The 57671-nt window shown below is 68.8% G+C and carries 49 protein-coding genes and 2 tRNA genes (1 of these 51 running past the window's edge); 34 read left to right on the top strand and 17 right to left on the bottom strand.

Annotation, left to right across the window (positions count from 1 at the left end):
• The 7 genes from D7V77_RS05580 to D7V77_RS05555 all read left to right on the top strand — a co-directional run.
• On the top strand, positions 1–886 hold the 3' portion of the coding sequence (locus D7V77_RS05580) for a hypothetical protein (protein WP_120575227.1). 2786 nt of this gene lie to the left of the window's left edge; 886 of the gene's 3672 nt are visible here — the last part of the coding sequence; its start codon lies beyond the left edge, outside the window; it ends in the stop codon at positions 884–886.
• Positions 883–1422 carry a DUF1318 domain-containing protein gene (locus D7V77_RS05575; protein WP_120575226.1) on the top strand — a complete coding sequence of 180 codons (540 nt, stop codon included), beginning with the start codon at positions 883–885 and terminating at the stop codon, positions 1420–1422. The genes D7V77_RS05580 and D7V77_RS05575 overlap by 4 nt, the downstream gene beginning before the upstream one ends.
• Positions 1416–4892 (top strand): PD40 domain-containing protein, encoded by a 3477-nt coding sequence (locus D7V77_RS05570; protein WP_120575225.1) that lies wholly within the window; start codon positions 1416–1418, stop codon positions 4890–4892. Before D7V77_RS05575 ends, D7V77_RS05570 begins: the two co-directional genes overlap by 7 nt.
• A 215-nt stretch (positions 4893–5107) precedes the next feature.
• Positions 5108–5605, top strand: a complete 498-nt coding sequence (locus tag D7V77_RS05565) for a Spy/CpxP family protein refolding chaperone (RefSeq protein ID WP_120575224.1) — start codon at positions 5108–5110, stop codon at positions 5603–5605.
• 96 nt (positions 5606–5701) lie between these two features.
• Complete coding sequence (locus D7V77_RS43600; RefSeq protein ID WP_158624338.1) at positions 5702–5851, top strand: hypothetical protein; 150 nt, start codon at positions 5702–5704, stop codon at positions 5849–5851.
• Between the two features lie 137 nt (positions 5852–5988).
• A tRNA-Val gene (locus D7V77_RS05560) sits at positions 5989–6060 on the top strand.
• Positions 6061–6073: 13 nt separating this feature from the next.
• Positions 6074–6150, top strand: a tRNA-Asp gene (locus D7V77_RS05555).
• Positions 6151–6435: 285 nt separating this feature from the next.
• Here the strand turns inward: D7V77_RS05555 and D7V77_RS05550 are convergent.
• Together D7V77_RS05550 and D7V77_RS05545 are read right to left on the bottom strand one after the other, a co-directional pair.
• Positions 6436–7107, bottom strand: coding sequence for a hypothetical protein (locus D7V77_RS05550; protein ID WP_147451990.1), 672 nt, complete (start codon positions 7105–7107; stop codon positions 6436–6438).
• 72 nt (positions 7108–7179) lie between these two features.
• Positions 7180–7626: a hypothetical protein gene (locus tag D7V77_RS05545; protein ID WP_120575222.1), complete on the bottom strand. Its 447-nt coding sequence runs from the start codon at positions 7624–7626 to the stop codon at positions 7180–7182.
• A gap of 112 nt (positions 7627–7738) precedes the next feature.
• On the opposite strand from D7V77_RS05545, the gene D7V77_RS05540 reads away from it, so the two are divergent.
• The gene (locus tag D7V77_RS05540) at positions 7739–8551 is read left to right on the top strand and encodes a helix-turn-helix transcriptional regulator (RefSeq protein WP_120575221.1); all 813 of its coding nucleotides are present in this window, start codon (positions 7739–7741) and stop codon (positions 8549–8551) included.
• Between the two features lie 28 nt (positions 8552–8579).
• On the opposite strand, the gene D7V77_RS05535 is transcribed toward D7V77_RS05540, so the two are convergent.
• Complete coding sequence (locus D7V77_RS05535; RefSeq protein ID WP_120575220.1) at positions 8580–9284, bottom strand: hypothetical protein; 705 nt, start codon at positions 9282–9284, stop codon at positions 8580–8582.
• 34 nt (positions 9285–9318) lie between these two features.
• Complete coding sequence (locus D7V77_RS05530) at positions 9319–10395, bottom strand: hypothetical protein (RefSeq protein ID WP_120575219.1); 1077 nt, start codon at positions 10393–10395, stop codon at positions 9319–9321.
• 118 nt (positions 10396–10513) lie between these two features.
• On the opposite strand from D7V77_RS05530, the gene D7V77_RS05525 reads away from it, so the two are divergent.
• On the top strand, positions 10514–11908 hold the full coding sequence (locus tag D7V77_RS05525) for an amidohydrolase family protein (RefSeq protein ID WP_120575218.1): 1395 nt from the start codon (positions 10514–10516) through the stop codon (positions 11906–11908).
• A 24-nt stretch (positions 11909–11932) separates the two neighbouring features.
• Here D7V77_RS05525 and D7V77_RS05520 read toward each other — a convergent pair whose 3' ends face one another.
• The 3 genes from D7V77_RS05520 to D7V77_RS43195 all read right to left on the bottom strand — a co-directional run bounded on the left by D7V77_RS05520 (position 11933) and on the right by D7V77_RS43195 (position 17448).
• Positions 11933–14197, bottom strand: coding sequence for a kelch repeat-containing protein (locus D7V77_RS05520; protein WP_120575217.1), 2265 nt, complete (start codon positions 14195–14197; stop codon positions 11933–11935).
• A 319-nt stretch (positions 14198–14516) separates the two neighbouring features.
• On the bottom strand, positions 14517–15962 hold the full coding sequence (locus D7V77_RS05515) for a sigma-54 dependent transcriptional regulator (RefSeq protein WP_120575232.1): 1446 nt from the start codon (positions 15960–15962) through the stop codon (positions 14517–14519).
• Positions 15952–17448, bottom strand: a complete 1497-nt coding sequence (locus D7V77_RS43195) for a HAMP domain-containing sensor histidine kinase (RefSeq protein ID WP_158624337.1) — start codon at positions 17446–17448, stop codon at positions 15952–15954. Before D7V77_RS43195 ends, D7V77_RS05515 begins: the two co-directional genes overlap by 11 nt.
• Positions 17449–17620: 172 nt before the next feature.
• On the opposite strand from D7V77_RS43195, the gene D7V77_RS05500 reads away from it, so the two are divergent.
• Positions 17621–19384 carry a SulP family inorganic anion transporter gene (locus D7V77_RS05500; protein WP_158624336.1) on the top strand — a complete coding sequence of 588 codons (1764 nt, stop codon included), beginning with the start codon at positions 17621–17623 and terminating at the stop codon, positions 19382–19384.
• Between the two features lie 120 nt (positions 19385–19504).
• Positions 19505–19957 carry a YciI family protein gene (locus D7V77_RS05495; RefSeq protein WP_120575215.1) on the top strand — a complete coding sequence of 151 codons (453 nt, stop codon included), beginning with the start codon at positions 19505–19507 and terminating at the stop codon, positions 19955–19957.
• 18 nt (positions 19958–19975) lie between these two features.
• Here the strand turns inward: D7V77_RS05495 and D7V77_RS44220 are convergent, their stop codons facing one another.
• The 3 genes from D7V77_RS44220 to D7V77_RS05480 form a co-directional block, all read right to left on the bottom strand.
• The gene (locus D7V77_RS44220; RefSeq protein ID WP_169819534.1) at positions 19976–20623 is read right to left on the bottom strand and encodes a hypothetical protein; all 648 of its coding nucleotides are present in this window, start codon (positions 20621–20623) and stop codon (positions 19976–19978) included.
• A complete protein-coding gene (locus D7V77_RS05485) occupies positions 20620–21183 on the bottom strand; it encodes an AHH domain-containing protein (RefSeq protein WP_120575214.1) in 564 nt (187 codons plus the stop codon). Before D7V77_RS05485 ends, D7V77_RS44220 begins: the two co-directional genes overlap by 4 nt.
• A gap of 200 nt (positions 21184–21383) precedes the next feature.
• Complete coding sequence (locus tag D7V77_RS05480; RefSeq protein ID WP_148712682.1) at positions 21384–21737, bottom strand: hypothetical protein; 354 nt, start codon at positions 21735–21737, stop codon at positions 21384–21386.
• A 67-nt stretch (positions 21738–21804) separates the two neighbouring features.
• Here D7V77_RS05480 and D7V77_RS05475 point away from each other — a divergent pair, with 67 nt between their 5' ends.
• Positions 21805–22413, top strand: coding sequence for a hypothetical protein (locus tag D7V77_RS05475; RefSeq protein ID WP_126933030.1), 609 nt, complete (start codon positions 21805–21807; stop codon positions 22411–22413).
• Positions 22414–22435: 22 nt separating this feature from the next.
• Here the strand turns inward: D7V77_RS05475 and D7V77_RS05470 are convergent, their stop codons facing one another.
• Positions 22436–24094, bottom strand: a complete 1659-nt coding sequence (locus tag D7V77_RS05470) for an amidase (RefSeq protein WP_120575211.1) — start codon at positions 24092–24094, stop codon at positions 22436–22438.
• A 159-nt stretch (positions 24095–24253) separates the two neighbouring features.
• On the opposite strand from D7V77_RS05470, the gene D7V77_RS05465 reads away from it, so the two are divergent.
• Positions 24254–25144, top strand: coding sequence for a hypothetical protein (locus D7V77_RS05465; RefSeq protein WP_147451988.1), 891 nt, complete (start codon positions 24254–24256; stop codon positions 25142–25144).
• 117 nt (positions 25145–25261) lie between these two features.
• On the opposite strand, the gene D7V77_RS05460 is transcribed toward D7V77_RS05465, so the two are convergent.
• Positions 25262–26167 carry a bile acid:sodium symporter family protein gene (locus D7V77_RS05460; RefSeq protein WP_120575209.1) on the bottom strand — a complete coding sequence of 302 codons (906 nt, stop codon included), beginning with the start codon at positions 26165–26167 and terminating at the stop codon, positions 25262–25264.
• A gap of 408 nt (positions 26168–26575) precedes the next feature.
• Here D7V77_RS05460 and D7V77_RS05455 point away from each other — a divergent pair, with 408 nt between their 5' ends.
• Together D7V77_RS05455 and D7V77_RS05450 are read left to right on the top strand one after the other, a co-directional pair.
• Positions 26576–27373: a hypothetical protein gene (locus D7V77_RS05455; protein ID WP_126933034.1), complete on the top strand. Its 798-nt coding sequence runs from the start codon at positions 26576–26578 to the stop codon at positions 27371–27373.
• 128 nt (positions 27374–27501) lie between these two features.
• Positions 27502–29235 carry a S8 family serine peptidase gene (locus D7V77_RS05450; protein WP_199733741.1) on the top strand — a complete coding sequence of 578 codons (1734 nt, stop codon included), beginning with the start codon at positions 27502–27504 and terminating at the stop codon, positions 29233–29235.
• Positions 29236–29317: 82 nt separating this feature from the next.
• On the opposite strand, the gene D7V77_RS05445 is transcribed toward D7V77_RS05450, so the two are convergent.
• On the bottom strand, positions 29318–31345 hold the full coding sequence (locus D7V77_RS05445; protein ID WP_120575206.1) for a zinc-dependent metalloprotease family protein: 2028 nt from the start codon (positions 31343–31345) through the stop codon (positions 29318–29320).
• Between the two features lie 130 nt (positions 31346–31475).
• Complete coding sequence (locus D7V77_RS05440) at positions 31476–32072, bottom strand: macro domain-containing protein (RefSeq protein WP_120575205.1); 597 nt, start codon at positions 32070–32072, stop codon at positions 31476–31478.
• Between the two features lie 54 nt (positions 32073–32126).
• On the opposite strand from D7V77_RS05440, the gene D7V77_RS05435 reads away from it, so the two are divergent.
• Entirely contained in the window at positions 32127–32852 is a 726-nt protein-coding gene (locus tag D7V77_RS05435) for a S9 family peptidase (RefSeq protein WP_120575204.1), read from the top strand.
• Here the strand turns inward: D7V77_RS05435 and D7V77_RS05430 are convergent.
• Entirely contained in the window at positions 32839–33960 is a 1122-nt protein-coding gene (locus D7V77_RS05430) for a hypothetical protein (RefSeq protein WP_147451987.1), read from the bottom strand. The two genes, D7V77_RS05435 and D7V77_RS05430, sit on opposite strands and share 14 nt — an antisense overlap.
• 127 nt (positions 33961–34087) lie before the next feature.
• On the opposite strand from D7V77_RS05430, the gene D7V77_RS05425 reads away from it, so the two are divergent.
• The 10 genes from D7V77_RS05425 (at position 34088) to D7V77_RS05375 (ending at position 44341) form a co-directional block, all read left to right on the top strand.
• Positions 34088–34480: a RidA family protein gene (locus D7V77_RS05425; RefSeq protein WP_120575202.1), complete on the top strand. Its 393-nt coding sequence runs from the start codon at positions 34088–34090 to the stop codon at positions 34478–34480.
• A gap of 192 nt (positions 34481–34672) precedes the next feature.
• Positions 34673–35425 (top strand): hypothetical protein, encoded by a 753-nt coding sequence (locus tag D7V77_RS05420; protein WP_120575201.1) that lies wholly within the window; start codon positions 34673–34675, stop codon positions 35423–35425.
• Between the two features lie 15 nt (positions 35426–35440).
• Entirely contained in the window at positions 35441–36160 is a 720-nt protein-coding gene (locus tag D7V77_RS05415) for a hypothetical protein (RefSeq protein ID WP_120575200.1), read from the top strand.
• Positions 36161–36215: 55 nt separating this feature from the next.
• Entirely contained in the window at positions 36216–37070 is an 855-nt protein-coding gene (locus tag D7V77_RS05410) for a sugar phosphate isomerase/epimerase (RefSeq protein WP_158624335.1), read from the top strand.
• A gap of 495 nt (positions 37071–37565) precedes the next feature.
• A complete protein-coding gene (locus D7V77_RS05400) occupies positions 37566–38273 on the top strand; it encodes a hypothetical protein (protein WP_120575197.1) in 708 nt (235 codons plus the stop codon).
• Positions 38274–38341: 68 nt separating this feature from the next.
• Positions 38342–38818 carry an SRPBCC family protein gene (locus tag D7V77_RS05395; protein ID WP_233596707.1) on the top strand — a complete coding sequence of 159 codons (477 nt, stop codon included), beginning with the start codon at positions 38342–38344 and terminating at the stop codon, positions 38816–38818.
• A 163-nt stretch (positions 38819–38981) separates the two neighbouring features.
• A complete protein-coding gene (locus tag D7V77_RS05390) occupies positions 38982–40544 on the top strand; it encodes a sensor histidine kinase (protein ID WP_306770465.1) in 1563 nt (520 codons plus the stop codon).
• Positions 40541–41893, top strand: a complete 1353-nt coding sequence (locus D7V77_RS05385) for a sigma-54 dependent transcriptional regulator (RefSeq protein ID WP_120575194.1) — start codon at positions 40541–40543, stop codon at positions 41891–41893. Before D7V77_RS05390 ends, D7V77_RS05385 begins: the two co-directional genes overlap by 4 nt.
• A gap of 181 nt (positions 41894–42074) precedes the next feature.
• Entirely contained in the window at positions 42075–43646 is a 1572-nt protein-coding gene (locus tag D7V77_RS05380) for a SulP family inorganic anion transporter (protein WP_120575193.1), read from the top strand.
• Positions 43643–44341, top strand: a complete 699-nt coding sequence (locus D7V77_RS05375) for a carbonic anhydrase (RefSeq protein WP_120575192.1) — start codon at positions 43643–43645, stop codon at positions 44339–44341. Before D7V77_RS05380 ends, D7V77_RS05375 begins: the two co-directional genes overlap by 4 nt.
• 55 nt (positions 44342–44396) lie before the next feature.
• Here the strand turns inward: D7V77_RS05375 and D7V77_RS44610 are convergent, their stop codons facing one another.
• The gene (locus D7V77_RS44610; RefSeq protein ID WP_120575191.1) at positions 44397–44546 is read right to left on the bottom strand and encodes a DUF3969 family protein; all 150 of its coding nucleotides are present in this window, start codon (positions 44544–44546) and stop codon (positions 44397–44399) included.
• Positions 44547–44847: 301 nt separating this feature from the next.
• Between D7V77_RS44610 and D7V77_RS05365 the strand changes: the two genes are divergently transcribed.
• The 7 genes from D7V77_RS05365 (at position 44848) to D7V77_RS05340 (ending at position 54538) form a co-directional block, all read left to right on the top strand.
• Positions 44848–45519, top strand: a complete 672-nt coding sequence (locus tag D7V77_RS05365; protein WP_120575190.1) for a DUF4476 domain-containing protein — start codon at positions 44848–44850, stop codon at positions 45517–45519.
• Positions 45520–45661: 142 nt separating this feature from the next.
• A complete protein-coding gene (locus D7V77_RS05360; RefSeq protein ID WP_120575189.1) occupies positions 45662–46834 on the top strand; it encodes a triacylglycerol lipase in 1173 nt (390 codons plus the stop codon).
• A gap of 117 nt (positions 46835–46951) precedes the next feature.
• Positions 46952–51124 (top strand): hypothetical protein, encoded by a 4173-nt coding sequence (locus D7V77_RS05355; protein WP_147451986.1) that lies wholly within the window; start codon positions 46952–46954, stop codon positions 51122–51124.
• 92 nt (positions 51125–51216) lie between these two features.
• The gene (locus D7V77_RS05350; protein ID WP_120575187.1) at positions 51217–52419 is read left to right on the top strand and encodes a PQQ-dependent sugar dehydrogenase; all 1203 of its coding nucleotides are present in this window, start codon (positions 51217–51219) and stop codon (positions 52417–52419) included.
• Positions 52420–52527: 108 nt separating this feature from the next.
• Positions 52528–52737, top strand: coding sequence for a response regulator transcription factor (locus D7V77_RS44605; RefSeq protein ID WP_233596705.1), 210 nt, complete (start codon positions 52528–52530; stop codon positions 52735–52737).
• Positions 52734–53168 carry a response regulator transcription factor gene (locus D7V77_RS05345; protein WP_233596704.1) on the top strand — a complete coding sequence of 145 codons (435 nt, stop codon included), beginning with the start codon at positions 52734–52736 and terminating at the stop codon, positions 53166–53168. The genes D7V77_RS44605 and D7V77_RS05345 overlap by 4 nt, the downstream gene beginning before the upstream one ends.
• The gene (locus tag D7V77_RS05340; RefSeq protein WP_120575186.1) at positions 53165–54538 is read left to right on the top strand and encodes a cell wall metabolism sensor histidine kinase WalK; all 1374 of its coding nucleotides are present in this window, start codon (positions 53165–53167) and stop codon (positions 54536–54538) included. The genes D7V77_RS05345 and D7V77_RS05340 overlap by 4 nt, the downstream gene beginning before the upstream one ends.
• Before the next feature lie 27 nt (positions 54539–54565).
• Here the strand turns inward: D7V77_RS05340 and D7V77_RS05335 are convergent, their stop codons facing one another.
• On the bottom strand, positions 54566–55096 hold the full coding sequence (locus D7V77_RS05335) for a hypothetical protein (RefSeq protein ID WP_233596703.1): 531 nt from the start codon (positions 55094–55096) through the stop codon (positions 54566–54568).
• 190 nt (positions 55097–55286) lie between these two features.
• Here D7V77_RS05335 and D7V77_RS05330 point away from each other — a divergent pair.
• Positions 55287–57671 (top strand): carboxypeptidase-like regulatory domain-containing protein (locus D7V77_RS05330; protein ID WP_147451985.1); only part of this gene is annotated, 2385 nt, incomplete at its 3' end.

Genomic DNA, 57671 nt, shown 5'->3' with positions numbered 1-57671 from the left:
GCGCATGGGGCTCCGGGGCTCGCTGGAGCAGGACCTGGCCCACCTCGCGCGGCCCGGCCAGGTCGAAGGCAGCGGCAAGGTCACGATGGACTTCCGCGTGGCGTCGCCGGACCTGGTGGTCTTCCGCACCACGTCCAGCCTCAAGCTCCAGGACGTGAACGTGCGGATGCCCGAGTCCGGCATCGTCGTGGAGGCGCTCAACGGCGACGTGCCGCTGACGGAGAACGTGGAGGTCTCCCAGGACGGCGTGCGCCTGCTGAACGACCTGGACGTCAATCCGTACTCGATGCTGCGCTTCGCGGATCAACACCCGCTGCTCACGCGCAGCGGCTTCATGTCCGCGGACCGCATCACCACGCCGTGGGTGACCATCGCGCCGCTGGCGGGCAACCTGGCCATCAACCAGAACGTGTTCTCCATGAGCCAGCTGGAGATGGGCGTCCGCGGAGGGCGCATCACCGGCCAGTGCATGCTGAACTGGCAGGGCAAGCACTCCACGCTGGAGGCCCACGTGCGGGCCACGGGCGTGAAGTCCTCCCGGGGCGAGCCCTTCGACGGCAACGCCGCCATGGTCATCTCCGCCAGGGACCGCAGCATCAACGGGCGCGCGGAGATTCTGCGCATCGGCAACCGCCACCTGTTGGACCTGTTGGACGTGGAGGATCCGCACCACACGGACCCCGCCACCAATCGCGTCCGCTACGCGCTGGGCCTGGGGTACCCGGAGCACGTGCGCGTGAGCTTCAAGCAGGGCTTCGGCAGCCTGCTCATCACCATGGGCGGCCTGGCCAAGCTGGTCAGCATCGATGAAATCCGGGGCATCCCCCTGGGCCCCATCGTCGACCGCCTCATCACCACCATGTTCCCTCCAGAGGCTCTGCCATGACACATCGTGGGTTGCTGCTCGTGGCCGCCCTCGCGGCTTCCGGATGCATCAGCGCGCCGGAGATCGTCATGGTGGACCGGGCGACGGCGCTCGAGGAGCAGGCCGCGGGCTCGTACAAGGACGTGGAGCAGCGGCTGGCGCGCGCGGGCATGAACCCCACGCCGGTGCCGCTGACGCCCAACCAGCTGGAGGACCTGGGCATCCAGCCCCCACCGCTGGTGGAGAACCTGGGCAAGACGCAGGCGGACCGCGTGGACGACCTCGTGCGGCGCCACTGCGTGGGCGAGGGCAAGGACGGGCTGCTGGTGCTCACCCGGAAGCAGTGCACGGCCGGGCGCGTGTCCGCGGATGACGCCGCCCTGGTGGAGCGGGTGAACCGCGCCCGGCGCCAGCTTTGGCAGTGGATGAAGACCGTGCGCCCCGGTGTGCCGGAGGCGACGCTGCGCCAGAACTGGCGTCTGGCGCACGCGGAGGGCGTCGTCTGCGGCGGCTGGGTGGAGGCCGAGGACGGCACCTGGGGAGAGAAGAAGTGCTGACGCGCCAAGGCCCCTGGTTCCTGGCCCTGGCCGTCCTCCTCGCGAGCGGCGCCTGGGCCCAGGACGACGAGAACGACGGAGGCATGGCCCTGCCCGAGCGGCTCACCGTGGGCATGGGCGACCAGTTCCTGGGGCAGCTGGGGCCCGACGAGAACTCGCTGCTGTTCGTGTCCAACCGGGACATCGCCACGGAGATCTTCGTCCAGGACCTGGAGAAGGGCCGCGAGCGCCGACTCTTCGACGAAGGCGCGGACGTGACGTGGCCGCGCATCAGCCCCAATGGCAAGCAGCTGCTCTACATCTCGTTCCGCACCCAGGCCGGCGGCCAGCTCTGCGTGAGGGACCTGCCAGAGGCGAAGGAGCGCCGCTGTCTGGAAGAAGAGCTCAGCGCGCTGCAGGCGGAGTGGATCGACGACACGCACATCGCGCTGGTGAGCCGCGCGACCATCCAGGGAGACCTGCGCCTGTCGAAGGTGGCGCTCGGGGCCGGATGGCAGGTGACGCCGCTGCTCGACCGCAACCTGACCAGCCCCACCATCTCCCCGGATGGACGCTGGCTGGTGTACGTCCCGGTCCAACGCTCCGTGCAGGAGGTGGGACCGGGCTTCGCCGCGCGAGCGGCGCCGCACCTGGAGGCCATCCGGTTGGATGTCCCCGGCGCGGCCCCCGTCCCGCTGACGCTGGACATCCCAGGGAAGACGGGCCAGCCGGTGTTCGCGCGCGACGGACGCTCGCTGTACGTGGTGCAGTTCTTCACCGACTCCAACGGGGACGGAGTGATTGACGCGAGCGACAGCGGGGTGCTGTTCCGCGTGCCCTTCGCCTCCGAGCGCGACGACGCGCCCGCCCAGGCCGCCGCCGCCAGTCCGGACCAGCTCACCAGCGAGGCGTGGAACTGCGAGTACCCGTCCCCCACCGCCGCGTCGCTCATCACGACCTGTTCCCGGGGCCAGTCGCTGGACGTGTATCAGCTGCCGCTGGGTGGCCAGGTGCCCGGTGAATGGGACGTGAAGCGCCTCAGCGAGGAGCTGGGCATGGTGGGCCGGCGCGCGGATCAGCTCATCCTCTACCGCCAGCGCCTGCTGCTCGAGACCCGGCCCAAGCTCCGCCGGTTGTTGATGATGCGCCTGAGCCAGCTCCACCTGGCCTACGGCGACTTCGACGCCGCGGACTTCTACGCCCGCCAGATGTCGAAGGTGGACGACCCTGTCACCGCCGGGCTGTCGGAGCCGTTGCGCATCCTCATCGCCCACCGGAAGGCCCTGAAGGAGCGCGACCGGGGCCGCATGGTGGATGAGCTGCAGGAGGGCGAACGCCAACGCATGGCGGCCCTGGATCCCGCCGCCGCGCCCAGCCCGCCTTCCGCCGTCTACCGTCACGTCGTGCGCAGCGAGCTGGCGCAGTCATCCGGCGACTTCGCGCTCGCCCGCCAGGAGCTGGAGGCGGCCGAGCTGACGGACACCACGCCGCGCGCGGTGCTGGAAGGCTGGTACGAACAGGCGGACGCGCTGTACCGCGAGCTGGACGACCGGAACGCATTGGTCGCCGCCGGCCGCAAGCTCTCCCAGAACAAGGTCTTCAAGCAGGACGACCAGCTGGACTTCGCGCGCGGCGCCGTCCGCGCGCTGTACCGGGGACGCCCCTACGCGGAAGCGGACGCCACCATGGCCCAGGCGCTCGCGGCGGAGCCTCCCGGGACGCCGTATGCGTTCGCCCTGGAGCTGGGCCGCCACGTCAATGCGTTGAACCAGGAGCGCCCTCCCCGCCCCGTCCGGGACGCCCTGGTCGCGTTCTACAAACAGCAGACGGATCCGCTCCGCCGCCGCATGGTGGTGCAGGACGCCGCCGAGCGCGCGGCGAGCCTGGGCGCCGACGGCGTGATGGAGGCCCTGGCAACGCGCTACGTCGACGACGCACCGGCCGGCACCGAGGAGCGGCGACGGGCGGAGCGGCTGTTCCGCCGAGCGCTGATGGGCCGCGCCTACCGCCGCATGGGGCGGGACCGGATGGACGAGGCGCGCGCGGACTTCGACCTCGTGACCCGCAGGACGGGCTCGCTGGAGAGCGCCGTCGAGTCCATGAGCCTGCGCCTGCGCGCGGGCGTCGCCCCCGAGGTGGTTATCAAGGAGGTCACCACGGAGGTGCCGAGCAAGGCCGTGTCGCTCTCGCACTTCGTGAAGGCCTACGTGACGACGCGCCGGCTGTCCAAGCTGGATGACGACGCCCACGCCCAGGCGGTGAAGACCGGCCTCGCGGAGCTGCGCGCGGCGTGGCAGGAGCTCAAGAACCAGCGCGAGGTGCAGGCCCTCATGGGAGCCATCCACCACGAGGACTTCCTGCGCGGCCGCAACCCCGCCGCAGCCGAGCGCGCCAACCGGCACTACCTGGTCGCCCTGGACCTGGTGCGCAACAACGCGCGCTACAAGGCCATGATCCTCGGCGCGCTGGGCCTGCTGCACACGCAGGTGGGCAACTACCACATCGCCCTGGGCTACCTGGACGAGCGCGACAAGCTGCCCTACGCGGACAGCGGGGCGGGGCTGTCCGTGGCCCTGGCCCGGGCCCGGGCGCTCCTGCACGTCAACCGCGAGGCGGAGGCCGCGCAGGCGGCGGACAAGGCCCTGGCCACGGTGGAGTCCGTGCCGAAGATGGCCCGGTTCATCCCGTTGGTGATGGACCGCGCGGCGCTCTACAACCTGGCCGCGGGCAAATTCGAACGGGCCCTGACGCTCTACGACCGCGTGCTGCCCGGCATCGAAGCCGGCCCCCGCGACGAGGAGGGCCTGCGCAACCGGCTGGTGCTGCGGCTGGCCCGCTGCGGCGCGGCGCTGGGCGCGGATCAACCCCAGCGGGCGCTGGAGGACCTGGACCAGGTGGACCGGGACCTGGCGACGCCCGCCGTGCGGGCCACGCTGAAGCAGGCGCGCGCCACGCCCAATCTCGTCCAGCGCGCGTATCGCATCATCGCCGCGGGGCTGCGCGCCAACGCGGAGACGCGGCTCGGGCGCATGGACGCCGCAGCCCGAGCGCTGGAGCAGCGGCGCGCGCTGTTCCTGGAACAGTTCGACGAATTGGATCGCGACGAGGACATCCGCGCGGTGACGTTGGCGGAGCTGCGGCTGGCGGAGAACGCCGTGGACCGCCGCGACCCGGCGCAGGCGGCGCAATGGCTGGGCAAGGCGCTGGAGCACTCCGACTCACTGATGGCTCGCACGCACGCGCCGGTCGATGCGGGCCAACTGGACGTGCTCTGGTTCGCGGCGCAGCTGCAATCCGAGGACAAGACTCGGATGCCTTTCGACGTGCCCCAGCGGATGGAGCAGGCGCGGCGGACGCTCATCGAGCAGCGCGACCCGGCGTGGCGCACGTACCTGGCGTGGTTCAACATCTACCTCGCGCTCGACGGCAAGGTCGCTGCCTCGGCGGACAAGCCAGCCCAGGCGCAGGAAGTCCAGACCGCGTCCGAATAGCGGCTGCAAACACATTCGGAAACGCGCGGGACATTTTCGCGGCACATGGCGGGAGCACCTTGCACCGTGTCAGCCCGGAAGCCCCGGGCCTGAACGGCACGGGACGCCGTGGGGGACAAACCCCTCCCAGTCGGTCCCTCACGGTGTCCACCGTGCCATCAGGCCAACGGCTTCCGGGTGCGGTCATCACGCGCAAGCTGGAGGTACACATCACCATGAAGCGCCATCTGTTCATGCTGGGCCTGCTGTTCGCCGTTCCCACCTTCGCCGGATCCACCACCACCACGCAGGACGCGTCCCAGGGCGCGCGCCGGCCGCCTCCGTTCGAGCGCAAGTCGCCCGTCCAGGTGCTCATCGACCACCGCCAGGACCTGGCCCTCACCGACGCCCAGGCCGCGAGCCTGACCCGGATTCAAACGGCGCTCGACGCGAAGAACGCGCCCGTGAAGCAGTCCCTGGAGGCCCTGCGCCCGCCCGCGCCGCCGGACCGCGGCACACGACAGGGCACGCCGTCCGCCCAGGACCAGGCCGCCCATGAGCAGGCGCGAGGCCTGTTCCAGCAACTCCGCACCAACGACATGGCGGCCTACCAGGAGGCCGAGCAGGTCCTGACGGACGCCCAGAAGACCCAGGCCCGCACGCTCCTGGAATCGGAGCGCCGCTCGCACGGCCCCGGCCACGGCGGCCGCGGCGGTCCTCCCCGAGGCGAGTAGCCCCTCACCGCCAGTCCGGCCCCCTGCGCGTCAGGGCGGCCGGAAACCCGGCGGCTTGGAGTGTCGTTTCCTGAAAGTCACGAACTCCCCGTCAGGATGTCAGACGGCTTCCGTATGGTGTCGGGCATGGAGGCGATGATGCAGACGATGTTGGTGTTCGTGCCGGTGGCCCTGTTGGTGGGCGCCGTGGTGATGATTCCCCGTTCCCGCCGCCGCGTGCGTCGGTGGAAGGTGCGGGCCGGGTAGCAGGCGGATCCGCGCTCGTCGGATCCGCTCCCTTCCGAGGGGGCGGAGCGCGATGAAGGGGCCCCGAAAACAGATGCTTGACGGAGGCGGATGGGGACGGTACAAGCCGCCTCACTGAATCACGGCGGGGCCGCGCAGGGCGGATAGCTCAGCGGTAGAGCGGCGCCCTTACAAGGCGATGGTCACAGGTTCAATCCCTGTTCCGCCCATATAGATTTTTGTGGGGAGTTAGTTCAGTTGGTTAGAACGCCGGCCTGTCACGCCGGAGGCCACGGGTTCAAGTCCCGTACTCCTCGCCACTAGAGAGGCCCGGAACCGAAAGGTTCCGGGCCTTTCGCTTTTCTGGCCGCCCTCCTCGCCTGGGCGTGGGCCAGGAAACAGGAGGGGTGCATCCCTCGCACATCGACGACGCGGGCGCGCGGGCAACTCCCCCCGAAGCCGCCCGCGCGCCCGGTCGCCGAAGGCCGTGAGCCCCTCGAGGCCCCGGCCCCACTGCTCGCGCGTCTCCGCATCCAGCGAGACCTTCTCCAGCTGACACGCTCCTCGCGGAGCGGCAGAGGAGGGACAGACCGTCCGCGGCCCGGTCAAGGCGCCAGGTCCACTCCCGCCCGTGCAAGGTAGGCCACCGCCTCGACTTCTCCTGGCCGTCCCGGAGTGCCCGTCAGCGCGGCCATGAACGGCCCATCCCACGCGGCCGCGTCATCAATCAGTCCTTCGCGAAGGAATTTCTGGAAGGCGTCCAGGCTCGGATGGGACATCTGGAGCCGGCACATGGAGCTGCGGCACTCCAGGGACACGATGCGCGCGCCCCGAGGCAGCACCGCGCCGAGCCGCTCCACGCGCTGTGTGGCGTCATGGCTCCAGGCCGGGTCCACTCCTTCTCCAAAGAAGCGCGCGTCCATCCGTGCGACCGCCTCGTCCGGCGTCGGCTCCTGGTGGACTGCTGCCGTGCCCTCCGTGGAGAGGCCCGCGTCGGGCGGACTCATGGCCACGGAGGGCTGCCCTGGAGCCATGGGCGTGTCCACGCGCGGGCCCGGGGCCCGGGCCGCCACCTGGGCCTCACGCGCCAGTCGCTCGGAGTGGGCGACCGAGGCCTCGAGCTCGCGGACCTGCGCCTTCAACCGCTGCAACTCGGTGGTGTCGCGCGCACCGGACTCCCGTGCCTTCACGTCGCTCGCTCCGGCGAGCCGGGACACGCCGTAGGAAAGCAGCCCCACGAAGAGGACTGCGCAGACCCACACCCAATTCCTTGTCATGTCGCATGAACCGGGGTGCCCACGAATACGCGGGCACCCCGCCCCGAGAGTCATGGATGCATCCGGCTCCTGCTAGGCATTGTGGTCAACGGTGTTGATCTGACCACCCGGGTCAACGAGGCAGTTGGCGTACAGGTATCCATAGGCAGGAGTGTAGGCGTCGGTCAGCGTGATGTACTGCGCCGGGCCGAAGGCAGGGAGCCACTTGCGGGTGCCGCCCCAGTAGAGGGTGGCCTCGCGATTCATGCCAATCGCCATGCAGCCCACGTTGTTCGAGGACGTGGCGCCAAGGGCGGTGACAACCACCGTCTTGCTGCCGGAACTGTCGGACGTCAGGGGAATCTCGAAGCCCCTCCGGGTCGAACAGCCATTGTACATGGTGCTGTATGACATGAAGAAACAGGAGCCGTCGCTCCAGGTGACGGGCCTGCCGGCGCTCGCGGGCACGGAGCGGGCCATCGCCGCGAGCGGAAGGAGGACCACCATCGTGAGAACGGCCTGCTTGAATTGCCTCGTCATGCGCTTCGCTCCTTGAGTGGGGTGCTTCGCGCAAACTCTCACTGCAAGCAGCCGAACCAGCAATTCGCTAAAATTAGGGAGCATGCTCCCTGGGAGCGACGCTGGAGGTCCGATGGCCGCTGACAGCCTTCGAAGTTCGCAAGTCCGTGTCCTGGTTCGCCTGGTCAACGAGGCGCACGAACTGCCCGAGGGGCAGGGGGAGCGGCCGCGGCATCTGCTCTCCGGCATGTGCCGCATCCTGGGCGCCGAGGCGGGGGCCTGCGTGCTGGAGTGCGACTTCAAGCCGGGAGGTCGCGGAGGCTTCACGGCCGCCGTCCTGGAGGGCTGGGACGGCGCCGCGCGGCCCGCGCTCAAGGCGCTCCAGAGTATGGGCAGCGCCTGCAACCCGGGCATCCGCTCGCTGATGGAGCGGCCTCCGGTGCCCGGCGCCGTGGTCACCGCGCTGCGGCGGGAGCTCGTCGGTGACCGGGCCTGGTACGGCGCGCCCTACGTCGAGCACTACCTGCGGCCGACACAGCTCGACGACTCGGTGTATTCGCTCTGGTGGTCCGAGGTGCCGGGAGTGGTGCGAGGCATCGGCCTCTACCGGGGCCGGAGCGAGCGCCTCTTCGATGAAGCGGACCGCGAGCTGCTGCACCTGTTCCACGCCGAATGCGGGGCCTTGCTCGGCCTGCCGGAGCCCACGGAGGATGCCCTGGGCGTGCGGCTCGCGCCGCGCGAACGTCAGACGCTGGAGCTGCTCCTGCAGGGGCTCGGTGACAAGCAGATCGCGGCCCGGCTCGGCATCAGCCGCTTCACCGTGAATCAGTACACGAAGACCCTCTACCGCCGCTTCGGCGTGCAGTCCCGGACGGCGCTCATCGCGAGGTTGCTCGGCAGCCAGGGCCGGGGCACGGGCTCCAGGGCACGGCTGCCAGCATCATGAACCTGCCCCTCACGGGCAAGGCCCCGCGTCAGACGGCCGAGGGCCCGCGCAAGGAGCGGTGGTACTTCTGGAGGATGCGCTCCACGCGCATCTGGCCGAGCAGCGCCTGGAACGCCTCCGTGGCCACCAGCACGCCTTCCACCGCGTCCATGGACAGGGTCGCGTTCCCCGCCTGCTCCACCATCCAGCGGCCGTCCGCGGTGATGGCGAACACTGCGCGCTGGGGCTCCCCGGGCAGCCACACCACCAGGAAGAGGTTCTCGCACTCACACTTGGGATCCGAGCACAGCTCTATCCGCCAGGCGTAGCGCTGCCCGTCCAGCTCCACGCGGCCCAGGATGTCGCGCTCCAGGTCCGCGCCCTCGCCCAGGAGCGACTCCGGCAGCCGCACCTCGAAGGCACCCTCCAGCCGGCCCATCGATTCAAGCACCTGCGTGCGGCGCTGGGTCACCAGCGTGTCGAAGCCCTCCTGGAAGCCGGGCGCCTGCGACGCCGCGCGCACGACGCCGCCCCAGCGGTCCTCGGCGGGGCGCAGCTCGTCGTCCAACAAGGTGCCGTCGGAGGTGAGGGTCAGGGCCTTCTGCTCGCCGCCCGCGGTCACCTTCAGGTTCACGGTGTCGCACAGGCAGCCATCGTCGGTGCAGGTGGCGCCATGCACGGACACCGCGCCGTACTCCGGCGTCTGGCAGTCCGCGAGGTGGCGGAGCGATTGATTCTCGGAAGAGGTCATCATCGAAAGCGGGTCCTGGAGGGAAGGAGCGCGCGGCTCACTTCACGTTGGCGAGCGGCGTCTCGATGAACTTGCCCTGGCCCGCGAGGTTCTTGAGGTCGACCTCCCCCGCATCCAGCGGACGGCGCGGAGTTTGAGGATTCTGCCGCACGCCAGCCGTCTTCTCGTGGGCGGAGATGATGGGCAACAGGCGCACGCCGTCCTTCGGCACCTGGAAGCCCTGCGCCTGCAACTCCGCGCTCAGGTCCTTGCGGAACAGGCCCGGGTTCTTCGCCAGGTGGCCCGTCGTGTACTCGCAGTTGGCACAGGTGAAGCGCGTGGTGTGGCCGCTGTACGTCACCGCGTGGATCTTCGAGCCCGGCGGCAGCGTGCCCTTGAAGGACGCGGCGATGTCCTTCGCCGCGCCCGGCGCCATCAGCCGCGCGGCGTCGGACTGCTCGCTGTGCGCGAAGGTCGTGTTGAAGTCCGCGCTGGGCGGAGTGGGCTTCGAATACCGGGCCTCCGCGGGCGCTCCGGCCTGCAGCGCGTTGCGCTTCGGGGTGCGGCCGAAGTCGTCCGAGCCCGCGACCTTGGAGCCGCTGAACTCGTAGCCGGGCGTCTTCGTCGACGAGTCCTTCATCCCGCTGACGGACACGCGCTTGCCGTCGTTGGTCAGGTCGTGCACGTTGGGGTGGTACATGCGCTTCATCGCGTCCGGCGGTGGCACGGTGGAGCCCGCCGACTTCGTGTACGCCCCCTGCGTGTGGACCGCGCCGAAGGACGTGGCGAAGAAGTTGGTGTTCTTGCTCAGGCCCGCGCCGCCCTCCTTCCTCCCCTTCACCCCCTCGGTGCGCGCATTCGCCTCGAGGCCCGCCAGCCGCTGATGCTCGTTCGTCAGGGCCTTGCCGTCGTCCAGCTTCAGCTTCTTGTCCGGGTTCTTGGAGCCGTACACCGCGCCGCCAAAGCCGTCCGTGAAGACCTTGTGGTCCGGGGGCGGCTTGAGGGCCGGCTCCTTCTTCGGCTTGGCCTGCGCCTGCGCCTGCGCGGCCTGCACCTGGGCTTTGGAGGCAATCGGATTGGTCTGCACCGAGTGCCTGGCCTGATTGATCGAGGAGGTGGTCTTCATCTTGGGCATGGTGTCTCCCGGGGTATGTTCAAGGCTCACTCGCTTCTTCCTGGATTTGCAATGCCAACGCCAGGGCAATGTGGGCCTATCGTCACAGGCATACGTCAGCGCACCCAGGAGCCACGCCTTGCCCTCCCGTTCCCGACGCCTGTTGGCGACTGTCGTTGGTACGCTCCTCCTGTGCTGCGTTTCTTCGCCGTCATGGGGCCAGACGCCCTCCTCCGCGGAGCCCACGCGCATCGCCCTCCGCGCCGCCAGGCTCTTCGACGGGAAGAGTGACCGGACCCTTCCGGATGCGGTCGTGCTCATCGAAGGCTCGACCATCCAGGCCGTGGGCACCGGCCTCTCCATCCCCTCGGGGGCACGGGTCATCGACCTGGGCGACGTCACCCTCTTGCCCGGGCTGATCGACGCGCACTCGCACCTGCTGCTGGACGTCGACCCGGAGAACGGAGGCGACGGCCTCCTCACCCCCGTCGCCCAGAGCGGCACCGCCGAGCGCGCGCTCCTTGGCGCGAAGCTGGGCCGCGAGATGCTCGAGGCGGGCGTCACCACGGTGCGCGACGTCGGCAACTCGGGGGTCAACGGCGACGTGGCGCTGCGCAACGCCATCCAGCGTGGCTGGGTGCAGGGCCCGCGCATCTCCGCCTGCACCCGCGCGCTCGCTCCCCAGGGCGGTCAGTTCCCCACGCTCCAACTTCCGGCGCAGTCCCTCATCGAGCAGGAGTACGTCACCATCTCCGGGGTGGAGGAGGCCCGGCGCGCCGTGCGGCAAGCGCTCATGGACGGCGCGGACTGCATCAAGGTCATCGTCGACAACGGGCACAACCTCCTCTCCTTGGAGGAGCTGAAGATCATCGTCGAGGAGGCCCACCGCAGGAAGCGCCCGGTGGCGGCGCACACCACCACCGACGACAGCATTCGCATCGCGGTCCAGGCGGGCGTCGACTCCATCGAGCATGGGTACTCGCTCCCCGATGACGTGCTGGCGCCCATGGTCCGCAATCGCATCTTCCTGGTCCCGACGGATGGCCCGATGGACGTGTGCGACTCCTTCGATACCCAGACAGGCAATGCCGAGCGCCGGCGTCAGATGAAGGAGCGCTGCAAGAAAAACATGGCCAAGGCCCAGGAACGCCTCCGCCGCGCGGTGGCCGCGGGTGTCCGGATCGCCGCCGGCTCGGACATGTACATCGTGATGCCAGGGTTGACGCGAGGCCAGGCCAGCGTGAAGTGGTTCATCGCCTATACCGAGGCGGGTCTCAAACCCGTGGACATCCTGCGTGCCGCGACCGTGAACGCGGCGGAGCTGCTGCGCATGCAGGACCAGGTTGGCTCGCTCGCGCCGAACAAGCTCGCGGACCTGCTCGCGGTGGAGGGGGATCCGCTCAAAGACATCCGGGCGCTGCGGCAGGTCCGGTTCGTGATGAAGGACGGGCAGGTGGTCCTGGATGCCCGCGCTCAAGGCAGGGGCCCGCCCCAGGCTGTTGCGGCGGACAGTCCGTGGTCATGCCCCCGGTGATGCCGAGCCAGAAAGACAAGACGCTCAGGGGAGGTACAACTCCGCCGTCGGTACCGAGCCTCCCGTGACGAGGACCGTGCCGTTGGGCAGCAGCGTCGCCGTGTGGTTATAGCGAGGTTGGGCCATGGAGCCGGTGGGGCTCCAGGTGCCCGAGACCGGGTCGTACAACGTCGCCGTCGCGAGTGCGAAGACTTCCAGCTCGAAGATTTCGGCCGATCCCCCAGCGACGAGCACCTTGCCGTTGGTCAGCAGCGTTGCAGTATAGAAGACGCGCCCCCCCATGGGGGCTGTCAGGGTCCAGGTTCCCGAGGCCGGGTCGTACAACTCCGCTCCCCCCCAGACCAGATCGACCGTGGGATCGTATCCTCCAGCGGCGAGCACCTTACCGTCGGGCAGGAGCGTCACAGGGGGGCCGCCGGGAAATACGGCTGGTGAGTTGGTAGCGCTCCAGGTATCCGAGACCGGATCGTACAGTTGCGACGCGCCTTTGCGCGCGAAGAGGACCTTGCCATCGAGCAGCCGCGTCTCCCCGCTAGAGGCGGATTGGAGCGGAGCGCTGGCGAAGCTCCAGGTGTCCGAGGCCGGGTCGTACAACTGTGGCGTCGTTCCTCCCGCGACGAGCACCTTGCCGTTGAGAAGCAGCGTCGCCGAGCTGGGGCCTGACGCGAGCGGGGAGCTGGCGGGGCTCCAGGTGCCCGAGGCCGGGTCGTACAGCTCGGCTGTCGCGACGAAGCCGTTGGCGTCACGCCCCCCCACGACGAGCACCTTGCCGTTGGGCAGCAGCGTCGCACTGTGGCCCGAGCGAGGTTGGGCCAGGGATCCGGTCGGGCCCCAGGTGCCCGAGACCGGGTCATACACCTCCGCCGTCGCGAGGGGCGCACCATTGCTGGTGCCCCCTGCGACGAGGACCGTGCCGTTGGGCAGCAGCGTCGCCGTGTGGCCCGAGCGAGGTTGGATCATGGAGCCGGTAGGGACCCAGACACCCGAGGGAGTGCAGGTGGGCAGCCCCGTCACTTCGAAGCTCCGGGTGTCCGTCAGGTTGAAGGCGTTGGTGACGGTGACGGTGACGGTCGGGGGCGTGCCGGCACTGACACAGGCGGGGGCAGTCCAGGTGACGCGGCTGCGGGAGGCATCGCTTGCCGGGGTGCCTGGCACGCCGGTAGTGGCCTGCCAGGAGAAGGTGAGCGCGGAGCCCTCCGGGTCGCTGGCCACCACCTCGTAGGTGAGCACCTGGCCTGGAGTCGCCGTGTCCGAGGAGCGGTAGGAGCGGATGATGACGGGAGGGAAGTGGTTGGCGGGGGGAGTGTCGCGGACGCACAGGGCGACGGTGCCCGTGGTCAGCCCACCGCGCCCATCCGAGACAGTGACAGTCAGGCGGCAGTTGTTGCAGGGGCCGACGGGCAGGAGCGAGGGGGTGAACTGAGCGGAGTGGGAGGAGGCATTGCTCCAGGAGCCGGCGCAGGTGGCGCTCCAGGAGTACGAGAGGCTGTCGCCATCCGGGTCGGAAGCACAGACGGAGACAGCGGTCGGCTGCCCCACAGCCAGTTGCGTGGGGGTGGCAATGAGAGACGCCACCCGGGGTGAGCTGTTGAAGGAGATGGACAGTTGCGCCTCCCCCTCGTGTCCTTCCTGGCTGACATAGATGTCCAGGACGATGCTGGAGGACAGACCCCGGGAGTCCGTCACGGTGAAGGTGAGGGTTTGAATGCCGGTGGACAGCGGCGCCGTCCACGAAGTGGAGGCAGCGGAGGGCGAGGAGAAGGAGCCCGCCGTGGCACTCCAGGCATAGGAGAGCGTGTCGCCCGGGTTGGGATCATGGGCGGTGGCCACCAGGGAGAGCGAGCCGCCGACGGGCACGGAGGTGGAGGAGGCCACCAGGGAGTCAATGAGCGGGGCCTCGTTGTCGAAGGGCGGTGGAGGGTTGGCCTCCTGGAGGGTGATGGCGACGAGGGCCGTCTGGTTCGCGGAGATGGTGATGCCGGAGGCGGAGCCCTCGAAGAGCAGGATGCCCGAGGCGTCGAAGGCCCGAGCCAGGAAGGTGCGGTTGGGGCCGGCGGGAATGTTGCCGATGACGCCGCCCCACACCCCATGGGTGGGGGCAAGGTCCACGGTGACCGAGGGGATGTCCGGGGCGCTGGAGGTGACGGTGACGCGGGAGATACCGGAGGCGAGGGCCTGGCGTACGGAGACGGCGAACCGGGCCGAGCCAGTGTCGGAGGAAGAGCCAGCGCAGCCCGCCAGCAATGCCAGAGTGAGCGCCAGAACAACGGAACGGGATGTCTTGTTCATATGTGTCGGGTAGCGGCGAGCAGCAGGCACGGCCTGCAGCGGCAATCGCTTTGAAAAAGACCTGGCACCGAGCATGAAGGATGGCAGGCAGCTCTGCCCATTGCCCCAATAGCCAGGGAATGCGTCGGGTTCGTGAAGCGCGTCAGGAACCGAGCGCTGCCGGGCGAACACCGCGAAGGAAGACGGTGAGGAGAGCGGAGATCAGTCCCGCATCCTTCAGCTTTTCTCCGGCCGCCCCCCTCGTCAGCGTGTGCGCCTCGCCGAACACCCGCGCGCGGAGGCCTTCGCAGGCCCCTCCGCCCGCACCCAACGGGCGGGCTCAGCGTGTGGGCCCGTCCTCGGAGGTTCCCTTGAAGTCAGCGGCGGACAGGCCGTGCCGCTTGAGCAAATCGTAGAAGTCGCTCCGGTTGCGCCCGGCCATTCGAGCCGCGGCGCTGACACTGCCGCTGCTGCGGCGCATGGCCTCCGCGAGGTAGGCGCGCTCGAAGGCATCGCGGGCCTCGCGCAGCGATGGCAAGGCCTCGGCCCCGACGGGAACACCCGGCAACTGCGCGCTCTCGGCGGGGGGCCGCTCCAGCGCCTGCCCCAGGCGCGGCACATGTCGCGGTTGAAGCTCGTCCGCGCCGGCCAGGAGCACCGCGGCCTCCATCTCGTGGATGAGCTCCCGGACGTTGCCAGGCCAGCCATAGCGCTGCATCAGCTCCACCGTCGCGGGCGCCAGGCGTGGCGGACGCAGGCCATAGCGGTTCGCGGTGCGCTCCAGGAAGAGCTGCGCGAGCAAGGGGATGTCCTCCAGCCGCTCGCGCAGGGGTGGCAGTTCGATGGGCACCACGTGCAGCCGGAAGTAGAGGTCCTGACGAAAGCGCTTCGCGGCCACCTCCTCCGCGAGGTCCCGGTTGGTGGCGGCGACCACCCGCACGTCCACGGACTCCTCCACGTCCGCGCCCACGCGCGTGAGCCGCTGCTCCTGCAGCACGCGCAGGAGCTTCACCTGCACGGACGGGGACGCCTCGCCAATCTCATCCAGGAACAGCGTGCCGCCGTTGGCCGCGCCAAACAGGCCCTCGCGCTCGCGCACGGCGCCGGAGAACGCGCCCTTCACGTGTCCAAACAGCTCGCTCTCCAGCAGCTCTGGCGGAAGGGCGCCGCAGTTGACGGCGACGAAGCGCCCCGCGTTGCGGCGCGAGAGCACGTGGAGCATCCGCGCCGCCAGCTCCTTGCCGGTGCCACTCTCGCCGGTGAGCAGGACGGTGGCGTCGGTGGGGGCAATGCGGGCAATCACCTCGCGCACGCGCGAAATGGCCTCGCTGATGCCCAGGAGCAGGGGCTCGCCCTCTTCCCCCATGCGCCGCCGCAGCTCGGCCACCTCCCGGCGCAGCAGCGAGCGCTCGAGCGCATGCGTGAGCTTCTGCATGAGTTCGTGGTCATGAAACGGCTTGGTGAGAAAGCCGTAGGCGCCCTCCTGCATGGCCTGCACCGCGGTCTCGATGGAGCCGTGCGCGGTGAGCATGATGACGGACAGCTCGGGGGCCCGCTGTCGCGCGGCCCGGAGCACGTCCATGCCATCCATGTCCTCCAGGCGCAGGTCGAGCACCATCGCGTCCACGCGCTCCTGCGAGAGCCGGCGCAGTGCGCTCTTGCCCTCGCCCTCCACGGTCACGCGGTAGCCGCGTGACGTCATCCGCATGGACATGAGCTCCGCGAGCTGGAGGTCATCGTCCACCAGGAGCACATGGGGCTGCTGGACGGGGGACTCAGGCGTCAAGACGGCCTCCAGGGGACGCAGGGTCTTCAAGGGGAATCCAGAAGGTGAAGGTGGCGCCGGGCCCGGACGTGTCCGCGAGCGACAGCTCACCGCCGTGCGCGGTGATCATCTCGCGCGCGATGGTCAGGCCCAGCCCCGTGCTGCGGCGCCCGCCCACTTCAAGGCTCGCGAAGGGCCGGAAGATCCAATCACGCGCGTGCGCGGGCACGCCCGGGCCCTGGTCCGCGACGGACAGCTGGACCGCGGGCACGGAGCTGGCGGCGCCAGGGCGCTTGCGGGTCACCAGCTCACACGTGATGCGCACCGTCTTGCCCGCGCTGGAGACAGCGATGGCGTTGCTCACCAGGTTGGACAGGGCACGCTCGACCAAGGGGTCATCGATGGGCGCACGCACGGGCTTCGCGGCTGGCTCGTACACCAGCTGGACCTTGCGCTCATCCGCTTCGAAGGCGAGGTCCCGGAGGACGTTCTGGACAATCAGGTCCACCGAGGCCCCGGCATTGCGCTGCAGCGGCTGGCCGGACTGAACGCGCGACAGGTCCAACACGGAGGTCACCATGCGAATCTCACGCTCGCACGCGGCCTGTGCGAGCTTCACCACGCGGGCCTGCTGCGGCGTCAGGGGGCCCGTGCTGCCATCGCCCAGGAGCGAGAGGGCCTCGCGCACCCGGGCCAGCGGCGTGCGCAGGTCGTGGGACACCGAGGCCACGAACGCGCTCTTGAGCTGATCCAACTCCGCCAGGCGCCCCCGCATGCGGTCCAGGTCCAGCGAGAGCGCGCGCAGCTCCTCGGGGCCGCGCAATGGAGGCAGCGGGCTGAAGTCACCCTGGCCAATACGGCGCGCATGCGTGGAGAGCAGCGCCACCGAGTTCGACACCGCGCGCGCCTGCGACAAGGCGAGCACTCCCGCGGCGACGATGCCCAGGAGGCCGAAAAGCCCGCCTGAGCTCAGCGCCGCCGACCCGATGGAGCGCGCCTGGTCCTCCTTCGCCTGGATGGCCAGGCGCATGTCCCGCGTGCGCTCGGACCACACCGTGGTGAGGACCTCATCCAGGTGCAGCCGCCGCTCACGCAGGGGAAACGACAGCATCGACTCACAGGTGCCGGCATGCTCCAATTGCAGGGCGTACTGCACATAGTCCTGGGCGCTCGCGCGGATGCCCGCATCCAGATGCACCGTGCCGGTGCCGAGCGCGGTCTGCAGCACGTGGCGCGCGCTGGCGACAGCGCGGTGCACGGAGGCCGCGCTGCTGTCGTGCTGCTCACAGGCCACCACTCCGCGCCGCACCGCCAGCTCGAGCGCCCAGGCCGCGACGTACACGCGCTGCTCTCGCTCGAAGGAGGCGAGTTCCTCGCGGCCCACGCTCGCCACCACCTCGTGGGTGCGCATGAGGCCCACGGCCATCTGGGAGAAGGCGGCCACCAGCAGCGCGGTAACCACCGCGTAGGACAACAAGAGCCGGGCACGCAGTCGAAGCACCAACATGGCGCGCAATCTAACCCGCGTCCGCGCGCACGGCCCGTCACTTCGCACGGCCGTCTGTCGGTCCCAACAGTGTTGGTCCGAGCCGACAGGGGCGCTGAGGGGATGGACCGACAGCGGGGCACGCTCCCCTCTGAGACGGCCCTTGGCACGGCACCTGAAAGGCGTGTCGTCCATGCGTTCGACGACCGCTCTCTCCAAGCCATCCTTCTCGACCCGGCGTGCGGGCGAGCTCATCCACAGCTGGCGCGAGATGGTACAGCCCAGCAGCCTGCCAGCCGACGCGGCCGCCGGCCTGAGCGTGGCGTGCGTGGCACTTCCTCTCAATGTCGCGCTCGCGACCGCCGCCGGACTGCCCGCGAGCGTGGGGCTCGTCTCCGGCGTGGTGGCAGGCGTCGTGGGCGGGCTGCTCAGCGGCAGCCGCTTCCAGGTCACGGGCCCGGAGGCGGCGCTGCTGCCCCTGGCCGCGGCCATCGTGGCGGCGCACGGGGCCGCGGGCCTCGCCATCGCCACGGTGCTCGCGGGCGCCATGCAGGTGGCGTTGGGGCTCCTGCGCGCCGGGCGGTTCGCGCGGCTCATCCCACGTCCGGTGGTGATGGGCTTCACGGTGGGCATTGGTCTGCTGTTGCTCAACACGCAACTGCCGCGGCTGTTCGCGGTGGAGGACACGCACGCGGACGCCGTGGCGCTCGCGCTGCAGCACAACTGGGGCGAGCGCGTGGGCTGGCTCGGGGTTGCCGCCGGAGCCCTCACGGCGCTGGCCATGGTGGCCCTGCCCAAGGTGCACAAGCGCATCCCCGCGGTGCTCGTGGGGCTGACGATTGGCACCGTGCTCATGGTCTGGCTCGGGGCGGGCTACGACGCGGTGGGCGCCTTGCCGCGCTCGCTGCCCATGCCGACGCTGCCGTCCTTCGAGGGCGTGCACCTCGCGAGCCTCCTGCCGGCGGCCTTCGGCCTCGCGCTGCTTGCGTCGCTCGGCTCGCTGCTCGCGACGAGCTCGCTCGATGCGCTCACGGGTGCGAGCACCCACAGTGACCTGGACCAGGACCTGATGGCGCAAGGCCTGGCCAACATCACCGCCGGACTGATTGGCGGCTTCCCGGTGATGGGCGCCATCGTGCGCGCCAGCGCTTCCATTCAAGCGGGCGCGAGCACCCGCGCCGCTTCCGTCATGCATGCACTGTGGCTCTTCGTGGCCATGGCGCTGCTCGCGCCGCTGGTGGCGCGCATCCCCATTGCCGCACTTACCGCCATCCTGCTGGTCGTGGGGGTGCGCCTGCTCAATCTGGAGGGCCTTGTTGCCATGTGGAATCAATCCAAGTCGACGTTGAGCGTGGTGCTCGTCACCGCGCTGGGAATCGCAATGTTCAACGTGTTTGTCGGCATCGGGGCCGGTCTCGCGCTGGCGAGCCTCCTCTACGTGCGTCGCCATGGCGCCCTGCGGCTGGAGGTGCAGCGGGTGACGGATGCGTCGCAGCTGCAGCGCGGCCTGCACATGCAGGCGCCGGAAGCGCTCAACGCCCCCGAGGCGCTGGACCTCATGGTGGCGCGTGTGGACGGGCCCATCCTGTTCATCAACCACCTCAAGCTCTACGACCTCGTGGACGGTCCGCCCTGGGCGAAGCTGGTGGTCATCGACCTGTCGAGGGTGTCGCTGGTGGACGCCGCCGGTGTGGCGACGCTCCAGTACCTGGCGGAGTTCCTCGCCGTGCGCAGCGCGCACCTGGCCCTGGTGAAGGTGCCGCCCCACCTGGAGGCCGCGCTCGAGCCGCTCTCGAAGCACCTGCTCGAAGGGCGGATGCACGGCTCGCTCGAGGGTGCGCTCCTGGGGGCGGGCCTCATGCAGCCCGCGCCCGTGGAGGAGCCTGTCGCCCACCCCGCGCACGCGTATGCCGCCGCGCACAGCAGCGGGCTGGCGCTCGAGGGGCGGGGCGGATAGCCCGCCGCGCTCAACGGCGGCAGCGAGCCGGAGCCTCGACGGTTCCGGCTCGCGGAGCACCCGGTTTCACCGCGGGACAATGGCACGATGTCGGGTCAGCCCCCTAGGGTGCCCCACACCATGCTCACCACCACGCTGCTGTTGCTCGCCCTCTCCTCCACTCCTGCCGCGCCAGGCGCGCCGGCAACGAAGGCCGCGGCCCCGGCTGAGGAGAAGGTCGAGTTCGACAAGCACTACCTCGTCCTGCTCAAGCGCGCGCCCAACGCGCCCAAGATGGAGCCCGAGGCCCTCCAGAAGCTGCAGGGCGAGCACCTCGCGCACCTCAATCGCATGGGGGAGAGCGGGAAGATGGTGCTCGCGGGCCCCTTCGACGAGCAGGACGACGTGGGCATGCGCGGCGCATGCATCTACCGCACGGCCACGAAGCAGGAGGCGCGGCAGCTCGCCGAGCAGGACCCGATGGTCAAGGCGGGCCGGCTGCAGGTGGAGGTGCTCGCCTGGTACACCGAGAAGGGCTACCTCGCCTTCCCCAAGGCGCCACCCGCGGAAGCGCCGAAGCCCCCGCGGAAGTAGCGGCTCAGGGCAGGTTCGTCACCGTTGGGGACGCCACCAGAGCCCCTTCCGTTCCGCGCGTTCACACGCCTGCCGGGCCTCCTCCGTGAAGCAGTAGAAGGAGAATTCGGGGACGGAGAACACCGGAGGAAAACCTCCCACTGGAGGTTCGAGGACAAGGGGGTGCGCCTTCTCCTTGCCTAGCAATCCCGCTCTGGACTGGTGGAAGGGCACCCCTTTCACCAGGGTACGTTCGCGGTCGAGGCAGTCGGTCTCCTCCAGCAGTTGGAGGATGACGAAGTCCTCGTTCTTCAGGGTCGGGTCTTCTAACGCGTGCCAGGTCCGTTGCCCGGTGAAGCGGTCGCGCACCAGGGACTTGATGCGTTCCGCGTAGATGACCGTGGGGATGAGTCGGTGGCGGAACGGCCCCACGGATTCGAGTACCCCCATCATGCGCCGAGAGAGCAGCAGCAGCCCCCGGGGCGCGGTGAACAGGTGATCGAGCCGGGCCGCGTTCTTCAAGTTGCCGACGAACTCGATGACCTCGGGAGCGCCTCGCTCCCGTTGATAGTCGATGCCCGGCTTGTGGAACGTGACGGACTCGAAGCCGTCGAACTCAATGAGGGTAGCGTCGAAGACACCTTCCTCCTCGATGTGCGAGATGTCGGCCGTCAATGCGTACATCATGCCGTGAGCGACTCCTCGTGGGAGGGCAACTCCAGCAGCGCCAGCTTCTTGCCCACGACGATTCCATCCTCGCTCAACTCCTTGAGGACATCCATGGGGAGGTTGCCAGACTCGATGGCCTCGCGAAGGTTCATCTCGATTTCGAGGAGCGCGTCTTCGATCTCGCGCGGCGTCAGGTTGGAGCCGGGCTTGCGCTTACCCAGGGCGTCATCCAGTGATTCCAGTGCATCATCCAGCAGCGTGGTGACGTAGCTGTTGTATTTGGGATGGCTGCCCAGGTGCATGATCTTCCCCTTCGGATCCTTGCAGGGCATGTCGAGGATGTTCGTGCCTCGGTCGATGGTGTAGCCCTCGATCCGCTCCAGGGCCTTGCGGATCAGCGGATGTCTCTGGGCAACCGCGTCCGGGATGAGGTGGTGCATGGGGTTACCGCTGCCAATGCGAACCTCCGCCGCCTTTCGAGCTGCCCGGCCGTGGGTCTTCTCCACCCAATCCAGGTAGTTCTTCCGGTAGCGACTGTAGATGCTGATGCGGGACGTCCCCTTACCGACCTTGAGCACGACCAGTCCGTCCTCGGTGACGGTGAGTGCTCCGAGTTCGTCGCCCAGGGCTTCGGAGTCATGCAGGACTGGAGGTAGCTGTTGGGACGCGTATAGGCGGGAGAGAAGCCATGTTGAGGGTAAGAGCTGGAGTGGAGGGGCCGAGGAGGACTGGCGCTGAGACGTAAGGGCAGACGCATCCCAGGTCAGTGGGCGCGGCGTCAGTCGGACGCTTCGTCGTCGCGAAGACTTCGGGTGAGTCGGTCGACCCACTTCGCGTCTCGACGTGCCACTCCCTGCCGCAGCCTGTCCAGCCAGTCCGGCGAACCGATGGGGTCCATCCAACCGCCGACATACGGTGAAACCAGCGCCTGGCTTTCACAGCCGGCCTCACGCAGGCGCATCACCTCCTGCCATGCGGCCGCGCAGTCCCGGGTCATCCCGGCGACATCAAGGTCGCCGCCATTGCCCGGCACGGCCCCTTCCCACAGCGCCTGGTTCTGGAGGCCGTGCTCGCCCAGTTCGGCCAGCATCGCATTCAGCGAGCACACGATGGCTTCCTGTAGCGCGAGCAATGCATTGCCCCGTACGGTTGACGGTGCGGCTCGACTTCGAAGGGGGACGCATGGTGCAATGACGCACATGCCCAGAGTGTTTCTCTACAATCCCTTCAAGAGCGACTGCATCGAAGACCTCATCGACAGGTGGATCAAGGCAGAGGAGACGCGGGGCTGGACCAAGGACCTGGTGCGGGTGCGACATGGCCCGGACAAGCCGCTCGGCGACCTGAAGAGCGGTGACACGCTCTACATCATTGGCCACGGCGACGTGACGCCGAACCACATGGTCGACCGGGGCCCCATGGAAGGTGGCACCCAGGAAGTCCTCCAGCCGCACGAGCTTGCCTCACGGGTGTTCTCGGACGGGCTGACCGACAAGGCGATCACCATCAAGATCTACAGTTGTCTGGCGGCCCGGGGCATCCTGGACAGCTTCGCCACGAACGCGGCGATCCAGATCAAGCTCAAATGTGGAAGCATGGGAGGGATGTCGTGCAAGTTCGACATCTACGGCTACGACGAGATCGTCTCCATCCTGGTCCTGAATCCCAAGACGGGGGAGTACGGTAAGTTCGTCGGTGAGCTGAAGGAGGACGTCACCGGCGTGAGCGAAGACACCATCGAGCTCACCACCGTGAAGGCAAGCTCCTCCAGAAAGCTGCTCGTCAAGAAGGGCTTCGGCTTCATGTAGCGGCCGAAGCCTCCGCCCTCCCCTACGCGCCGCGCAGGTCCACGCTCCGGACGAATCCAGGCTTGCGCCGCGCGTGCGAGGCCTGCTCGTAGGCATAGGCGAGCTTGAGCAACACGGGCTCACTCCAGGCCCGGCCGATGAAGGACACCCCCACCGGCAGCCCGTACACGTCACCCGCGGGCACCGTCAGGGTCGGGTAGCCGGACACGGCGGCGGGCGTGGAGCTGCTGCCCAGCCAGTGGTCGCCCAGCACCAGGTCGATAGGCCCCGCCGGTGCCTGCGTCGGAGCCACGAGCGCATCCAACTTGTGCTTGTTCATCACCGCGTCCAGGCCCTCGGCGCGCGAATACCGGCGGCACGCCGCGAGCGCCTTCTTGTAGGCGGTGTCCGTGAGCGGGCCCTTCTTCTGCGCCTGGAGCAGCAGCTCCTGGCCGAAGTAGGGCATCTCGCGTTCGCGGTTCTTCTCGTTGAAGGCGATGAGGTCCGCGAGCGTCCGCACGGGGGCGCCCTCCCCCAGCTGTGCGAGCCAGGCCTCCAGGCCCGCCTTGAACTCATACAGCATCACTTCCAACTCAGGCTCGTCGAGCTTCGCCAGGTTGGGCAGCACCACCGGGTCCACCAGCACGGCACCTTGCGCCTTCATCACTTCGAGCGCGCGCTCCACGACCGCGTCCGTGGCCGGGTGGTAGCCGAAGAACCGCTCGCGCGGCACACCGATGCGCGCCCCCTTGAGCCCCTGGGGGTCGAGGAACTTCGTGTAGTCCGGGTGGGCGCGGCCCTTGCCCGCGGCGGTGGCCACGTCGCGTGGGTCCTCACCCGCGAGCACGCTCAGCAGCGCCGCGGCGTCCGCCACGGTGCGCGTCATGGGGCCCGCGGTGTCCTGGGTCGAAGAGATGGGGATGATGCCCGCGCGGCTGACGAGCCCCACCGTGGGCTTCAAACCCACCAGCGCACACGCGGACGCGGGCGAGACGATGGAGCCGTCCGTCTCCGTGCCCACCGACACGGCGCAGAAACTGGCCGCGGTGGCCGCACCCGAACCGGAGCTTGAACCGGAAGGGGTCCGGTCGAGCGCATAGGGATTGCGGCACAGGCCGCCACGTCCACTCCAACCGCTCATCGAGTGCGTGGAGCGGAAGTTGGCCCACTCGCTGAGGTTCGTCTTGCCCAGGAGGACGGCGCCGGCGGCGCGCAGCCGCTCCACGATGAAGGCGTCACGCGGGGGAACGGCGCCCACCAGCGCGAGCGAGCCCGCGGTGGTCTGCATCTTGTCCGCCGTGGCGATGTTGTCCTTGATGAGCACGGGGATGCCGTGCAGCGGCCCGCGCGCGCCCTTCGCCTTGCGCTCGGCGTCCAGCGCGTCGGCCAGCGTGAGCGCGTCGGGGTTCAGTTCGATGACCGAACACAGCGGCAGGTCCCCGGTGCGGTCGAGCGCACGGATGCGCTCAAGGTAGGCCTCCGTCAGCCCGCGCGCGGTGTGCTTGCCGGACTCCAGGCCCGCGCGCAGCTCCGCGACGGTCGCCTCCTCGAGCGCGAAGGCCCCGGGCGCGGCGGCGGTCGGCGTGGCGGCGCGCGCATCACGGGCGGCCAGCGCCCCCGTCACTGCCGCCGCGGCCCCGAGGAGCGTGCGGCGGGAGAGACCCGTCGGGTTCATATCGGAAGCAGTCGTCTTCTTCGTCATGGTGCAAGCACCCGTTCGTGGAGGGGCGCCAAGTGGACCCCATTCCCCCACCGGGAGGAAGAGCCGTGACGAGTGTCTTGTGACAAGGCTGGCACAATCCCAGTCAGGGGCGGTGTCAGGGGCGTGTGATACAGATAATGCTTCACCTGGAGATCCCCCATGCATCTACGTGCCCTTGCATTGACCTGCCTCACCGCGCTCGCGGCCTGTGACAACACCCCCATCGAAGCCGAGTCCCAGGAGGAGCTGGGCGTCAGCACCGCCGCGGAGACGGCGACCCGCCTCTACGCCACGGTGGGCAACAACGAGCTGAGCTTCGAGACGCTCGGCACCTTCGAGCAGCGTGACGGCGTCCGCGCGCTCGTCATCCGCGCCACCGCGAACCGCTACCTCGCGGACGTCCTCAGCTTCGTTCCGGACGACGCCTTCGGCGACGCGAACGTCATCAGCGAGCGCCGGTTCGAGATCGTCCTCCACGAGGGGCACGAGCTCAACACGATGCTCTCGGGCCTGCCGCTCTTCGTCAAGGTCACCACCAACACGGGCACGCCGCGCTCGTATACCGCGCGCATCGTGGTGGCCCCGCGCTTCTACGACTTCCGTGGCGACTCGGGCATCTGGATCGACGAGGCCGTCACCCCCCGCTACGTCGTCCAGGGCAACGAAAACCTCATCTACCGGGGCCACGCCGCGGTCGCCGGGTACACCGACTGGCTCTCCGTCACGGCGCCGGACGGCATCCCGTCCGTCTACGGCCGGCCCAACTACAAGCTCGACTGGACGTACACGAAGCTGCACGAGGCCATCGACCCGCACACGGTTCCGCTCGCCTTCAGTGCTGGCGGCGACAACGGCGCGACGATGCAGAAGACCGCCCGGCTGGTGGCGCGCGTGACGGAGTTCGCGCTCACCGACGGCGACGCCTACGACGTCTGGCCCAGCGCGCCCTGCGACCCCGCCGTCTCCACCTGCTACCACTCGAAGCCCGCGGGCACGACGGACTTCAGCCAGTGCGGCACCTACCGCCAGGTCCTGCGCTGCACGTACTGAGCGACCCGCGGCAGGTGTAACCCAGCGGTCGTCGTGAACAGGCCTGTTCCCCCGTGAGGTGTCCTGGGGGAGCAGGCCTGTCGTGTCAGTGCTTCAGCCGTGCACGGACAAGGACGTTCACGGAGCCCTGCGCGGCTGCAGCTCCTCCGCGGTCGCGCTCGTGGCCTGTCTCCGGGCGACCAGGGCGCCGAAGACCCCGGCGGTGAAGAACATGATGACGCTGTAGATGGCCGCGGGAATGGCCATCACGCCGTCATTGAGCAACCGGGGGCTGGAGGCAATGGCGATGGCGAGCGTGCCGTTGTGGATGCCCACCTCCATCGCGATCGCCACCGCCTGCTTGCGCTCGACACGCAGCAGCATGGGCACCACGAAACCCACCGCCATGCTGGCCAGGTTGAAGGCAAGCGCCGCGAGCCCCACGCTCTGGAAGTACGTGCCCAGCTGGTCCCGCTCCTTGAGCGTCGCCGCGAGCACCACGAGCACCAGGAACAGCGCCGAGATGATGCGCACGGGCCGGTCCAGGCCATTCGCGAGCGCCGGCCGCTTCGCGCGCACAAGCATTCCCAGCGAGATGGGCACCAGGACGATGCCGAACACCTGGACGATCTTGGCGAACTGCAACGGAATGGCGCGCTCCTCCCCCATGAAGTGCGCCAGGGAGAAGTTCACGATGAGCGGCAGCGTGAGCAACGACAGCACGCTGTTGACCGCCGTCAGGCTGACGTTCAGCGCGACATCGCCCTTGGCCAGGTGGCTGAAGAGGTTCGCGGTCGCACCGCCCGGCGTGGCGGAGAGCAGCATCAACCCCACCGCGAGCTGGGGAGGCAGCCCGAAGCCGGTCGCGATGGCGTAACAGACCGCGGGCATGAGCAGCGTCTGACAGCCCAGGCCCACCAGCGCCGCGCGCGGATACACCGCCACGCGGCGGAAGTCCGCGAGGGTGAGGCTCAGCCCGAGGCCGAGCATGATCACCCCCAGGGCAATCGGCAGGAACACTTCCGTGATGACACTGCTCTGCATGGCGGGCCCCCAGCGAAAGCACACACTCTGCCAGAAAGACCCGCTCCGCAGGAGCCCGAGCCCAACCCGCCCCACCGCACCGCGACGCTGGCTGGGCTACGAGCACCTGGCCCTGGGCTTCAAGGACGACCCCGCGAAGACCTCCGGGTTCGACGACGAGGGCCAGCGCGCCAGCGACAGCTCCTACTCGTACTTCAACTCGGGCTGGAGTTCAGCACGCGCATCGCGCCCGGACCGCTCAGTGAGCTGTACGGCTGACGCCCCAGCGAAGCGCGTCCTTCCCGGCCAGCGCTGCGTTATCCTCGGACGCAGCGCTCCCGGTGTGAGCCCATCCTCCACGAGCCGGCCCGCGCTGGCACATGGATTGCTGCCGCCCCTCCTGCACCCCATTCCATCCCCAAGGACGCAATGCCAACGACGCTCAACAGGAAGCCCGCGCCGCCTGAAGAGACTCACATCCAGGTGACTCCCGGGCTGTCCATCAGTGGTGCGACCATCGCGGACAAAGGGACCCTGGGTGCGTTCGTCCAGATTGGAGGCGTCAATTGCCTTCTGACGAACCACCACGTCGCGTTTTCGGATGAGGCCGAGCAACAGAAGGAGCTCCAGCAGCGGATGCCCATGCGAGCAACCTTGTACGAAAGGCCGCTGCCGGCCTGGTGGACCAAGGCCACGACCAACAAGTTGCTCCCCATCTTCCACCCCAAGTACGGCGGGGGTGGAAATCGCCTGGCGCGTGTCATCGCCTATGCGACGCCGATGCTTGCCAACAAGGCGCTGGATGTCGCCATCTGCCCCTTGGAAGACAACGTCAACTTCAGCTTCTACGCCCGTGGGAATCCGCCGTATCTCATTGGGCCAGCAGTGGCCCCACGCCTCGGCATGATCGTGAAGAAGTCAGGGGCGGTGACCGGAGTCACCTACGGGCGGGTTCATCATCTCGACGACAGAATGCTGATCATCCAGGCAATCCAGTCCCCTGTCACCAATGACAAGGGCGTGCAGTTCGTCATCATGCCCTTCGCAGGCGGCGCCGTCGCCGACCATGGCGACTCGGGGTCCGTCTGGGTCGATGCCGAGACGAATGAGGCGGTCGGGCTGCTTTACGCCGGAAAGTACGACCTGGAGGCCCGGGACAACTACTCGCTCGCCACGCGAATGGATGTTCTTGAGAGGGAATTCAAGTTCACGTTCACGAGGAACTGACCCTCCTGTTTCCGATACCGCCTTGGAGGCCCTTTCTGGTTCGATGGCAGCCCCCCATCCTCTCAAGGACCCTTGCCATGACAGTGCATTCTTCACTTCATCCTCGCGCCAGGGGATTGGCTGCCTTTTTGACGCTGACGCCCCTGCTCGCGTTCGGGTCCTCGGGCCAGCAAACCCGGGCGGTGGATCCGTATCCCACGGACCGCATCATCGTCCGCTACCGCGACCATGCCGCGGCCCGGAAGAGCGCCGACGCCGCGCGGTTGGCAAGCCGCCAGGTCATGGACGTGGCCCTGCAGCGCGGACTGGGCGCCCGGCAACTGCGCACCGACGGGCGGGGAGCGCAGGTGTGGGCCGTGGACCGGAAGATGGCGTATGAGGAAGCCCTGGCGTTGGCCCAGCGGATATCCGGCGCCAACCCGGAGGTGGAGTACGCCGAGCCGGACCTCATCATGCGGCCCACGCTGGTGCCGAATGATCCGCTCTACGCCTTCCAGCCCAATCTCTCCCCTTCCCTTCCGGGCATCAACGCCCCCGCCGCGTGGGACCGCGCCCGAGGGGCCGGCGTGGTCGTCGCGGTGGTGGACACCGGGTATCGCCCGCATGTCGACCTGGCCGCCAACCTCCTGGGGGGATACGACTTCGTCACGCTTCCCTTCTGGGGTGGTGCCGTCAATCCCAATGACGGCGATGGGCGCGACGGCGATGCGCGGGATCCGGGCGACTGGTGCGTCAGCGATCCCAATCGACAGACCAGCTCATGGCACGGCACCCACGTGGCCGGCACCATCGGCGCTCTGACGAACAATGGCCTGGGCGTCGCGGGCGTGGCCCATGGCGCCAGAATCCTGCCGGTGCGCGTGCTTGGCATGTGCGGCGGCTACACGTCTGACATCGCGGACGGCATCCAGTGGGCCGCGGGCGCGCCGGTCGCCGGAGTGCCTGACAACACGACTCCCGCGCGCGTGATCAATCTGTCGCTGGGGGGCCCCGGCGCCTGCAACTACACCTACGCCAATGCCATCGACAGCGCTCGGCTCCGGGGGGCGGTCGTGGTTGTTGCCGCGGGCAACAGCGGCACTGACGCCGCAAACTCCGCGCCGGCCAATTGCCCGGGGGTGGTCGCCGTGGCCTCGCTGGATGCATCGGGCGCCCGGTCGTGGTTCTCGAATCACGGTCCGACGGTGGCGCTCGCGGCGCCCGGGGAGAATGTCCTCTCGACGTACAACTCGGGCACCACCGTCCCGGGGAGCGACACGTATGACTACAGCTCCGGCACCTCCATGGCCGCGCCGCACGTGGCGGGCGTGGCGGCGCTGATGTTGTCGGCCAACCCATTCTTGCGAGTCGACGCGGTGACCTCGTTGTTGCGCTCCACGTCCAGGCCCTTCCCGGCGGCTTGCATGGGGTGCGGCATTGGCATCGTCGACGCGACCGCCGCCGTGAATGCCGCGGTCAGCTACGGAGCGGCCAACCCCATTGCCCAGTCGAGCTTCTTCGTGCAGCAGCTCTACTACGACGTGCTCAAGCGCAAGCCAGACACCTCCGGGTGGAACTACCATCTGGGTCTGCTGAACGCGTGCAATGGCGACCCGACGTGCGTGGCCTCCACCCGGGCCACCATCGCGCTCGACATGCTCCGGTCGCCGGAGAGCCAGTCGATGTACCCCGAGCTCAACCCGTCATCGCCCAACTACGACGACGCATTCCTCAACCACGTCTATTGGAAGTTCCTCCAACGCACCCGCGACCCCGACGGCGTCCTCTTCTGGTACCGGTACCTGCTCGATACGGGGGATTACAGGGGCGTCGTCAACGGACTCATCACGTCCTCTGAGTACCGGCAGCGCTTCGGCCCGTAGGGAGGAACCCGGCACGCGCCGGGTGGCAACAGGGAGAGGCAGGCGGTCCGCGTCGGGAGGTGCACGCGGACCGCCGCTTCCGTCACCGCGCGCTGCCGACCACGTTCACCGTGGCCGTGGCACTGGCCGCGATGCCGAACTCATCTTGATTGATGATCAGGTCCACGGTGTGCGTGCCGCGCGCGCCTGGAGGCACGGTCTTGGTCATCGTGAAGGTGTAGTCGCCGCCCGGAGGCAGGTTGACGCCCCAGTCAGACAAGGACGTGTCCCAGCCATCCGGCAGGGTGCTCCAGAAGTCGTACCAGACCCAATTGCACGAGGCGGAGTCGTTGTTGATGACGCTCACCGTCCACGTGACGTCCGAGCCCGGGGCCGCCGTCACGGTCGCGGGCGAGAGCGACAGCGTGGGCGGCGTCGCGATGCAACGCTCGACGACCTCCACCGTGGCAGTGCCCTGCACACTCTGACTGCCTCTCGTGATGGTGACACCCGCCGTGTAGAGCCCGGGCGGCGTGCTGTAGGGCACATATGTCTGGAGGCCCAGGGTGTCGGTGCTGGAGGCGGCGACCGTGCGCTGCGCGGGCAGCGGGTCAAAGCCCCAGCCCGGGGGGACGATGGCGGAGAGTTGGAAGGTGCTCGGACCGCAGCCGGCCGAATCCCGGTTGATCAACTCCAGCGCGAACTCCGGCCGCGCTCCGGGCCAGAAGGTCGGCTCCAGGGGCGTCACCCGCACTTCGGGCACGGCCTGCACACAGGTCGTCGTGCGGTACTGGATGCTCACCGTCAGCCCCGCGGCCGTCGCCGCATCCACCGTGAGGGAGAGGTCGCTGTACGGGTCATTCCACGTCGTGCCCGGCAACAGGGCTGGGTCGCCCCAGGAGGACGTCCCCGGCGTGAAGTCGAGCAGGTGGGTGCCATCCCGCGTGTCCGCGTCCTCCAGGTGGATGAGCGCGCCGCCGAACACCTGGGACGCCAACGTCGACTCGAAGAACCCCACGGGCCGGCGGTACTCCACCCAAAGCCAGTCGTTGGCACCAGCGCGCCGGCGCACCTTGAGCGCCTTGAGTCCACCGGACGCCACCACCGGCGCGAGCGTGAAGGTGCCGCCGGTGCCCTCCACCTGGGCCACCGCGGATGAATCCAACCAGCCGATGCGTGCCTTGTGCGGCGCCGCGTAGTGGCCCAGGTTCCAATCGCCCATCGACGAGAAGAGGTCCCCGTACTCGTCGATGGTCCCCAGGGTGCCCGGCATGCCCAGCGGCTGCGCGCCGAAGTCGCGCGAACTCGCGTGGTTCAGCGAGAGGTTGTGACCTGCCTCATGTGTCACCAGCTTCACTGCGGTGTCGTGGCTCGTCATCCAGTCCGCGACGAGCCAGGCCATGGAGGCCGTCACGGTGCCATCCGCCGTCGCGACCTGTCCGCAAGACAAGGTGGCCTGCCCCGCGTAGGCGCAACCCTGCGTGGGATTGGGGTGGACGATGAAGATGCGGTCGTACTGCCGGAAGTCCACGTCCGCGTCCGCCGCGCGCACGGCCGCGTCACGCATGGCGTCCGTCTCCGAGCAGGAATAGGCGCGGTCCAGCGTGTACCAGCCCCGCACGTTGCCCGTGGTCGTGGTGCGGCCCTCGGACACCTCACTCCAGTAGGTCGCGAGCGAGCGCTGCGTGGTGGAGAAGAACGCATCATGGATTCCCTGCGGGGTGGCTGCCGGCTGGGGCATGCCCGGGAAGGCCGCGAGGATGACGAGGCTGCGCTGCACCCCGGTGACGCCACACTCGCCCGAAGTGGCCTGCACGGCCGCGGCGTGGCGGTCCACGTCCACGCTCCGGGCCATGAAGCGCTGCTCCCCCTGGGTCCCGCGCAGCGTTACCCGCTGACCGCTGCGCAACCCCTCCGGTGTTCCACCGGTGAAGACCAGCGGCAGATGCTTGTCCCCGACGAAGAGGAAGAACTCCTCGCGTGACGCCTTGAACGACGGCGCATCCACGACCCGGACTTCGAGCTCGCCCTGAACCACCTGTTCATGGGCCGCGTGCTCCTCAGGGTTGGAAACCTGCGTGTTACAGGCCGCGAGCCATATGAGCGCGGCGATGAGGCACATGCGGGACATTTCCCCTCCGGCGAACGGTGGCCTGGCGCGGGAGTGCGACGGGCGACCGCCGCGCGCCTTGTGCCCCCGGCCGCGCGCGTGCGCAATGCATCATCCGGAGATGTCACGCGGATTTTAGAGAGGCTCCGTCCTAGACGGAGCGCATCGCGCGGTGCACGAGGTGGATGTCCCGGAAGGAGGGGATGCGCGCGGGATCCAGGACGTGCATCAACGCCATCCGCATCTGGACGGCGCAACGCCGGACATCCATCCCGCCGATGCCGGTGCCGAGCCCCGGGCAGACCAGGGTGCGAATGGCCTGAGCGCCCGCGGACTGGTTGTGGCGCTTCACGGCGAGCAGGACGGCGCGGAACGCGAGATAGGCGTGCACCGTCTGCGCGATGCTCTCCGGGATGCGCATGGTCGGCGCGGCCACGAGAAACGGCCAGCGCGTGTCGCCGGAGGGGACGACCACCGCGGCGCCGACTGGAAGCTCGCCATGGTGCTCCGCCAGGATGGCGCGCTGCACGGCCTCCTGGACCTGGAGGCCCAGGGTGTCGCGGATCGCCAGGTCCAGTCCGCCGTCCATGATGCCGAAGCTGTTGGCTGGACTGACCATGGCGTCCGTCGGAATGGCGAAGAAGTCCTCCTCCCGCACGGCGACGAAGTCGAACGGATCAAAGGCTTCCGTCCAGGCCCGCACCAACTGCGGTGAGCGGTCGATGAGGTAGATCTTCTCGGGGAGCATATCCTGGGGTCTAGCACTTCGCGGCAAGTGCCCTCGCCACAAAGGAGTCTGACCATGAGTCTCCACACGTCGCGCTTCGTCCTGGCCCGGGCTCCCGTGATGGGCGTCCACCAGGGGTCGAGGCAGGAAGCGCTCCGTCGGGGCGTGGTCCTCTTCTTCCACGGGCTGGGCGGGGGCACGGAGGTCCACGAGCGCGAGCTGCGGCTCTTCGCGGATCAGGGGCTCTTCGCGGTGGGCGTGGACGCCGTGGGACACGGCGAGCGCCGCTTCCCGGACTTCGACGCGCGCTTCGCCGATGGGAATCCCCGCGGGCTGGAGGAGTTCCTCGACGTGGTCGAGGCCACCGCGAGCGAGGTGCCCGCCCTGCTCGATGCGCTGGTGGGGGAACACGGCGCGGACCCGGCTCGCCTGGGAATCGGCGGTGTCTCCCTGGGCGGATACATCACCTACGCGGCGCTCGTGCGGGAGCCGCGGCTGCGCGCCGCAGTGCCGTTCCTCGGCTCACCGGAGTGGGGCCTGCCCAGACCGGCCAGCCCGCACCGGCACCCGCAGCGCTTCTTCCCCACGGCCCTCTTCAGCCAGACCGGAGGGAAGGACGACGTGGTGCCTCCCGGTCCCGCGAAGGCGCTCCACGAGCAGCTGAAGCCCCTCTACGCCGAGGCACCGGAGCGGCTGCGCCACCGCGAGTTCCCGGAGTCCGGCCACATGATGCGAGAAGCGGACTGGCAGGAGGCGACCCGCGACGCGGCGGACTGGCTGTCACGCTTCATCTTGCGCTGACGGCCGGGGCCGCACCGCACGTGGCTTCGTACTCCTGGAGCCTGTGCTTGAAGCGCTCACGCTCAGGGGAGGGCCACTCGCTGGGCAGCTCGTCCACGGCCTGCCGTTGCGCGGCCAGTGCCTCCGCACACCGATGAAGCCCGAAATGCGCTGCGGCGGCGGTTTCCAGCACGTAGGGATTGGGGTGTTCCCGCTGCTCGGAGTCATGCAGCGCGGGGCGGATGGCTGAAAGGGCAGCGGCGTACTGCCCCGCCTCGACCTGCCGCCACGCATGTTCCGTGGCGACCCACCGGGCCCGGGGCGCCAGCGCGTATGCCCGTTCGATGACCTCCGGATACTCCGGAGCCTGGGGTTCGTGCAGGGCGAGTTGCATGGCCAGGTTGATCCAGGCCGCCGAGCTCTCCGGGAAGCGGGACACCCTCAGCCGGGCCCATCCCATCTTCTGCTCCAGGGGCAGCTTGTATTTGTAGTTCCCTCCCCTGCTGCACGTGACGGCGAACAGGTACTCCGAGGCGAACCGGTGGCCGGCGAGCGTCGCGGGCTGGAAGGGGTGCGCGCCCAGTTGCTCGATGAAGCTCCGTGAGAACTCCCCCGCCCCGTCCTCGATGACATCGCAGCCCCGCATCCGCCCGTCCGCGGAGATATGGCATTGGACGATGACGACCGCGAACTCGACGCCCCCCGGGAGCTTCTTCACATCCGGGTACCTCAACGGGTGTTCGCCGCGCTTGGGCGCTTGGAACTCCTTCTCCAGGTACGTGCATGCCGGCTCATGGCCCGCGTCACACGCGGCCCGCAGGTCCCCCAGCGCCCGGAGGACCTCGCCTTCCGTGGGCTTGCCCTTCAAGGTCCGGACGACCTCTTCGTGGACGAGGGCCGCCTGTGCGGCGTCCAACTCCAGGGCGGGAGCATCGGTCTCCGCCCTGCGGAGGACGGGCACCCCGAAGTTCTCCGCATCCAGGAGATACGGATAGGAGGCCTTGTGCCGCAGGTAGGCGTCCATCGCCATGGTCAGGTGACCATGGTTCGCGTTGGGAGGAGGAAGGCCGTAGTGGCTGCATCCGGACAACAGCCCCAGCACTGCAAGAAAGACAAAGCACCCGCGCATGGACGCGCACTCTAGGCGTGCCATTGTCCTGCCGGGAATCGCCGCCCGGTGTGGGAATCCGCACCGGGAGAACGGGCTGCGTCAGCAGACCCGGCAGGCGCCCCTGTCGGACACAGGAGACACACCCATGACGTCAGCGAAGCATCAGCCCATCCTCGCGCCTGGACTGCCCAAGCCCGCGGGCCCGTACTCTCCCGGCATGCAGTTGGACCGGCTGCTCTTCATCTCCGGCCAGGCGGCCAGGGACCCTTCCACCGGCGTGCAGGCCGACGGAATCGAAGCGCAGACGGAGCAGGTGCTGCGCAACCTGGAGCGCATCCTCGTGGCCGGCGGCTCCAGCCTCCAGCACGTCCTGCGCTGCGGCGTCTTCCTGGTGGACATGCAGGAGTTCGCCCGGATGAACGCCGTCTACGAGCGCGTCTTCGCCGGTCACCGGCCCGCGCGAACCACCGTGCAGGTCTCCGCGCTTCCGGACGCGGGCCTGCGCGTGGAGATTGATTGCATCGCCTACGTGCCTTGATTCGCCGGAGACGCAAAGCGCTGGGAAGAGCCTCTGCCCGGGTCAGCACGGCCACGTGCTGGGAATCCGTGGCGGCATGACTCGCATGTCAGCACTCCGCTGACCGCGGTGGAGCACCGGCTCCCCGACTCCTGAGCAGGGCCTCCCTGGCATGGTGGTTGCGTATGGGGCCGCCACCACGACGGGGGACCCATGACGCCACATCGCATCTGCCTGCTCATCTTGTCGTTGGCCCTCCCTGGCGCCTCCGTCAGCGCCGAGGAGCTGGCTCCGGCATCGGCCCGGGGTTGGTTCGAGAACCCCACCCGCACGCGCGGACTGCTCGGTTCAACGGCGCTGCCGCTGCATGCGGGAGAGGGCTTCGTCGGACAGCAGGCGCTCCTCTTCACCGTCGCGGAGGTGGGCTTGAGCGAACGCGTGTCGGTGAGCGTTGCATCGGCCGGCTTCGTCTATTCGATGGGCCGTGCCTTCGACGACGTCCCCTTCAGCCTCCTGGGAGGCATCAAGGTTTCGAGCCCGCTGACAGAGCGGCTGCATCTGGCGTTCGGCGTCCAGGGCGGCAGCTTCGACACCGGCCTCTATCTGTTGGACACGCTCAACGCCGTCTCGGTCTACGGCATTCTCACCTATGGGACCGCGGACGCACACGTGTCGCTCACGGTCCGGCCCTTCTTCGCCTGGGGGACCTACCACTCCGGAAGCCTGATGGTCCTGCCCATGCTGGGCGGCTTCGTCCGGCTGGGAGAGCGATGGGGTCTCGCCGGGGAGGTCGCGCTCTCACCGGTCGCTGGCATCAGCGGCACGTTCGGCTTCGCGACGGCGGGCGCGCGGTACATGGGGCGCCAGTGGTCCCTGGACCTGGGGCTCCTCGCCGAGCAGCAATGGAAGGACACGGACAAACCCTCCGTGCTCCCCGGGGCTTCGTTCCTGTTTCACTGGCGTTGAGCCAAGGGGGAAATCATGGCACCACGATTCATCTGCTTGCTCCTGTTGTCGTTGGCCGTCCCTGGCGCTGCGTCCGCCGAAGGCTGGTTCGAGAACCCCACCCGCACGCGCGGGCTGCTCGGTTCAACAGCGCTGCCGCTGCATGCGGGAGAGGGCTTCGTCGGACAGGAGGCGTTCTTCGTCACCGTCGCGCAGGTGGGCCTGAGCGAGCGCGTGTCCGTGCACCTGGCCACGGCGACCCCGTTCCAGCTGGTGTACGGCGACACGGCCTTCAGCCTCATGGGGGGCATCAAGGTGTCCACGCCGCTGACCGAGAAGCTGCATCTGGCGTTCGGCATGCAGGGCGGCACCTATGACAGCGACTTCCCTGGCTCGCAGGGGCTTCACAACGCCGCCGCCGCCTACGGCACCCTCACCTACGGGACGGCCGACGCGAACCTCTCCTTCACGGTCCAACCCATCTACGTCTGGGCCCGGGATGACAACGGGGGATTGATGGTGCTGCCCATGTTGGGAGGCTTCCTGCGAGTCAGCGAGCACTGGGGCTTCGCGGGGGAAGTCGCCATCTCACCGGTGCCCGCCATGTCCGACGCGTTCGCCTTCGCGACGGCGGGCGCGCGGTTCATGGGGCCGCGGTGGTCCGTGGACCTGGGGATCCTCGCCGGAACGCAATTGCAGCACCAGGACACCCCCGCCTTCGTTCCCGGAGCGTCTTTCCTGTATCACTGGCGCTGAAGCGCAAATGCAGACCTGGATTGTCCCCCTTCCCTCGAAGTTCAATCCCGTGACGATGCGGACGACTGCTTTCCTGCTGCTCCTGGCCTTCGTGGGCTGCGCCGAGCCACGGCGCTTGGGCCCCCCCGAGGCTCCGCTCGGTGCGTTCAACTTCACGCTGGAGTCGCGGCCGGTCGCCGCGCAGGTGGAGCTGCTCGACTCGCTCGGATACTCCGGGGTGACGCTGTTCTGGCCGGGCCGTGAGGCCTTTGACAGCTATGCCCGCCAGCCCGCGGTGGAGGCGGGGCGGGTGCATCTTCCGGCCGTCCTCTTCGGCCTGCCCTTCGACACGGCCTGGGACCGCGAGGAACTGAACGGGATTCTGGCGGCGCTCGCGCCCAGGCGGACCGCGCTGTGGCTCATCCTGAACGGTCCTCCTGACGCGAAGACGGCCATGGTCGCCTCGGTTCGTGACGTGGTGGACCTGGCCACCGCGCACGGCGTGGACGTCGTCCTGTACCCGCACGACGGCGAGGCCATCGAGAACGTCGAGGAGTCACTCGCGCTGATGGCCGCGGTCGACCGTCCCCGCTTGAAGACCTCGCTCCACCTCTGCCACGAGCTCAGGGCCGGCAACCGGGACCGGCTGGCGGAGATCATCACCACCGCCGCCCCCCAGCTCGCCCTCGTGAGCGTCCACGGCGCCGCGCGCGAGTTCGACCCGAACGCCTCCACCTGGTCCGACGTCATCCAACCGCTGGACCGGGGCAGCCTCGACGTGGGGACCGAATACCTGCTCCCCTTGCGCCGGGCCGGCTACGACGGCCCCGTGATGCTCCACACCTTCGGCATCGAGGACCCACCGGAGGAACACTTCCGCCGCTCGATGCTGAAGTGGCGTGAGCTGTCGCGCCTGGCGGGTCCTGGCTGAGGGGCGCGGTCACCTCAAGGGCAGACCCATCGCCTGTTCGAACAGCTGCAGGTGGCGGTCCTGCAAGTGCTTCCGTCGAACCAGGAGCACGCCGTCGTGCCGCCGCCATTCCCGCAGTTCGTGAAGTTCAGGGCGTCGCAATCCGGCGCGATACACGTACAGCTCCCGTCGGAGCACACCGCGGCCTCGGAGGTGCCCACGGGCGAATCCCCAGTCGTGGGGCTCGAGTCGCGGACGTCGCCACAGGCCACCACCAGCAGCCCGGACAACAAGGACAGCAGAGCGGATTTCTTCAATTGGGTTCTCATGGCTTTACGCTCCTCGTTCAGGGAGTCATGACAACGGTGGGGAATCGCTGCTTCGAAAGAGCGTACTCGCATTGCCTTGTCGCGGGAAACCTACGGTGGCGATGCGTAGGGAGGAATTGAGCCTGGAGCCCGTGCTATCCCGGAGTCATGCCCCCCATCCCGGGGCCAGCTCACCGGAGAAACGTCCATGCGCATGTCATTGATTCGGGGACTCGTCGTGGCGGTGATGTCCTGGGGCGCGTCCGCGTCCGCGCAAACGAGCTTCTCCCTCACCCCACCCTGCGCACCGGGACTCTGTGGCGCGTCGCGCCTGGGTGCAGCGGCCATGAAGCCGGCGGGCGCGGTGGGTGATTCGCAGTACATCGAAGTGGATGTCGCGGCGACGCAATTGCTGCAGTCCAGCAGCGAGCACATCGCCATCAGCGGCTCCGCGAACGGCCAACCCTTCACCTCCAGCGGCGCGTTCGGCACCAACGCACCGAACGGTGGCATCGGCATCGCGCTGGGGCGCATCGACACCGCGTCGCACCCGAGCTGCCCCGCGGACCCGTCGGACTCGAAGGTGGAGTTCGCCATCGAGCGGTTCGCCTGGAATGACATCTACGGGTCGGACATCCTGCACTGCGTGTCGTTCGACAAAGCGGCGCTGAACGGCGTGTGGAAGCTGCGCATTGGCATCTACGTGTCGTGCGTGGGCACGACGTGCAGCGCGTCCGCGTCGCTGGAGGATCCGGTCACGTTCGTGCAGCTCGGCGCGGTGTCCAGCAGCGGCATCGCGCTCGCGAACCCGAACACGGCACGCTGGCCCTGGTACGCGGTCACCCATTTCGCGGCCGAGCCGGTCAACTACAGCGCCACCTTCTGGGTGCGCTCGGAGTCTTACAACTCCTACTAGATCTGGGCCTCATGCTTCACTGAAACAACAGGAGAAGGTCCATGGACGCAAGAACAGAGAGTGAACCCGTGAAGAACGTCACCACGACGGAACGGAAATCCGAGCGCGAGTTCGTCGTCACGCGAACCGTCAACGGCCCGGCGCGCATCATTTTCGAGGCGTGGACCCAGCCCGAGCTGCTCAAGCGGTGGTGGGCACCGAAGTCGTTTGGGATTTCCTTCATTTCCTGCGAGGCCGATGTTCGTGTCGGGGGCACGTACCGTTTCGTGTTCGGCCACCCTGCCTCGGAGCAGCCGATGGCGTTCTTCGGTAAGTACATCGAAGTGACGCCGCACGCGCGCCTCGCCTGGACGAATGAGGAAAGTGCTGAGGGGGCCGTCACCACGGTGACCTTCGAAGAGGAAGGCGGCAAGACGCGGGTCGTCGTGCACGACCTCCATCCCTCGAAGGAAGCTCTCGACGGTGCCATCGCCTCCGGGAGCACCTGTGGGATGGTCGAGACGTTCGAGCAGTTGGACGAGCTACTCGTCGTCCTGGGCGTCTAGAGCAGAGGCCTTCACCGCGGCCACGCAGAGCCGGTCGAAATGTGTTGATGATGGGCCCATGTCGCCGCCCCCGGCCCATCCCTCCCTGACCTCTCTCGTACCCCCACCGGGCGAGCTTCTTCGCACGCAGAGAAAAGCGGGCCGGTCCGCCGTGGTCGGCCTGATGCTCCTCTGGTGCGCCGCCTTCGTCAGTCCCTTCGTGACCTACCAGGCGGACGTGAAGGCGGCGGAGGGTGAGCTCCTCGTTCACCTGTCGGACCGCGCGGGCCTCCAGGCCCAGGCACTGGGCGCGCATCTCGGACTGCTGCGCTCGGAGCTGCAACGGCTGGCGGAGCACCCGTCGCTCAGACCCGAGGACGGAGCAGCAGGCCCCGAGGTGGCGCTGCTCGAGAACGCCTTCGGCCACACGTCGCTCTTCTCGGCCGGAGTCGCGCTGGTGTCAGCGAACGGCCAGCGCATCTGGAGCGACCCGTTGAACATGCCGCTCGGGCGCACGCCGCTCACCTCGCGCCCGTGGTTCCGGCGGATGGTGGAGAAGCGGGCCGCGTCGGTCGGACTGCTGGACGAGGAAGGCGGAGGCCTCATCGCGGTCGCGGTCCCCATCGTCCGCGACGACCGCGTCGTGGGCCTCCTCGTGGGCGAGCTCGCGACGGCGAGCGAGCTGCTCCCGGTCCATCGCGGGACGAACGAGTCCATGGTCGCCCTGCTCGGCGAGCGCGGCCGGCTCCTCCTGCCGGCAACGCCCCCGCCACTCCTGCGCCAGCCGGAGCTCGCCGCACACCTTCGCCCGCTGGTGGAGACTCCCGGGGCCATCACGCTCGGAGGCACGCGGCTGCTCGGCGCGGCGGCGCTCGTCCCCGGAACCGAGATGCTGCTCGCCGTGCTCGAGGACGAGGCGCGGGACCGTGCGCTGCTCAAGCGCCGCTACCTGGGCCAGCTCGGCTTTCACACCGCGCTGCTCGGCGGAGTGCTCCTCCTCTTCACGGTGCTCCTGCGCCGCTCCTACCGTTCGCTGATGGCCGCCGAAGAACAATTGCGGCGCCAGGAGACGATGGCGGCGCTCGGCACCGCCTCCTCGCTCATCGCCCACGAGGTGAAGAACGCGCTCAACAGCATGCAGGCCGCGCTCAGCATGATTCGCGCGAAAGGAGGGGAAACGACGTTGCCTGTCCAGGCGCTGCGTTCCCAGGCGGACCGGCTCGGCCACCTCGCCCGCTCCTTGCTGAGCTTCGCCTCCCCCCAGTCCACGCAGCGGCGCAGCTGTGAGATGTACCTGCTCGTCCAGGACGCGCTTCAAGCCGTGAGGCTCCTGCCGGAAGCAGCGGATGTCACCATCGAGACCACACTGCAGGAGGGGCTCTTCGTGAAGGGGGACCCGACGCTGCTGGTCTCCGCTGTCGACAATCTCATCCGCAACGCCGTCGAAGCCGGGGCCGTGGCCCATGACACAGGCCAGCAGCCGACGCCTCGCGTCGAAGTCCGGCTCCTTCGCGAAGACACAGAGGTGGTGCTCGTCGTGGAGGACAACGCGGGAGGAGTGCCCCCGGCCTTCGAGCCCAGGCTCTGGGAGCCATTCGCGGTGGGCCGTTCGAGGGGGATCGGGCTCGGGCTTCCGATGGTGCGCACGGCCATCCGCGCGCATGATGGCGGAAGCGTCTCCTATACACGCGTGCCCGGGGGCAGCCGCTTCACGGTTCGCCTTCCGCTTGAGAAAATGGCCTCATGAGCACCTCCCTGCTGCTCGTCGATGACGACAGGACCTTCTCCTCGCTCGCGGCGTCCATGCTGAGCCAGGAGGGTTTTCGCGTCCGGGTCGCGCGCTCGCTGCATGAGACCCGCGCCGCGCTCGCCGCAGAGGCGCCGGACCTCGTGCTGCTGGACCGGAGGCTGCCGGACGGAGATGGGCTCGTCTTCCTGCCCGAGCTGCGGGCCCAGCTTCCGGGGACCGTCGTGCTGATGGTGACCGCGCACGGAGATATCGAGAGCGCCGTCGAAGCCATCCGCGCGGGTGCTCGCGACTACCTGAGCAAGCCGGTCGAGATTGACGACCTGGTGTTGCGCGCACGCCGCGCGGCAAGCGACCTCCAGCTCCAGGAACGGCTGCGCCAGGCGGAGAGCGTCCTCGAAGGACGGCATCGGATGGCGGAGCCCCGCTCGCCAGCGATGCAGCGAACCCTCCAGATGCTGGAGCGGATCGCCACCACTCCGCGAAGCCCCGTCCTGCTGCTCGGGGAGACCGGGACCGGGAAGGCGGTGCTCGCCCGCCACCTCTACGCCTTGCGCCAGAAGCAGGGCGCCTTCGTGCAGATCAACTGCGCCGCGCTTCCGGACACGATGATGGAGAGCGAGCTCTTCGGGCACGAGCGCGGCGCCTTCACGGATGCGAAGACAGCGAGGCGCGGGCTCGTGGAGCTCGCGAGCGATGGGCTCCTCTTTCTCGACGAGGTGGGTGAGCTGCCGCTCGCGCTCCAGGCGAAGCTGCTCACGTTTCTCGACAAGGGGGCCTTCCGGCGACTGGGTGGGACGACGGAGCTCACGAGCACCGCGCGCATCGTGGCGGCCACCAACAAGAACCTCGAAGCGGAGGTCGCCGCCGGGCGCTTTCGCGAGGACCTCCTCTTCCGGCTGAGCGTGTTCCGGGTGGACGTGCCCCCCTTGCGCGAGCGTCGCGAGGACGTGCTGCCGCTCGCACGGACGCTCGTGCAGGAGCTCTCCTCGGAGCTCGGCCGGCGCCCGGTCCCCTTCTCTCCCGCCGCCGAGGAGCGCCTGCTCAGCTATCCGTTCCCCGGCAATGTCCGGGAGCTGCGCAACGTGCTGGAGCGAGCGCTCGTGCTCGAAGGCGGGCCCGTGCTCGAGCTGCAGTCGCTCGCCAAGGGAGGCGGCGCGCCGGCCGCGGTCGACCCCAACGCATTCTCCGTGTCAGGCCCACCGCGGTCGCTCGATGAAGTGGAGCGGCTCTATGTGCGCCACGTGCTCGAGCAGCTCGGAGGCAGGCGCATGGAGGCGGCCCGCGCACTGGGTCTTTCCTATCCGACATTCCTCCGCCGTCTGGAGGAGAACCCGCCCTCGGAGTGAAGGACTTTAAAATTCGTTCATCGCCCGGGGCGCGGGCTTCAAGTTTCTTTCATCGCCTGCTCTTGAAGCGCCACGCCCCCGACGGGAAGTGCCCGGGACGGGCTGGCACAACGCTTGCGTAGCCCCCCCTGTCACGTCGAGCCCGGGCTGAGGCCCGGCGGATGACAGGGGAGCTCAAGCAATGACTTCGGATGTAAAGGCAGCAGAGGCGAAGCCGTCGTTGAAGGCGATCCTCGCTTCGGATTTGCCAGCTTCGCTGGTGGTGTTCCTGGTGGCCCTGCCCCTCTGTATGGGCATCGCGCTCGCCTCTGGAGCGCCCATCATGGCGGGCCTCATTGCCGGCGTCGTGGGAGGCCTGGTGGTGGGCCTCATGGGTGGCGTGCCGCTTCTCGTGAGCGGCCCCGCGGCGGGACTCGCGGTGATGGTCTTTGGCTTCATCCAGCAGCTGGGCTTCGCCGTGACGTGCGCGGCGGTGGCCGCGGCGGGACTCGTGCAGGTGGCGCTCGGCGGGCTGAAGGTGGCGCGTTCGGCGCTGGCCATCTCGCCGGCCGTGATCCACGGAATGCTCGCGGGCATCGGCATTCTCATCGTGCTGGGGCAGGTCCACATCGTGCTGGGTGGCTCTCCGCAGAGCAATGCCTGGAACAACCTGCGGGAGCTGCCCGGGCAGGTGCTGAACCTTCATGGAGCGGCCACGCTGCTGGGCCTGATGACGCTGGGAGTCCTCATCGCCTGGGGGTTCCTGCCGAACGGGCGGCTGAAGAAGGTCCCGGGGCCGCTGGTGGCGGTCGTGGGCGGGACCGTGGTCGCGGCGGTGATGAACGCGGACGTGGCGCGGGTGCAGCTGGCGGCGGATGCGCTGTCGGCCATCAAGCTGCCGGCCCTTCCGGAAGGCTCCATGTGGGGCGCCTTCTTCGTGGCCGTGCTGTCCCTCGCCGTCGTGGCGAGCGCCGAGTCGCTCCTGAGCGCGGTGGCGACCGACAAGCTCCACACGGGCCCGCGGGCGAACCTGGATCGCGAGCTGCTCGCGCAGGGCGTGGCGAACACCCTCTCCGGTCTGGTCGGCGGTCTGCCCATCACCGGCGTCATCGTGCGCAGCGCGGCGAACATCAACGCCGGCGCGAAGACGCGCTGGTCCGCGGTGCTCCACGCGGTGTGGATGCTCGCCTTCATCACGCTGCTGGGGAGTCTGGCGGCGTACGTGCCCCTGACGGTGCTCGCCGGCCTGCTCGTGCACGTGGGCCTGAAGCTCGTGAACCTCGCCCACATCCGGGAGCTGCGGCACCGCGGTGAGCTGCCCGTGTACCTCATCACCGTGGCCGGCGTCGTGGGCATCAACCTGCTCGCGGGCATCGGTCTGGGACTCGGCGCGGCCATCCTCCGGCTCCTGTGGCAGCTCGGCCAGGTGCGCGTGGAGATCCACGCCGCCAATGGCGTTCACCAGGTCTGCATCAGCGGAGCGCTGACGTTCGTCGGCGTGCCGAAGCTGTCGACGGCGCTCGCGAAGGTTCCCGCGGGCTCCAGGGTGGAGGTGGACGTGGCGGTGAACACGCTCGACCACTCCGGCTTCGAGGCGCTGGAGAGCTGGGCGGACACGTATCGCAAGACGGGCGGCACCGTGACCATGGAGCCGCTCGAGGATGTCTGGACCCGACGCAGCGCGCGTGCGGCCCCCACGGCGGGGCCTGCCGCTCCATCCCATTCCTCCCCCGTCCATCACGTTTCGACTCTCTCCCCCGGAGGTGTGCAGTGAAGAAGCTCATCAGAGGCCTGCTCGATTTCCAGCGCCACACCTTGCCCTCGTACCGGGCGACCTTCGCGCGGCTCGCGAAGGGGCAATCCCCTGACTGCCTCTTCATCAGCTGCTCGGACAGCCGCGTGGTGCCCAATCTGCTGGTCTCCACGGACCCCGGTGACCTCTTCACCGTGCGCAACGTGGGCAACCTCGTTCCGCCGGCCAGGCCCGGTGGCCAGCCCTCGGCGGACCGCGGGGAGGCGGCGGCCATCGAATTCTCCCTGGGCTTCCTGCCCATCGAGGACGTCGTGGTCTGCGGACACTCGAGCTGCGGCGCGATGAAGGCCATCCTGGCCGGAGGCGCCGTGGACGGCGCACCGAACCTCGAGCAGTGGCTCGCGCACGGAACGCCCTCGCTCAAGGCGCTGCGCGAGAAGAACACCCAGGTGGGCGAGGGGCTGCCGGACGCGGATCGCCTCTCCCAGCTGAACGTCCTGGCGCAGCTGGAGCACTTGAAGACCTACCCCATCGTGCGCGACCGGCTCGCGGCGGGAACGCTGCGGCTGCACGGCTGGTGGTTCGACATCGGGGCGGCACAGGTTCACGCCTACCGGGCCGACCTCGGCTGCTTCGTGCCCATCGACGAGGCCGAGGGCGATCGCCTCCTGACGTCGCTGACGGACGAGCAGCCCGCGCTCCGCGCCGTCCAGTAAGGCAGCATCGAGCCTCGGCGATCCCGCGTTCAGCGTGGATCGCCGGGGCTTCGCTTCAACCCCTCTCCAGCCACCTTTCGCCTTCGGGAGAAGGGGCTGGCAGGGCCGCGAGCAGCTTCAGGAGCCGGCCTTCGATCTCCACGATGGAGCGGGTCAGGGCTTCTGGCACGAGCTGCCCCACGTCCTCCAAGGAGCGCCAGCACATCGTCCGTGCGGCGCATCGGTACCAGTACCCGGCGGGCTCGGATGACGCCGGCTACGGCTTCCGGCCGGTACGCACGGTTCTCTAGAAGTAGAAAGCCCCCAGAGCCCACCGAGCCGGAGCGCCCACGGGCCTGCTCCGGTTCGGCGGGCTTCTGCTTTTCTCAGACCATGAGTCCGGGTTCACCAGGCCGAACCATGTGTTTCATATGAATAAATCCGCGGACGGTGCGTGAAGACGGCACGGCGGCGGGAACGCTTGAGCGTACCGACCGCACCGAACCCGTTTCCCACCAGGACTTCACATGAATCGCATCGTCCGTGCCGCACTCGTTTCGTCCCTGTTCGTTTCGTCCGCCAGCTTCGCGCAGGACGCGGAGTTCAACATGCAGGTGGACATCAATGATCAGGACATGCCCTCCGCGCGCATCAAGATGAAGACGACGACGAACGTCGATGGCGAGGAGACGACCACCGTGAAGGTGCGCGGCGGCGGCGCCCGGATGGACGTGCAGATGACGGGTGGAACGACGGAGTCGGAGAGCTACTCGGAGACGCGGACGACGGAGACGCGGCGGGAGCCCCGGATGCACTCGCGCCCGGAGATGCCGGTGGCCGCCGAGGCAGCTCCCTCGCACCGCGACTGTGGCACGCGTTCGGACGAAGGCTGCTTGATGCGGCGGGATGGGCAGTACCCGATGGACGCCTCCACCTGGAGCGGCTTCTACCAGTCGCTCAAGAGCGAGAACAACGAGATCGTCCGCCAGGAGAAGGCGGACAAGATGCTCAAGCGCGTCTACCTGACCGCGATGCAGTTCGGCATGGTGCTGGACCTGTTCAAGAATGAGATTGTCCGCCTGGACGTCGCGCGCATCGCCGCGCCGCACGTGGTGGATCCGCAGCACGCGCTGGGCTTCTCCTCCAAGTGGCGCAACTCCATCAGCGGCAGCGAGTACACGGACATCATCACCCAGTAATCCCAAGCAGCCCCGCGTGTCTCGGGCGCATCACCACCCGAGACGCTCCGGAGGAAGGACAGACATTTCTGGCAAAGGGTTCGGGACTTCACGTTGACCCCTCCCCGGCGTCTGGGGCGGTCCTCACGTTAGGCTTGTCCCCATGACCCACCGCCACCGCGTCTATCTGGTCCCCGGCTTCTTTGGCTTCACGCAGATGGGTGACAAGGAAACGGAGCGCATCGCCTACTTCCAGAACGTCCCCCGTTTGCTCGAGCAGCGGTTCCAGGAGCGAGGCATCGATGCGCGGGTGCATGCCATCGCCTCCGCCCCCACCTCCGGGCTGGAGGCGCGGGCCCGCGACGTGTTCCGGGAGATGGCACGGACCGCGAACGAGGACGACGCGCAGCTCCACCTCGTCGGGCACTCCACGGGCGGGCTGGATGCACGCAGTGTCGTCTCACCGCGCATGGCGCGGGAGGCTCCGGACTTCGTGAAGCGCGTGCGCTCGGTCGTGACCATCGCGACCCCGCATCAAGGCACCCCGCTGGCCAGCTTTTCCAACCAGGGCGGCGTGGGGAAGACGCTGCTGCGCTACCTGTGGCTCTTCACCTTCCTCACGCTGCACCGCAAGGCCATGCCCCTGCGGACCGCCGCGCTGCAGGCGTGCTACTGGCTCGTCCTGCGGAGCGAAGAGGCGAAGCTCCCGCCCAACCTCTTCAATCAAATCGCCCGGCTGACGGCGGACCTCTCCGAGGGCGAGCGCGAGGAGCTCATCCAGTTCTTCAGCCAGGTGGGCGAGAACCAGGTGCTCATCCAGGACCTCATGCCCATCAGCATGCGGGCCTTCAACGCGAACACGGCGGACCGGGAGGGCGTGCGCTACGGCTGCGTCGTCACGGGCGCGCCACCGCCCAGGTGGTCCTTGCCCCTGCTGCTCACCCCCGACGCGCTCCTCCACGGACTCTTCGCCTTCCTGTATGCGAAGAGCGCGCCCCAGTCCCGGGAGCTCCAGATTCCCGAGCGCACGCCGGCCCAGACCCAGGCCCTCCAGGATGTCCTTGGCCGGAGGTTCGAGTCCAAGAGCGATGGCATCGTCCCGAGCCGCTCCCAGGTCTGGGGACAGGTCCTCCACGTCGCGACCGCGGACCACCTGGACGTCATGGGCCACTTCGACCAGCCCCCGGAGCACATCAGCTGGCTGAAGTCGGGCTCCCACTTCCAGGAGCCGCAGTTCCAGGCGATGTGGGACCGGGTGATTGACTTCACGGTGGGCGGCGCCGCGACCGTTCACCCAGGCAAGGAAGAGGAGCGACGCGCGTCCAGCGACGGGTGACGTCCCGCCCGCCTCGCGTTGTCTGTCTTTCGGTTCACCCCCACGTCCGGTAGAGTCCACGCCGACGACGGGGGGACAATCCAATGGGCATGAAGCCTCCCCCCGGGAACACCTTTCATGCGCCATCTGCTCCTTCTGCTCGCTGTCACGTTCCTCGCCTGCTCCTCGGCCTCCTCTTCCGGGCCCGATGCTGGCGAGCCCGACTCGGGCGGGGTCTGCGGCCCTGGAAACTGCGCAGGCTGCTGCGACGCCGCCGGTCAGTGCCGCGAGGGCACGGAGCAGACCGCCTGCGGCATGGCGGGGGCGGCGTGCAGCGACTGCCTCACCGCCGCTTGCATCACCGGTGGATGTGAGACACCCGTGGAGTCCATCGGGGATACCTGCGCCACGCCCTACGCGCTCGCGCTGACCGAGGGGAGCGCCACGTTCCAGGGCGACCTGCGCCGCTACGCGCCCAACAGGCTCGGCTGCGTCGCGGGCTCGCGCGACGCGGTGTACTCCTTCACGCTCGCGGCCCCCGCGGAGGTGGACCTCTCCGTCGTCTCGCGCACCCCGGGGTTCGAGCCCGTGCTCAGGGTGGGCAACACCTGCGCGCGCCCGGACTGCAATGCCTCCGGATTGGAGCGCTCCCGCTTCGAAGGCGTGCTGGCCCCGGGGACGTACTTCGTCGTCGTGTCCACGCGGACCCTCACCGCCGGCGAGTTCGACCTCGCGCTCGGCACCCGGCCGCCGCCCAGCGGGGAGCGCTGCGAGGAGGCCGCCCTGCTGCCGTTTGATTCCCACCGCCAGGCCACCGTCCAGGTGCGGACCCAGGGCCGCGCGGACGACTTCACGCTGGACTGCATGACCTGGCCGCCCGGTCCCGACTCCGTCTACCGCTTCCGGGTGGACCAGACGAGCGACTTCACCGCGACCCTCGACGACGGCATCATCTGGGGAAGCATGCTCGCCCTGCGCTCCGCCTGTGACGGAGTGGACCTGGGCTGCGGCCCTGCCCTCTCCGTCGCCGACCTCGCGCCGGGCGAATACCTGCTCTTCGCCGATTCAGCCTTCGAAGGGACGAGCAGTCCCTTCACGGTGTCGGCGCAGCTCACCGGGGCACGGCCCCAGGGCGAGACGTGCGGGCGTGCCGTCCCCCTCACGCTTTCAGGCGGCACCGCCCACCTCACCGACACCCTCCGCGGCGCGACGAACGACGTTCCCGAGCGCTGCAGCGACTCCCTCAACGCTCCCGACCGCATCTATTCGTTCACCCTGGACCAGCCCATGCTCGTCAACGCCACCGCCACGCGGCTGGGAACGAGCGGCGCGCTCTCCCTGCGCGTGCAGGAGGCCCGCTACTGCGGGACGTCCTTTTCGACGGGCTGCCAGTGGGGAGCGACGTCCGCCACCGTCCAGGAGCTGCTCCCCGCGGGCACGTACGTCCTCGTCGTCGAGTCCGCCACCGGCATCGACTACACGCTCGACGTGAGCGCGGTGCCCCCACCCGAGGGGGAGTCGTGCGCCAACCCCATTGGCTTCGACCTCCCCGCGGGGGGCGGCACGCTCACGCATCAGGCCAGCACGCGGGGCAGCTCGCAGGAGGGCTACGACTATGACTGCAGGCGCTTCCACCTGCCCGACCGCGTGTACCGCCTCACGCTCACCGATCCGCGCTCGAACCTGCTGGTAACGGCCACCGCCCTGGGCGGGGACAACGAGGCTCCGACCCTGGCCCTCGTCGCGGATTGCCTGGGCGCCACGCCCGTGACCCAGAACTGCGAGTCGACGGTCCAGGCCTCGCGCGTCCTGCGGAAGACGGCCCTCTCCGCGGGCACCTACTTCCTCTGGGTGAAGGGCCCGAATGAGACCGGGACCGACTACCGCCTGGACATCTCCGCGACGCCGACCCCGGAGGGCGACACCTGCGCGGTCGCGACCCCGGTGACGCTGTCCGGCGGGCCCGCGGGCGGAACCGCCACGCTCACGGGCACGACCGTGGGAATGTCGGATGACCTCAGCGCCTGCACTCCGAACAGCGCCTCCTTCCCAGAGCATGTCTATTCGCTCACGCTCGACCGCGAGCTGGACGTGAAGGTGAAGATGACGCCCGCGCAGGCCTCGGCCCGGGGCATGGTGTCGCTCGTCGACGCCACGTGCCAGGTGTCCCAGAGCGTGTGCGGGCAGCCCGGGGCGGACGGGGTGACGACCCTGCGAGCGGGGAGCCTCAAGGCCGGCACCCACTTCTTCTCGGTCGACCACACCTCCGGAGGCCCGGACGCCTATTCGCTCGAGTTCTCCGCGACCCCGCATCAGCTGGGAGAGACCTGCGCGAATCCGCGCCCGCTGGTGTTCTCCGAGGGCGGCGCGGGAGGCACCGCTGTCCTCACGTTCGACGCGCGTGACTTCTTCGATGAGCCGTTCTCCGACTGCTCCGTCGACGGGGCGGACGCGTACTTCACGTTCACCACCGACCGCGTGCTGGACCTGTACGTGGACGTGTCGCACGACGAGTCCAAGGGGGCGCCGCTGCTGTCGCTCATCCGGACCTGCGGCGAGGGGCTCTCCTGCCAGCCGGTCTCCCTGACCACGGGTCCATTCGGGCGGGGCAGCCTGCAGCCGGGCACGTACATCCTCGCCGTGGACTTCTATTCCGCGCAGTCGGAGAGGCCCGTGACGATTCAGGCCTTGCTGACACCGCCCACCCCCGGTGACACCTGCGCGCTCGCCATCCCGCTCGGTCTTCCCCCGGAGGGAGGCACCGCCGTGCTCTCCGGAACCTTCACGGGTGCCTTCGACGACCACCAGAGTGATTGCACGTATTCGGGCCTCTCCGGCGAGGACCGCGTCTACACCTTCACCACCTCCGGGCCGATGAGCTTCATCGCCGAGACCACCACCGCCTCCAGCCTGAGGGCCCCGGCCCTCACCCTGCGCCGCGGCACCTGTGACGGTCCGGCGGCCACCTGCACCGGGGGCGGTCTGGCGCGCTCGTCCATCCGCGACGCGAACCTCGCCGCGGGGACCTACTACCTGTTCGTGGACAGGACCTACGAAGGGCTCGCGGACTACTCGCTGAAGGTGTCCCTGGGTTCGATACCGGCGGGTGACGTCTGCGCCAACGCGCTCCCCCTGGGCCTGCCGACGAGCGGACCCGGCCAGGTCACCGTCCAGGGCGACACGGGGCGCTTCTTCCACGACCTGACGCCCTCCTGCGGGGAACCGTACGAGAGGCGCGCCGCGCCGGACACCGTCTATACCTTCACCACCACGGAGCCGATGAACCTGCGCCTTTCCACGAAGGCCCTCACCCCGGGTTTCCGGCCCACCGTGGCGCTGCGCCGGGCATGTGGCGGCGCCGAAACCGACCTGCGGTGCGCGGCGACTCCCGACAATTCGCCCGACACCTGGACGAGCTACCGCGACCTGCCCGCGGGCACGCACTACGTCGTCGTCGACGGCTTCAGCACCGCGTACGTGGGTGACTTCGAGTTGGTGGCGCGCCTGTCCCGGCTGGACCATGCGGAGCCAGGCGAGAGCTGCGCGAATCCGGAGCCGTTGACGCTCTCCCAGGGCGGTTACGGTCGCGCGACGCTCACCCGCGCGTTCGGGGACTTTCCTGACCACGAGGGCTGCGGAAGGAGCGATGGCAGCGATGCCGTCTTCGCGGTCACCACCGACCGTCCACGGCGCCTCCATGCCCGCGTCTCGGGCTCGCGGGCGGAGACGCAGCCGGCGCTGTCCGTCCGGCGCGGCCCCTGTGACGACACCGCGTCGCAGCTTGCCTGCATGCTCGCCCAGAACGGCCACTCCCGCGTCTCCGCGGACCTGCCCGCGGGCACGTCGTACCTCCTCGTCAAATCGGGACTCACCCACCCGGCGGGCACCTTCCAACTGGACCTGGAGGTCGACGACTTCGGGCCGGGCGACCTCTGCGCGGACGCCCTTCCCCTGGCCTTCTCGAATGGCGCGGCGGGCGGCACGGCGACCGTCACCTTCAACCCGGCCACGCACGGCTCGGACATGACACTGACGTGTGACGCCGGCAGCCGGCCAGACACCTTCTTCACCTTCACCACGGACCGGGTGCTCAACCTGTCGGCCACGCTCCTGCGTCAGAATCAGTACACGGGCGAGACGTTCTCCATGGGGCTGCTCGCCGGCTGCGGAGGTCCGGAGTCGGCGTGCCGCAGCATCGGCTTCTCCTCCGACCCCCTGGTGCTCACGCGAAGCGCACTGCCCGCGGGCACCCACGTCCTCGTCGTCCGGGGTGGAACGGGCGCCACCGTGAACCTGTCGCTCAATCCCTGAGCGGCGCCGGGACTGTTCACCCAGGCAACGGAGGCGGCGATGCGGGCCGGGCGACGGGTGACGTCCCGCCCGTCCCGGCGGAGAGTCACCCCATGCGCCATGGACTCGTGACCTCGTTCCTCTCCGCCCTCCTGCTGAGCGCCGTCTCCGGAGCCCAGCCGGTGGAGACCGCGCCTCCGAACGTCCCGGAGTTCAAGCCCGCGTTCCCGCAGCAGACGCGCGCCCCGGAGGTGAAGACGCGCACTCCCATCGTGGTGACGGAGATCGCCTCCGGCTTCAACAAGCCGTGGGCCATCGCGTTCCTGCCGGATGGGCGCTTCCTCGTCACGGAGAAGCCCACGGGTTCGCTCTTCATCGTCACCGCCGCGGGCAAGAAGTCGCCCCCGGTGGCGGGCCTCCCCAAGGTCGACGGACGCGGACAGGGCGGGCTGCTCGACGTGGAGGTGGGGCCCGACTACGCGAAGAGCGGGCTCATCTACTGGACCTATTACGAGCCGCGCGAGGACGGCAACGGGCTCGCGGTGGCGCGCGCGAAACTGGTGGATGGCCCGAAGCCGCGCATCAAGGGACTCCAGGTCATCTTCCGCATGCAGCCCACGCTCGAGTCCACGCTGCACGCGGGCGGACGGCTCGTCTTCACACCGGACGGCAAGCTCTTCGTCACGCTCGGCGAGCGCTCCATCCTCCCCGGCCGCGTCCAGGCGCAGGACCTCAAGAGCGACTTCGGGAAGGTGGTCCGCATCAACCCGGATGGCTCCATTCCCCAGGACAATCCCTTCGTGGGCAGGAAGGACGCCCGGCCGGAGATCTGGTCCTCCGGACACCGCAACATCCTCTCCGCGGCCCTGGACGCCCAGCAGCGGCTCTGGATCGTGGAGATGGGACCGCGCGGAGGCGATGAACTCAACCGCCCGGAAGCCGGCAAGGACTACGGCTGGCCCACGATTGGCTATGGCGAGGAATACTCGGGCCAGCCCATCCACAAGACGACGCAGGCCGCGGGCATGGAGCAGCCTGTCTATTATTGGGATCCGGTCATCTCGCCCTCGGGGCTCACCCTCTACTCGGGGGCGCTCTTTCCGGAGTGGAAGGGGAACTTCTTCATCGGCGGCCTGTCCAGCCAGGCGCTGGTGCGGCTCGTCTTGAAGGACGACCTCGTGGTCGGAGAGGAGCGCCTGCTCACGGAGCGCAAGGCGCGGATCCGCGAGGTGGTCCAGGGGCCTGACGGTGCGCTCTACCTGCTCACGGACGCTTCGAACGGCCGCCTGTGGAAGCTCACTCCCGGGAATGAATGAATTCCATGGATGAAGTATGCTTCAAGCCGAAACATTCTCACCGGGAGACATCCATCTCGTTTGGCGCCACGCTGGCGCTGTCCACGCCCACGACCGCGGAGGTCGTCGATGACAGTCCCGGCTCGCATCCTGGTTGTCGAGGATGACGCACCCATCGCCGCGGGCCTCGTCCGTGGCCTGAAGCAGGCGGGGTTCCAGGTGATGCTCGCCACCGACGGGGAGCTCGCACTCGAGGCGTCCGAGCGCGAGCGGCCTGATTTGGTGGTTCTGGACCTGAATCGCCCCGGGAAGGACGGCTTCGAACTGTTGGACGCGTGAAAGGGCCCCGGCTGCGCTCGTTTGGGCTGGGGGCGGTGGACTATCTCGCCAAGCCCTTTTGGATGGAGGAGCTGGTCGCGCGCATCCGCGCCAGGCTGCTGCTCCTGGAGGAGCGACCGCGCCGCGTCCTGCGTTGGGACGATGTACGCCTGGACCTCGATGCGCGCGAGGTGAGCATCGAGAGCACAGGCCCCGTGTCGCTGACCCGCAATGAGTTCGACGTGCTGGCGTATCTCGTGGAGCGCCCCGGCAGGGCCATGACTCGGGCCCAGATTGCCCAGCACGCCCTCCCGCCCAATGAGGAGCGCGATGACCGGACGGTGGACTCCCATGTCGCGCGCCTCCGGAAGAAGCTCGGGCCCGCGGGAGCGCGTATCCGGACGTCCTGGGGCATCGGCTACCAGTTCGCCCCGCCAGAGGAGTCTTCGTGAGGCTGTACAACCGTCTGGCACCGCGCATCCTCGCGGCCTCCTCGCTCCTGGGCCTCCTGGGGACGCTCGGAACCTCCTACCTGGCGACCTTCATGGGAGTGGATACCGCGTTGCTGCGGAGCACGCGCTTCGCCACCGCGCTCATCCTGTCCACCCATCGCGAGGAATGTCAGGCGGCGCCGGGCTGGCGCTTTCAGGGTCCCGAGGGCATCGAGGTGGAGGCGTTCGATGCAGCCCTGGTCGGAGCAGGTGTCCCGGGAGGGCGCCCCGAGCCGAAGCTCGTCGCCCGGGTGCTGGAGGGGGAGGAGGAGGCGACCCTCATCTACCTTCCGTTCCTTCATCCTGACCCACGGTGGGGAGGCGCTTCGGTAAGACGGCTCGCGCCCTCCGGGCCGTGCAGTCTGCTGGAGTTTCGCTGGCCTCCCATGCATGAGCGCGTGACGGTGGGGCGGTGGCTTCTGGGGCTCGCCCTTCTGGTCACGACAGTCGCGGCGGCGCTGTCCACCTTCGCCGTCGTCCAGCCGCTCCTCAAGCGGCTGCGCCGCCTGCACCGCGCCGCGCGGGCGCTCGGGGCTCCAGACTACCCGTCCGCCACGGATGGCCTGGGCGACGAGTTGGGAGAGGTGTCCCAGGCACTCGACGCCACCCATGCTCGCGTCCAGCGGGATGCCGCGCGCATCGAATCCCAGAAGCATGCGCTGGAGCGGCACCTGGCGGACGTCGCGCACGACCTGAAGACGCCCATCGCCTCGCTCCAACTGTCGCTGGAGCTGGCCTCGGCGGAGCCCGCTCAGGGCAACCCGGAGCTGCTGCGGCAGGGGCTCGAGGACACCGTCTACCTGACGTCGCTGGTGGACAACCTCCACCTCGCCTGTCAGATGGGGGAGGGGGTGGATCCGCTGGCGGAGGATGCCCGGGTGGAATTGGGGCAGACCGTGGAGCGGGTCGTTCGCAGGTTCCGGCAGCTCGCACGGAGGCGGCAGCTCACCGTGGAGTGCTCACGCCCCGACGAGGAGCTCTGGGCGCGCTGCAATCCCACGATGATGGAGCAGGCCATTGGCAACCTGCTGCACAATGCCATCACGCACGGTGAGGAGGGCGGCCACGTCGTGGCGGTGCTGGAGGCCGTCGGGCCGCGACGCTTCCGGCTCACCGTGCTGGATGATGGCCCGGGGCTTCCCTCCGAGGAGTTGGAGTGCCTGGGGAAGCGGGGGTTCCGCTCCCGTCAGTCGAGGCGCCGGGCCCCGCGAGGCAGCGGGCTGGGGGTCTCCATTGTTCGCGAGCTGTGCCGATGTGTCGGTTTCTCGTTGGAGTTCTCCAGCAACATGCCGCGAGGGTTGAGGGTGGTCATCGAGGGCCCCCAGTCGTGAGGCCGGGGGACGTGGGTGGCGCGGGCGTCAGCGAGACTTGCGGATGCAGATCTTCTTCAGGGTCGCCGCGTAGGTGTCTTCCAGGGCCTTGTCGCTCTTCTTGTCACCGACCAGGACCGCGTACTTCAGCTCGTACTCCTCATTCATCATGTTGAAGCGGACGCTGCCCGTGTACGTTTTTCCCTGGGGGTCCGAGGTGGACTCGCCGGTGGGCATGTCCACGCCGTTGGCCCAGGCCCACTTGCCTGCATCACAGCCGGGATGTCTGGAGAGACTCTTGTTGGTGTCTCCGTAGGGCGTGTAGTCCACGTAGCAGCCCCCATTCCGGGGGCGGAAGTGGATCCGGCAGTCGAGCGTGATTCCGTGGCCCGTGCCCAGGGCATTGTTGTTTCGGATGACGACGCAGTCCGTGGCGGCGTGCTCGCTCTCGGCCTTTATCTTCATGTACTTCTTCTCGAGGCTTGCCTGTCCCTTGGCGGGAAGGTCTTCGCAATCCGAGGCGAAGGCCGGGCTGACTGCGAGGCACATGGCCGCGGTGGCCACCAGAAAGGCTTTCATGATTTCGCGTTCCCCTCGGGTCGATTCCCCATGCGTTCACAGCGCCCCCATGGGCGACCGCGTCGACCTGCCCTCCACCATCGCGTCGAGATGTTGAGGAAGTGTGGAGAGCTTGCTCAAGGCGGGTAGACCTCGGAGTGGCCCGACGCGTTGATATCCTCCAGCAGGTTCATGGTGGAAAGGTGAGGCGATGAGGTACGGATTCGGAGGAGCGCTGGCCTCGTGCGTGCTCGTATTCGTGCTCGGGTGCTCGACACCGCAGGAGAACCTCGTTCTGGCGCATCGAGACGGGGTTGCCGTGTCCACGGGTGACTCGCAAGCTGTGCGAGGAAAGGTGCTGGGCCCGCGGGGGGCCGTCGCGAATGCCGTGGTGCTGGCGACGGTCGCCCGGTCACCGAAGCCGCTGGAGATGATTCCCTGTCCATCCCGCGACGACTGGGAGGACTACGGGCTCCTCTCACCCCACTGCCGGGCGGCGTTGTTCACGCTGGAGTCGTGGCGCTCGGAGCGGTTCGAGGAGGAAGGTGTCCTGGTGCGCGCCACCACGGACCGCGAGGGTCGCTTCACGCTGACGGGGTTGGGGGCGGGGAGCTTCACGCTCTGGGTCGAGAGCCTCTCGGGCGCGGGCCTTCGGGAGGGCATCACCGCCGGAATGCAGGACGTGGAAGTGCGGCTGGCGGAGCCGCGTCCGCTGCGGGGGCGGGTGCGCGACGACAGAGGACAGTTCGCCGGGGACGTCCTGGTCACCGCCATCCACGTCACGCACCGCCGATACTTCGAGGCTCGCACCGACGCGGCGGGCCGGTTCGGGCTCCCTCCGCTTCCTCCTGGCGAGTACGTCATCCTCTTCCAGCGGGAGGGGCTGCTCTCCAGGTTCGAGGAGCTCCACGTCGCGACCCATCCTCCTCTTGAAGTGACGATGTCGCGCTCACGGACGCTGCCAGGGCGCGTGCTGCGGGGGACGAAGCCGGTGGTGGGGGCCCGGGTGTCACTCCACGGCCCGTTTCCCAGCAGGGAGACGACGACGGACAGTGCCGGACGCTTCACCTTCGAAGGCGTGCATTCGGGGCTTCATCTCCTCGCTGCCCATCACCAGGGGCTGGACGCGCTCTCGGAGGTGAAAGTGCGAGAGGGCGAGGAGGCTCCGTCAGTCGAGCTCTCACTGGAGACAGGCGTGCGGCAGCGGGGCCGGGTCGTGGACGCCAGGGGGCAGCCCATTCCCGGTGCGACCGTGTACGCGCGGATCCGGGGTGGCACGGAGTTCGACTCCGCCTGGCCTGCGAGGAGGAAGACGAAGTCCGCCGCCGACGGCACGTATGAATTGGGCCCCCTGGAGCCTGGGCGCTACCTGTTCCAGGCCCTCACCGACGGCTTCCTCGGTGAGTGGGGCACGTGGATTCGAGTGGACGGCGTGAAGCCCAAGACCTTCGTGCTGCGCGACGCCGCGGTGGTGCGGGGGGGCGTGGTGGACACGGAGGGCCGGCCGGTGGGCGGAGCGCGACTCGAACTGTGGTCCAGGAAGGACGACATGGTCCCCTCGGACCTGCGCCACCTGGGGCCTCCGTGGTACCTGGGACTGGAGTCGGGGGGCTCCACGACGTCCCGTCAAGATGGAGCCTTCTTGCTCAACGCCACGGCGGCGGGCCCCTGGTTCCTGCGAGTCCAGCGGGAGGGCTTCCAGGACATCGTCCTTCCCGTGACGTCGCCGGGTTCGGATTTGCGCATCACGCTCGGAGAGGGCGCGCGCGTGAGGGGTGAGGTGACGAACTCGGAGGGAGCCCCCGCCCGGAACGTCCGCGTGAGTCTGTTGCCTGTCCATGACCCGACGGACTCCCTGCCCGAGCTGGCCACGATGACGGATGCTCAGGGCTCCTTCACCTTGAGGGGGCTCCCCCCAGGGAAGTACCGGCTCCAGGCGGAGGCATGGAGTTCCCTCGAGAAGCGGTGTGTGGGGAGGGACTTGGAGGTTGCCGGTACGGAGGCGAAGCACGAGTCCTTGCGGCTTGACCAGGGGCTGCGTGTCTCGGGGCACGTGGTGGACTCCGCGGGGAGACCTCTGGTGGGCATGGAGGTGAGCCTTCAGCGAGGTGGCACGTCGCAGGGGCGTGAGGGGCCAGGCTCCGTGTCATGTCCTTCGCACCTGTCCACCTCACGCGCCTGGGTTGGAGAGGATGGGCGCTTCGAGGTGCTCCATCTGGACTCCGGACCACACGAGCTCACCGTGCGCGCGCGGGGCTACGCGTTGGATGCCCAGGCGAGCACCGGGATATCGGCATCCGAGCACGCCAAGGCCGTTGTCGTGCAAGCGGGAAGCTCGGGCGTGCGCCTGGTGCTGCGCCATGCGCCCGGCATCCGAGGGCGGCTCACCCGCGAAGATGGCTCCCCCATCACACGCTTCAGGCTGGGCGATGAGGTGGTCGAGGACTTCGAGGGCGCGTTCTATCTCTCCACGGAGGACGCGCCGCGGACGTCCCCGCTGGTGTTCAAGGCGGCTGGGCTCGTGCCTGTGTCACGCGTGGTGACAGCGAGCAGGGGGGAAGACGTGGACCTGGGCGCGGTGGTGGCGGCCCAGGGG

The sequence above is a fragment of the Corallococcus sp. CA041A genome (assembly GCF_003612075.1).
Taxonomy (GTDB): Bacteria; Myxococcota; Myxococcia; order Myxococcales; family Myxococcaceae; genus Corallococcus; species Corallococcus exiguus.
Note: the sequence above shows the minus strand (reverse complement) of the source record. Positions and strands in the feature narration are given on the sequence as shown.

Bases quoted from the DNA above. Each gene is read 5' to 3' on its own strand.
- D7V77_RS05575 (WP_120575226.1), top strand. From the start codon at position 883: ATGACACATCGTGGGTTGCTGCTCGTGGCCGCCCTCGCGGCTTCCGGA.
- D7V77_RS05565 (WP_120575224.1), top strand. From the start codon at position 5,108: ATGAAGCGCCATCTGTTCATGCTGGGCCTGCTGTTCGCCGTTCCCACC.
- D7V77_RS43600 (WP_158624338.1), top strand. From the start codon at position 5,702: ATGTCAGACGGCTTCCGTATGGTGTCGGGCATGGAGGCGATGATGCAG.
- D7V77_RS05550 (WP_147451990.1), bottom strand. From the start codon at position 7,107: ATGACAAGGAATTGGGTGTGGGTCTGCGCAGTCCTCTTCGTGGGGCTG.
- D7V77_RS05545 (WP_120575222.1), bottom strand. From the start codon at position 7,626: ATGACGAGGCAATTCAAGCAGGCCGTTCTCACGATGGTGGTCCTCCTT.
- D7V77_RS05540 (WP_120575221.1), top strand. From the start codon at position 7,739: ATGGCCGCTGACAGCCTTCGAAGTTCGCAAGTCCGTGTCCTGGTTCGC.
- D7V77_RS05535 (WP_120575220.1), bottom strand. From the start codon at position 9,284: ATGATGACCTCTTCCGAGAATCAATCGCTCCGCCACCTCGCGGACTGC.
- D7V77_RS05530 (WP_120575219.1), bottom strand. From the start codon at position 10,395: ATGCCCAAGATGAAGACCACCTCCTCGATCAATCAGGCCAGGCACTCG.
- D7V77_RS05520 (WP_120575217.1), bottom strand. From the start codon at position 14,197: ATGAACAAGACATCCCGTTCCGTTGTTCTGGCGCTCACTCTGGCATTG.
- D7V77_RS43195 (WP_158624337.1), bottom strand. From the start codon at position 17,448: ATGTTGGTGCTTCGACTGCGTGCCCGGCTCTTGTTGTCCTACGCGGTG.
- D7V77_RS05500 (WP_158624336.1), top strand. From the start codon at position 17,621: ATGCGTTCGACGACCGCTCTCTCCAAGCCATCCTTCTCGACCCGGCGT.
- D7V77_RS05495 (WP_120575215.1), top strand. From the start codon at position 19,505: ATGCTCACCACCACGCTGCTGTTGCTCGCCCTCTCCTCCACTCCTGCC.
- D7V77_RS44220 (WP_169819534.1), bottom strand. From the start codon at position 20,623: ATGATGTACGCATTGACGGCCGACATCTCGCACATCGAGGAGGAAGGT.
- D7V77_RS05475 (WP_126933030.1), top strand. From the start codon at position 21,805: ATGCCCAGAGTGTTTCTCTACAATCCCTTCAAGAGCGACTGCATCGAA.
- D7V77_RS05470 (WP_120575211.1), bottom strand. From the start codon at position 24,094: ATGACGAAGAAGACGACTGCTTCCGATATGAACCCGACGGGTCTCTCC.
- D7V77_RS05465 (WP_147451988.1), top strand. From the start codon at position 24,254: ATGCATCTACGTGCCCTTGCATTGACCTGCCTCACCGCGCTCGCGGCC.
- D7V77_RS05460 (WP_120575209.1), bottom strand. From the start codon at position 26,167: ATGCAGAGCAGTGTCATCACGGAAGTGTTCCTGCCGATTGCCCTGGGG.
- D7V77_RS05455 (WP_126933034.1), top strand. From the start codon at position 26,576: ATGCCAACGACGCTCAACAGGAAGCCCGCGCCGCCTGAAGAGACTCAC.
- D7V77_RS05445 (WP_120575206.1), bottom strand. From the start codon at position 31,345: ATGTCCCGCATGTGCCTCATCGCCGCGCTCATATGGCTCGCGGCCTGT.
- D7V77_RS05440 (WP_120575205.1), bottom strand. From the start codon at position 32,072: ATGCTCCCCGAGAAGATCTACCTCATCGACCGCTCACCGCAGTTGGTG.
- D7V77_RS05435 (WP_120575204.1), top strand. From the start codon at position 32,127: ATGAGTCTCCACACGTCGCGCTTCGTCCTGGCCCGGGCTCCCGTGATG.
- D7V77_RS05430 (WP_147451987.1), bottom strand. From the start codon at position 33,960: ATGCGCGGGTGCTTTGTCTTTCTTGCAGTGCTGGGGCTGTTGTCCGGA.
- D7V77_RS05425 (WP_120575202.1), top strand. From the start codon at position 34,088: ATGACGTCAGCGAAGCATCAGCCCATCCTCGCGCCTGGACTGCCCAAG.
- D7V77_RS05420 (WP_120575201.1), top strand. From the start codon at position 34,673: ATGACGCCACATCGCATCTGCCTGCTCATCTTGTCGTTGGCCCTCCCT.
- D7V77_RS05415 (WP_120575200.1), top strand. From the start codon at position 35,441: ATGGCACCACGATTCATCTGCTTGCTCCTGTTGTCGTTGGCCGTCCCT.
- D7V77_RS05410 (WP_158624335.1), top strand. From the start codon at position 36,216: ATGCGGACGACTGCTTTCCTGCTGCTCCTGGCCTTCGTGGGCTGCGCC.
- D7V77_RS05400 (WP_120575197.1), top strand. From the start codon at position 37,566: ATGCGCATGTCATTGATTCGGGGACTCGTCGTGGCGGTGATGTCCTGG.
- D7V77_RS05390 (WP_306770465.1), top strand. From the start codon at position 38,982: ATGCTCCTCTGGTGCGCCGCCTTCGTCAGTCCCTTCGTGACCTACCAG.
- D7V77_RS05385 (WP_120575194.1), top strand. From the start codon at position 40,541: ATGAGCACCTCCCTGCTGCTCGTCGATGACGACAGGACCTTCTCCTCG.
- D7V77_RS05380 (WP_120575193.1), top strand. From the start codon at position 42,075: ATGACTTCGGATGTAAAGGCAGCAGAGGCGAAGCCGTCGTTGAAGGCG.
- D7V77_RS44610 (WP_120575191.1), bottom strand. From the start codon at position 44,546: ATGTGCTGGCGCTCCTTGGAGGACGTGGGGCAGCTCGTGCCAGAAGCC.
- D7V77_RS05365 (WP_120575190.1), top strand. From the start codon at position 44,848: ATGAATCGCATCGTCCGTGCCGCACTCGTTTCGTCCCTGTTCGTTTCG.
- D7V77_RS05360 (WP_120575189.1), top strand. From the start codon at position 45,662: ATGACCCACCGCCACCGCGTCTATCTGGTCCCCGGCTTCTTTGGCTTC.
- D7V77_RS05355 (WP_147451986.1), top strand. From the start codon at position 46,952: ATGCGCCATCTGCTCCTTCTGCTCGCTGTCACGTTCCTCGCCTGCTCC.
- D7V77_RS05350 (WP_120575187.1), top strand. From the start codon at position 51,217: ATGCGCCATGGACTCGTGACCTCGTTCCTCTCCGCCCTCCTGCTGAGC.
- D7V77_RS44605 (WP_233596705.1), top strand. From the start codon at position 52,528: ATGACAGTCCCGGCTCGCATCCTGGTTGTCGAGGATGACGCACCCATC.
- D7V77_RS05335 (WP_233596703.1), bottom strand. From the start codon at position 55,096: ATGAAAGCCTTTCTGGTGGCCACCGCGGCCATGTGCCTCGCAGTCAGC.